The sequence below is a fragment of the Ideonella sp. sgz306126 genome (genome assembly GCF_056032705.1).
On the sequence record NZ_JBVYWP010000001.1, the window covers coordinates 820536 to 874133 of the forward strand.

Sequence of the window (53598 nt, forward strand, 5' to 3'; positions counted from 1 at the left end):
GCACCGGCGCGTGCCTGCCGAACCGGGCGCGCTCGGCGAGCCCGTGGGCACACCGCTGAAAGTACGCTGATGAACAACGTCGAACTGTTCCTGGCCCATGCGATCCAGCTGGAACGCGAGGCCGCCAGGCGCTACGAAGAGCTGTCGGCCGCCATGGGCACCGACGGCCATGCCGAGCTGAAGACCTTCTTCAACCGCATGGCGCATTTCTCGCGCCTGCATCTGGCCGACGCGATGAAGCGCGGCGGCTTTCGCGAGCTGCCGGTGCTGTCGCGCGAGGACTTCAGCTGGCCCGACGGCGTCGCGCCCGAGGTGGCCGATTGGGCTGGCGCCGACGCCTTCATGGATGCCCAGGGGGCCTTGCAGCTGGCCATGGCCAGCGAGCAGCGCGGCCACGCCTATTACGCCGCGGTGGCCGCCACCAGCACCGACGCTGAGCTGAAGGCCCTGGCCACCGAGTTCGCCAACGAGGAAGCCGGGCACCTGGCCGAGCTGCAAAAACTGCTGGTCGCCACGCGCGCCTGAGTTCTTCGCGCCCCCCGTTTTCTCAACCTTGCTGGAGTGCCGACATGCCCCACCCTGCCCGTCATGTGTTCGTGTGCAACCAGCAGCGGCCGCCGGGCCACCCGCGTGGCAGTTGCCAGGCCCTGGGCTCGGGCCCGGTTCTGCAGGCCTTGTGGGCCGAGCAGCAAAAGCGCAATGCCTACGACAGGGTGGCCATCACCTACTCGGGCTGCCTGGGCCCCTGCGCGGGTGGCGTGAACATGGTGGTGTACCCCGAGGCCGTGCTGTACCAGGGGGTGACCGCGGCCGACGTGCCCGAGATCTTCGACCAGCACCTGGACCAGGGCGTCGTGGTGGAGCGGCTGAAAGCGCCTGCGACGGTGTGGTGACGGCGAGGCGCACGCAGGCCAGCGCCGGGCTGCTCCCGAGCGGTCTGCGCCCTCGCGCCGACGGTGGCTGCGGTCCTCCGCAGCCGGGTGCCCCGGCACCGGCGCGTTTTTTGCTGATGGACTCGGGACAACCCTGCCCCAGCCCCGACACCACCCGGGTCGGTGCCGTCCATGCACCAGCTCAAGGCCCGACGCACCGGCCGCGCTCCCAACCCGCCCCAGGAGGTGCACCGTGATCAGCCGCATCGCACAGGAGCGCTCCAGCCTGGAGCTCAGTACCGTTTACGAGGTGTGTCGAATCCTGGGTGATTCACTCGACATCCACCGCACCTTCCGCGCCGCGCTGAACACCTTGTCGGCCCAGATCGGCCTGGCGCGCGCCATGATCGTGCTGCCCGACACCGAAGACAGCATGCTCAAGGTGCACTCGGCCGTGGGCCTGAGCCAGGCCGAGGTCGAACGTGGCCGCTGGCACGACGGCGAGGGCGTGATCGGGCATGTGTACGGCACCGGCCTGCCGGTGGTGCTGACCAACGTCGAGCAGAGCGACGAGTTCATCGACCGCACCGGCGCCTTCGGTCCGCAGAAGGGGCGACGGCTGGCCTTCATCGTGGTGCCGCTGCGCGCCGACCAGCACACCGTGGGCGTGCTGGCCGCCCAGCGCGAGGTGGAAGGCGTCGCGCGTTTGTCCGACGACCAGCGCGTGCTGACCATGATCGCCACGCTGCTGGCCCAGCAGGTCACCTTGCACCATGCGGTGAGCGAGGAGCACCAACGCCTGCAGCTCGAAGCCACGCGGCTGCGCAAGGCGTTGACGCGCGAGCCGGCCCGCCGCCGCTACGCCCTGGACAACGTGGTGGGCCAGTCGCGCCAGATGCAGCGCGTGTTCGCCGAGGTGCATCAGGCCGCGCCGTCGCGCTCGACCGTGCTGCTGCGCGGCGAGAGCGGCACCGGCAAGGAGGAGATCGCCCGGGCGGTGCACTACCTCTCGCCGCGCAAGGACGCGCCCTTCATCAAGGTGAACTGCGCGGCGCTCACGGAGTCGCTGCTCGAATCCGAGTTGTTCGGCCACGAGAAAGGCGCTTTCACCGGCGCGGTGGGCGACCGCAAGGGCCGCTTCGAGCTGGCCAGCGGCGGCACCCTGTTCCTCGACGAGGTGGGCGACATCTCGCCCGCCTTCCAGGCCAAGCTGCTGCGCGTGCTGCAGGAGCGCGAATTCGAACGCGTGGGCGGAAGCCGCCCGGTGAAGGTGGACGTGCGTCTGATCTGCGCCACCAACCGGGACCTGGAACGCATGGTGCAGCGCGGCGAGTACCGGGCCGACCTGTACTACCGCATCAACGTGGTCAGCATCTTCCTGCCGCCGCTGCGCGAGCGCCGCGACGACATACCGCCGCTGGTGGCCCACTTCCTCGACCGCTACAACAAGGAAAACCGCAAGGCCCTGAAGGTGACGCCCGAGGCCATGGCGGTGCTGAGCAACTGCTACTGGCCGGGCAATGTGCGCGAGCTGCAGAACTGCATCGAGCGCACCGCCACCATGGTGGCGGGCGATCAGATCGGCGACCTGGCTTTCCCATGCAAGAGCAACCGCTGCCTCACGCAGACGCTGCACCACATCGACAAGGAAGACGCGGTGGCCGCAGCCACCGGCAGCACCATCCACTTCGCGGGCCGCTCGCACCACGAGGCCCCGGCACCCGTGCCTTCGGGGCACGATCACGACGATGACAGCGATGGCGACGAGGTGCTGCGCATCGGCCCCACCGCGCGACTGAGCGACGCCTCGGCCGTGCCCCCGCGCCAGTTCGGCCCCGAGCCACCCGAGGGCGAGCGCGACCGCCTGGTGTGGGCCATGGAGCAATGCGGCTGGGTGCAGGCCAAGGCCGCGCGGCTGCTGCGGGTGACTCCGAGGCAGCTGGGCTATGCGCTGCAGAAGCACCATATCGAGGTGCGCAAGCTCTGACCGAGACAAGGCCGCGAACCCCACGCACCGACGCCCCCCGGCAAGACGGGCCGGGGCCTCGACGACAGCTCTGGAGGTACCGCATGGCATCGCACCCAGCTTTCTGGCCTTGGCGCGCTCGTGGACGACGTTGCCTGCGCCTGCGCAGGGCATTTTCAGATGTGCTGCTGCGCTTGCACGACGAGCAGCGGCGCTCGCCCGTCGCCGCGACGGCCCACCGCTGACGCGCCAGCCGCGGCGTCTGCGCCCGGGCTTGTCGCTTTTGTCGTGACCGGCACAGCGCGACTGCGCTGACCCTACACAGCAAGTTGTTGATTCACAAGGGAATTCACGCTGGCACGGGTCTCGCAATGGGGCTTGCATTCGTCACCATGCGAGGTGCTCCATGTCAGGCCAGGCCACATTCGTTTCCATCGCCGATCTGAAGAAGGGTCGACAGGCGGTCAGTGAAGTCGCCCCTTCCAGCGGGGGTTGCGGCACCACCGGAGGCGAGGGCAAGGCAAGTTGCGGCTCGTCCGACGGCCAGGGCGACATGCCCGCCGAGATCTGGGACAAGGTCAAGAACCACCCCTGCTATTCGGAAGAGGCCCACCACCACTTCGCCCGCATGCACGTGGCCGTGGCCCCGGCCTGCAACATCCAGTGCAACTACTGCAATCGCAAGTACGACTGCAGCAATGAATCGCGCCCCGGCGTCGTGAGCCAGAAGCTCACGCCCGACCAGGCGGTGAAGAAGGTGCTGGCCGTGGCGAGCGAGATCCCGCAGATGACCGTGCTGGGCATCGCCGGCCCGGGCGACGCGCTGGCCAACCCGAAGAAGACCTTCGACACCATGCGCGCGCTGAGCGAGAAGGCGCCGGACATCAAGCTGTGCCTGTCCACCAACGGCCTGGCCCTGCCCGACCTGGTGGACGAGATCTGCAAGCACAACATCGACCACGTCACGATCACCATCAACATGGTGGACCCGGAGATCGGCGCCAAGATCTACCCCTGGATCTACTGGGACCATCGCCGCATCACCGGCGTGGAAGCCGCCCGCATCCTGCACCAGCGCCAGATGCTGGGCCTGGAGATGCTGACCGCGCGCGGCGTGCTCACCAAGATCAACTCGGTGCTGATCCCCGGCGTCAACGACCAGCACCTGATCGAGGTGAACCGCGAGGTCAAGAAGCGCGGCGCCTTCCTGCACAACATCATGCCGCTGATCTCGGAAGCCGAGCACGGCACCGTCTTCGGCCTGACCGGCCAGCGCGGCCCCACGGCGCAGGAGCTCAAGGCCGTGCAGGACGCCTGCATGGGCGGCGCGAACCTGATGCGGCATTGCCGGCAATGCCGCGCCGACGCGGTGGGCCTGCTGGGCGAAGACCGCAGCGACGAATTCACCCTCGACAAGATCGACGCCATGGGCGAGGTGGTGTACGACCTGGGCAAGCGTCAGGCCTACCAGGCCGCCGTGGAGCTGGAGCGCCAGTCGCAGCACCAGGCCAAGGTGGATGCGCTGGCCGCCCAGCTCGACCTCGACCACATCGACCCCGACATGAGCGTGCTGCTGGCGGTGGCCACCGAGGGCCATGGCAAGGTCAACCAGCACTTCGGCCACGCCACCGAGTTCCAGATCTTCCAGGTCTCGAAGGACCAGGCCATGTTCGTGGGTCACCGCCGCGTGGACCTCTACTGCCAGGGCGGCTACGGCGAGGACGAGCAGTTGCCCTCCATCGTCAAGGCCATCAACGACTGTCACGCGGTGCTGGTGGCCAAGATCGGCGCCTGCCCGCGTGACGAGCTCAAGGCCGCCGGCATCGAACCGGTGGAAGAGTACGCCCACGAGTACATCGAGAAGGCCGCGCTGCGCTGGTTCGCCGACTACCGCCAGCGCATCGCCAACGGTGAGCTGCGCCACGTGCCGCGCGGCGACGCCGCGATCCGCCAGGGCGCGCTCATCGGCGCTGCCGAAGCCGCCTGAACGTCATCCCCACCCAGACCAGGAGAACACCATGGCCCTGAAGATCATCGCCTCCACCTGCACAGGCTGCTCCGCCTGCGAGCCTGAGTGCCCCAACGTGGCCATCCGCGAGAAGGGCGGCACTTACATCATCGACCCCAACAAGTGCACCGAGTGCGTGGGCCAGTTCGACTCGCCGCAGTGCGTGGCCGTGTGTCCGGTGGACGGCTGCATCAAGAAGGCCTGAGGACAGGGGCCCCCGGCGTCGGCCGCGCCCCGCGTTGATAACCGTCGAAGCGAGTATCCAATGATTCTTCCCAACGTCACCGTCACCCCGGCTGCGGCCAGGTTCATGCGCCGCATGGTGCGCTTCTCCGAGCACCCCGCCGGGGGTTTTCGCCTCAGCGTCACGCCCGGCGGCTGCTCGGGCTACAGCTCGGAGTTCACCGTGCAGGCGGCCCCGCTGGCCGGCGACGCCGAGCTCGCGGTGGGCGACGTGCGGGTGTTCCTGCCGGCAGAGAGCCGTCTGGTGCTCGACGGCGTCACGGTGGACTTCGCCGAAAGCCCGACGCAGTCGGGTCTGACCTTCTTCAACCCGTCGGCCGGGCCCTGCGCCTGCAGCAGCTCGGGCGACGTGGCCAGGCCCGCCGAAGCCATGGTGTCGCTGGCCTCGCTCAAGCGGCACTGAGAGCGGTGGGCATGGTCGAATTCGACGATGCGGTGCTGGGCCTGGGGCTGCCCGCCCTGGCCGAGGCCGCCCTGCGCGAGGCCGGTGAGCAGCGCGGCGACGAACCCCGAGCCATGGCCGCGCTGGTGCGGGCGCAGATGCTGGCCCCCGAACACCCGGCCGTGCTCATCGCCCTGTACCGCCACCACTTCTACGGCCACCGCATGGGGCCGGCGCGCGACGTGGCCCGGCGGGCCCTGCACATCGGCGCGCGCGCGCTGGGCCTGCCCGCCCTCTGGCGCGAGGTGCCGCGCCAGCCCCTGGCCGGCGCCAAGGAAGACGCGGCGGTGCGCTTCTACCTCTTCACGCTCAAGGGCTATGCCTACCTCAGCCTGCGGCTGGACGACGACACCGAGGCCCGCGATGCGCTGGCCTTGCTGCGCCACCTGGACCCGGACGACGCCGTGGGCGGTGCGCTGATCGAGGCGGTGCGCCAGCGTGCGCTGGTGGGCGAGCCCGACGACGACGCCAGCGCCTCGCCGGATGTGTTTGGCGCCGCGGCCTGGGCCCGATTGGCCCCGGCCTGAGAAGAGCCGACCCGCCATGCCCGCCGCCCCTCCCCAGGCCCCGGTGCAGGTGCGCGCGCCCAGCGGCGACATTCCCGTCGTCAACTGGCTGGGCCAGCCGGTGAGTTGCGCGGCTTGCCTGCACCAGCACGCGCGCGCCCAGCTCGGCTGCGAGCCCGGCCACAGCTGCATGCAGGACGCCTACGCGCGCCGCATCGATCGCTTCTTCCACCAGCACCCCGAGCTGGCGATGCAGCACCTGACACACCCGTACTTCGAGGTGCGCGCCATCGCCGCGCGCCATGCGGATCTGTTCCACCTGAACGGGATGCGCAACGACCCCGACGAAACCGTGCGCATGCAGGTGGCGCTGCGGCTGCCACCGCGCCTGCTGACCACGTTGTGCGACGACCCGCACCGCGAGGTGCGCATCCGCGTGGCCCAGCGCCTGGACGTCGATCAGCTCAGCCGCCTGCTGCACGACACCGACTACCAAGTGCGCGCCACCGTGGCCCAGCGCCTGCCGCTGGCCTTGCTGCCGCTGCTGGCCGCCGACCCCGACGAGCAGGTGCGCTGCGTGGTGGCCGAACGGCTGGACATGCCCGGCCTGTGGCGCCTGGCGCACGACGACTCGCCCAGGGTGCGACGCCTGGTGGCCGAGCGAGCCCCCGTGCCAATGCTTGGCCCGTTGGCCGCCGACACGGACTGGGGCGTGCGCTGGCAGGTGGCCGGCCGCGCCGACCCGGCCTCCCAGGCAGCCCTGCTGCGCACCCTCGCGCGCGACCCCGACCCCGAGGTGCGCGCCTTGGCCGATCAGCGGCTGGCGACCGCCCCGCCGCTCTTGCACGAGGTACTCCGCCATGGCTGACATCGCCCGCGACGACGACGCCATCGAGATCGCGCTGCCGCCCCGCTTCGAGATGGGCGAGCGCGTGGTCAGTCGCAGCGTGGTGCGCAACGACGGGACCTACAACGGCAAGGACATCGGCGACGTGCTGGTGAACCGCGGCGACATCGGCTACGTGCGCTCCATCGGCACCTTCCTGCAGCAGTTCTACATCTACGCGGTGGAATTCGTGGACAGCGGCCACCAGGTGGGCATGCGCGCCAAGGAGCTGTGCACGCTGGACAAGCTGCCCGACGAGGTGCTGGCCCGACTGGGCGAGCGCGCCCGCACCCTGCAGCTGATGCGCTGAAGCCCGGAGGAACACCCATGATGGAACCCCGCACCGCCCGCTACGAATGGGGCCAGCGCGTGCGCGCCGCGACCGACCTGCACAACGACGGCAGCTACCCCGATGCCGAGGAAGGCGCCCTGCTGGTGCCCGCCGGGGGCCTGGGCGAGATCGTGCAGATCGGCCACCACACCGAGGCCAACGTGCCCGTCTACCTGGTCGAGTTCGACGGTCGGGTGCTGGGCTGCCTGGAAGAAGAGATCGCGCTGGCCACGCCGGGTCTGCACACCGCCACCGGGGCCGCGGGTCGCCGATGAACACCACCCGGCGCCCCGATGCCGGCAGCCCGGGCAGCGGCCAATGGGTGGGCAGCCATGTGTACGTGCTGGACCGCGTGCGCATCGAAGTCGCCCTGGAGGCCCGCGGCCGCTACAAGTACGTGCACCCCCGCGTGCTGCGCGAAGGCCTGGGCTGGAAGGTGGTGAGCCCCAACTGCTCCCGCAACATCAGCCCCGAGGGCGGCGAGATCGACATCGCTTGGCTGGTGCCCACGCAGACCCCGGCCGCCGGCCTGCCCGGCGGCTGGCTGCTGCACGCGCGCGACCACGCCCGGGGCTGCTGGGTGCTCACGCTGCGCGCGCCCACGCTGGCCGCCGCGCTGGCGCGCCTAGTGGCCGACCCGCTGCGGGAGTACTGGCAATGAGCGTGGACGACATGATCTATCTGGATCACAACGCGACGACCCGGCCCGCGCCGCAGGTGGTGCAGGAAATGCTGGACGCGCTGACCCGCGTGTGGGCCAACCCTTCGTCGGTGCATGGCCCCGGTCAGACCGCGCGCCGGCTGCTGGCGGACGCGCGAGCGCGGGTCTCGGCTTTCATCGGTTGCCTGCCGGCCGAGCTGGTGTTCACCAGCGGCGCGACCGAGGCCAACCACATCGCCGTGCTGGGCGCACTGGCGCGCGGCCGGACGTTGGGTCGCACGCGACTGGTGCTGTCGGCCGTGGAACACCCGGGCCTGCTGGCGCTGGCCCGCCGGTTGCATGCCGAAGGCACGCCGGTGGACCTGATCCCGGTACGCGCCGACGGCCAGCTGGACCTGGCCGCAGCCCGCCGCCTGATCGGTTCGGACGTGGCCCTGCTCAGCGTGATGGGTGCCAACAACGAGACCGGCGTGCTGATGCCGCTGGCCGAGCTGGCCGCGCTGGCCCGCGGACACGGCGTGCCCTTCCATGTGGACGCCACGCAGCTGGCGGGCAAGCACGCGCTGCGCTTTGACGCCAGCGGCGCTGACCTGTGGTCGCTCTCGGCGCACAAGCTGCAGGGCCCCAAGGGGGTGGGTGCGCTGGCGCTGAGGAAGGGCCTGGCCTGGCCTGAGGCGCAAGCCGGCCGGCAAGAGCGCGGCCGCCGCGGCGGCACCGAGAACCTGCCCGGCATCGCGGGCTTTGCGGCGGCGGCCGACAGCACCGCCGCCACGCTGGGCGACGACCTCGTCCGCATGCGGGCCCTGCGCCAGCAGCTGGAAGACGGCTTGCGTGCCCTGCATCCGGCCGTGGTGCTGGTGGCCGCCGACGCCCCGCGCCTGCCCAACACCGTGTGCCTGCGCTTTGGCCTGCTGGACGCCGAGCAGGTGCTGGGCAGGCTGGAGCGCGCCGGCGTGGTCGCCAGCAGCGGCGCAGCCTGCAGTGCCGGCGGCACCCAGCCCTCGCACGTGTTGCTGGCCATGGGCGCCAGCGCCGAGCAGGCCAAGGCCGCCGTGCGCCTGTCGCTGGGCCGCGAGACCACGGCCGGCGACATCGCCCAGGCGCTGAATGCCGTTCGCCGCGCCGTGTTGCCCCTGCTGCAGGCCGAGCGCCACGCTGTCACCGCCTGAGTCCGCCAGTTTCACCCTTGGAGCCCCGATGAAAGTCATGATCCGCCGATCGCACGCCGGCATCCTCTCGCTGTACGTGCCGAAAAAGGACCTGGAAGAGCCCATCGTCGCGCAGGAGAGGCCGGGGTTGTGGGGTGGCAAGGTCACGCTGGGCAACGACTGGGTCATGGCCCTGCCCGAGATGCCCGAGGGCACCACGCTGCCGATCACGGTGGAAGCGCGCCGCATCTCGGGGGAGGTATGAGCAACACCGCCACCGCGCCGCTGGCGGCCTCGTTGGATGAAGCGATCGCGCTGGCCGACAGCGCCAGCAGCGTGCGCGAAGCCGCGCTGCTGCTGCGCAAACGCTACGCGCCGCTGAAGGTGGTGGTGGTGGATGCGTTCGACATGCGCGACGACGCACCGGCCGCCATGGGCGCCAGACGCATGGTTTGGGGGGCTGCCAGCGACGGGCACTGCTGGCGGGTGACGGCCGACCTGGGCACCGTGGCCGGCCTGTACCTGGCCGACAAGGAGTGATGCGATGAGCGCCGCAGATCCGGACTGGTCTGCCGCCTTGGCGGGAACGACGGAGGAGGCCGTCGCCCCCGTCTCGTCCGGCGCGGCCACGCAGGCGGGGAGCAAGCCCGTCCCCGGCGGCGCGGCCGAAGGCAGCCACGCCGATGATGCGATCGGCCCCGACGGCCTGGTGGCCGACGAGCGGCCCGAGCACGACGCGCTGCTGAGCGACGACTGGATCGCCCTCTCCGACCCCGACCTGTCGGGCCTGGAGCTGCAGCTGGTGCAAACGGCGATGAGCGGCTCGCGCCTCACCTACGGCCCCATGGTGGCGCGCTTCGAGGCTTCGTTCGCCCGCTACCTGGGCCGCGCGCACGCGGTCTCGGTGGCGAGCGGCACACTCGCCACCTGGTTGGCGCTGCGCGCACTGGGCATCCGCCCGGGCGACGAGGTGATCGCCTCGCCGCACGGCTGGCATCAGGTGGCCCAGGCGGTGACGCTGGCGGGTGCCACGCTGGTTTTCAGCGACATCAACTACTGGACGGGCTGCCTGGACCCGGTGCGCGCCGCAGCCAAGGTCACGCCCGCCACCAAGGCCATCCTGGCAGGCAACGTGAATGGCCACCCGGCAGCCTGGGCGCCGCTGCGCGCGCTGGCCGCCGCGCGCGGCATCGCGCTGATCGAAGATTCCACCGAGGCCATCGGCTCGCGCTACCAGGGCCGCCTGGTGGGAAGCTTCGGCGACCTGTCCATTTTCGATTTCTCGCAGCCCAGCGCCCTGGCCTGCGGCGATGGCGCCATGGTGGTGACCGACGACGATCGCCTGGCGATCGAGCTGCGCTACCTGCGCCAACGTTCGGTGAAGGACCGCAACGCCATCTCGGTGGGTGCGCGCGTGCCGTTGCAGGCCGGTATCAGCGAGCTCAGCGCGGCCATGGGTGTGGGCCAGCTCGCCCGGGTCGACGAGCTGCTGGCCCGGCGCAAGGAGATCGAGGCGATCTACCTGGCCGAGATGAGCAGCTTCGAAGGCATCAAGCCGCCCTACATCGGGCAGGACGTGGACGAGGTGCACTTCATGGTCTGGCTGGTGCACCTGGGCACACGCTTCACCGCCAGCGCGCGCAAGCAGATCGTCGAGGACATGGCGGCGAACTTCATCGAGACGGCACCCTACTGCAAGCCGCTTCACCAGCAGTTCCACTACCAGCAGCGGGGTTGGCGACGCGGTCAGCTGCCACTGGCCGAGCGCATCGGCGACCGCGCTCTGGCCCTGCCCTTCCACGCCGGCCTGCGTGAGGACGAGATCCGCTTCCTGGTGGGCACGCTCAAGGACGCCGCCACCAACGTCGGCGCCGGCGCCGCCATCTACTGAGACAGGCAAGGAAGACCATGAGTCACACCACGCTCGACCACCTGCCAGACGCCCTGACCGAGGGCCTGCTGGCCGGCACGCTGGCGCCCTACCTGGGCCCCGAACTGCTGGCGCTGTGCCCGCCGCACGCCGTACCCGCCGACCCGCAGGCCCTGGCCGGCCTGCTCACCGCCAAGAACAGCGTGCCGGGCAAGATCAAGCACCGGCTCACGCAAGCGGCGCAGTTCATCGAGAACTTCAAGCACCGCAAGACGCTCGTGGCGGGCATGAACGCGGCCTTCATCGCGCAGGCCGAGCCCTCGGCCTTGCACCGCTGGATTGCCACGCTGCCCGCGCCGCTCATCGTCGCCAGCTGGTACGACGACACGATGCGCACCGCGCTGCTGGATGCACGCGGCGCAGGGCGAGAAGCGACAGGGAGCGCCATGTCATGGGCCGAAGTGCAGGGCCTGTCGCAAAGCGAACACTTCGGCAGCTGGACGGGCTGGTACGCACCCGACGGCGCGCCGCTGGCCGACACGCCTGCGCCCGCCACCGTGCTCTACAAGCCTTGGGGTGGCCACGCGCCGGCCGGCAACTACCTGGTGTCGGACTCCGACTACGTGGAAGTGCTGACCGAGATCGACATCCAGACACCCATCCCCGCCATCGTGCAGGAGCGCCGCACGTCGCTGGGCTTCGTGTTCCTGGGCTGCCGCTTCAACGACCAGCTGCCGCGCAGCTTTGCGCGCCAGATCATGAAGCGATCGAGCGGCCCGCACTACGCCGTGATGAGCGAAGCCCCCACCCGCATGGAAGCCCGCTTCTTCGAAGAGCAGGGCATCACCCAGATCCAGCTGCCGCTGGCCGACGTGGCCGCCCGGCTCACGGTCGGCCAGCCCGCGGTCGCCTGAAGCCCTTCCCCTTCCCTCACCGAGAGCCTCACCATGACCATGCTCACCATCCTGCCCGCCAACGTCACCGTGGAGGTGGCCGCCGGCACCAACCTGCTGCGCGCCGTCCTCGACGCCGGCCAGGCCCTTGTCACCAAGTGTGGCGGCAAGGCCAGCTGTGGCGGCTGCCACATTTTCCTCACCGGTGGCCGCAAGGGCATCTCGAAGATGACGCCCGAAGAAAACGCCAAGCTCGACACCATCGTCGGCGTGGGCAGCAAGTCGCGCCTGGCTTGCCAGATGACCATCCTGGGTACCGAGCCGGTGACCGTGGAACTGCTGGGCGCGCTGAGCGGCTGAGCCCAGGCACGGCATGTACGCCCGCGCCCTGTTCGACATCGTCCACACCCATGGCGACAGCGCCTTGCGACTGATCGCCGAGCTGCAAGGCGGCGCCGACGAATTCTTCGCCAGCGCCAACTCCCAAGCCGCCGTGGAGGACCACCTGCTGCACGTGGCCCGCACGCTGGAGCACATGCCGCCGGTGGTGATGCTGCGCCTGGTTCAGGTGGACTGGGTGGGCTGGGCCGCCCTGCACAGCGCCCTGCGGCAGCGGATCGAGCCGCGTCGCGACATCGTCTGGTACGGCCTGACCGGGCTGCTGCCCGCCACGCTCGTTCTGCTGGATGGCCTGCGGGCGCGCGAGCCCGAGTGGTTCGACATCGCCTACTGAGTATGCCGGCTTCGATGCCCCCCGACCCGTGCCCATGATCGAAGCCGCCATGCTGGACCTCGTGCGCCACTGCGGTGAGGGCGTGCTCGTCCTCACCGAGGGACTGGACGAGCCCGAACTGCTGCGTTCGCGCCTGACGCGCGGAGAAGCGCAGCGCCAGCTGGCCCTGATGGCCGGCACGCTGGGCGCACTGTCGGACGAGGTGCGCGCAGCGCTGCCCGAGATCGACTGGACCGGGTGGACGGCCACGGGCACGGCACTGGGCCGGGCCGGTGCCGACTGCGATGACGCCCTTTGGTTCGCCGTGGAGTCGTTGGTGCCAGCCACGCTGCTGTGGCTGCGGGTCTACCGCCAGGCCCGGCCCGAGCTGTTTGCCTTCAAGCCCTGAGCCCATGGACACCCGTGCCCCTGCCTGGCGCGGCGCAGCCGCTTTCTTCGGCCACCTGCACCAGGCCGACACCGCCACGCCCGCCCTGGTGCCGGCGCTGACTCGCCAGGCCTTCGACACCTTTGCGGACAACGTGGTCCCGCAGTGCGAGGGCGAACCGCCTCTGGCTGGCCTGCCGGGGCCATGCCTCGCACGACGTGAAGGCCTGCGTGGCGGCAGCCGGGGGGCGCCAGCCCTCAGACCCGCTTGCCCTTGAGCAGCCGCGCCCGTTCGCCGGGCGTGTAGTGGTTGAAATGGCCTTGCGCGTCGGCCGCCCGGCGGTTGGAGAGGCGAATGGATTCGATCTTGCCGGCCGGGGCGATGCGGGAGACGGTCTTTTCCACCGTGGTGCTGCCGCATCGCGGGCAGGTAGCCGGGTTGCTGGCCCGCACGAGTTGCTCGAAGTCGAGCTGGCATTGGGGACAGTGGAAGTCAAACAGCGGCATGAAGGTCTCCCGGTGTGGGGCAGTGTTCGGTGGACGAGGCGCAGCCTTCCAGGCTGGTGCGGGCGGTGGCGGCCAGAGCCAGGCCGACCCAGGCGGCCACCGCTGCGGTGTCAAAGCCCACGTGTCGGCTGCCGTCTTCGGTGCGATGCATCAACGGGCGACGGATCAGCAGCGGATCGCCGAGCAGCAACATCAGCGCATGGTCGGGGCCCAGGTGCTCAGGCTGCACCTCGCCGCCCTTCACGCGCGGTGCGGCGCGGTTGAACCACTGGTCCACCGGCAGGGGCGCCAGGTAGGCGAGCAGGCCCTCGGCCGTCCAGGGTTCGGCCAGCAAGCTGCGTACCTCCAGCCTGTGTCCGGCAGCCAGCAAAGCAGCGCGCTGGCGGGCGTTGCCTGCGCAGCCCGGCTTCTCGTAGAAGACGATGTGGCTCATGGTTCGGGCAGCCGGGATGCGGCCGGGTTGACGCTGGCCGAAAGGGTCAGCAAGGCAGCGGTCTGTTCGGTGATCGCGCGCACCGTGGCCGGCTGCAGGCGACTCAGCCAGCGCAGGGGCAATGAGTGCGCACCGCAGCGCGCGCCGGCCAACATGCCCACCAGCGCGCCGGTGGTGTCGGCGTCGTCGCCTTGGTTCACGGTGGCCACCAGCACCGCCTCGAAGTCGTCGTACCGGGTGTAGTGGTGCAACACGGTCTGCACCGTGTCCACCACGTAGGCGGTGGCCCGGCCACGGTACGGCGTGTAGACAAAGGCCCGGTGCTGCTGCACCCAGCCCAACACCCAGTGCAGGCTTTGGCCGTAGCTAGCCCCGCGCAGCAGCAGCCGCGTGAGCTGGCCCAGGCCCAGCGTGGCCGCGTCCGAGAGCGGGTGATGGTGCGTCAGCCGGGCCTGGGCGATGGCGAGGCGCTCGAAGGCGGCCTCGTCGTTCAGCGTGGCCAGCACCACGGGAAGGTTTCGCATGGCGGCGCCGTTGCCGGCGTCGCCTTCGTTCGGCGGCGCAGCCAGCGTGCCTTCGGTCATGTAGCGCAGGATGCCGCGGCGGCAGGTGTTGCCGCAGTCCACCGGCTTGCCACGCCACCAGCGCACCAGGGCGTCGCCCATGGTGCGCACCAGACCGTCCTCACCTTCGGCATGACGGCGCAGTGCGGCCTGCCCGCCTTGCAGCAGGGCTTCGCCCAGGGCCAGGCTCATGGTGGTGTCGTCGGTGACCTGGCCGCGCGCCAGCTTGAGCCAGCCGCCGCCCTGCATCTCGCGGTGCACGCCGTACTGGGCCTGGATCTCGCGCGGGCGCATGAACTCCACCGTGGCGCCCAGCGCGTCGCCGATGGCCAGACCCAGGTAGGCGCCCAGCGCGCGGTCGAAGAGCGCGCACATGTCCGCCTCGGTGCGGTCAGAGAGCACCCCTATGTCCGCCGCTGCGCGGTCGAACCGGCGGCTCTGCTCAGACATAGGCAGCCTCCACCTCGTACTCACCACCCAGGGCCAGCACCTCCTGCTCTCCCTGCAACACCTGGCCGGGCAGCAGACCGGGCAGCAGCAGCAACTTGCTGCGCGGAACCTGCACGGCAAAGATCCAATCGCCGAAGCAGCCGGCCTCGGCGCGCGAGAGGCTGAACGACGCGATGCTGTTGAAGCGCATGCGGCAGCGGCGCTCGCGCAGCTGGCCGCCAGTCAGCTGCTCTTCGCAGCGCGTGCTGCCGCGCCAGAGCTGCACGTGGGTGGCGCTGTGCTCGCCCACGGTGGGCAGCGTGTGGCGCTGCTGTGCCCATTGGCAGAACTCGTACACCAGGTCGAGTTGCTGGTGGATGCAGTTGTTGTGGAAGCGACTGGCGGTCTTTTCTCCGAGGTAACCGACCCAGGCTGGCGAGGGAAAGCGCCCCAGCGGCGCCTTGTGGAACAGCGGCACCATGCCGAAGCGGCTTTCCACCCAGCCCTTCAGCACTGCGCCCGCCGCGCCGTTGGCGTCCATGCCCCAGCCCTGCAGCAGCTTGCGCCAGCTGCTGCGCCAGCGCCGCTGTTCGGCCTGGCCCAGTGTGGCCAATTCGTCGGCGCCTGGCGGGCGCAGCCCGAAGGCGATGGACAGGTAGTGCACGAACATCTCGCGCGCCTCGTTCAGGTCAGCGCTGCGCTCCAGCAGTGCGAACAGGCCCGGCTGGGCCTCTCGCGTGCCAGCGATGTGCAGCGCCACCGGGTGGGCATTGAACTCGGCGCTGGCCAGCACCGGAGCGGGCACACCCACCAGGTTGGTGCTGTACCAGTGCGGGGGCTGGTCGGGCGCATCGCTCATCGATGCCGATCAGACGGGGCGGTTCTCGTAAGGGTTGCGCACCGGGCCCATCAGCTTCAGGCCCTCCTCGAAGCTGATCTTGGGGTAGCTGGCGCTGAAGCCGGCCGCCTTGTCGGCGATGGCGTCGGTCTTGCCGGCGGTGTCGAGCTTCTTCAGCTCGGTCTTTTCCAGGTACAGCAGCTCCAGCACCTCGTTGTAGACCGTGGCCTCGTCGATCGGCAGGATGGTGAAGGTGGCGCCACCGTACTCGCAGATGTATTTCTTGGAGATGTCGATGTTGTCGACATAGAAGATGTACTTGCCGGTCGGAGAGAGCAGGTCGCCCAGCGCTTCGGCCACCAGGTGCAGGTACTCGAAGCTCAGCAGGAAGCCGGCCATGAAGGCGATGTGCGCCTCGCCCGCGTTGGCCGCGGCAATGATCTGCTCGGCGGCGATCTCGGGCGGGCGGGCCTCATCGGCCATCTTGGCCTGGAACTTCAGGGCCAGGTCACCCCGAAAGCCGAAGCGACCGAGCTTCCTGGTCGGGCCCTTGAGCACGCTGTTGAAGAGCCGTCCCTCGGCGTCCAAGCGGGCGAAGGCGCTGTCGGCAAAGGTGGGAGAGGTGGCGGTCATGGAGTGCTCCGGTTGGGTGAGGTGAGAGGGTCAGGGCTTGGCGCATGCAGGCCGTTCACTCGCAGGGGTCGCGCGTCAGCACGACACGGGTCGTGAGCGAGGTCGGGCTCGTGCATCGCGCGCATGGGCGCCGCGTCGGACCGCGTGTCCATCGCGCAGCAGAAGGCATCCACCAGGGCGCCACCGCTTCGCGCCCGCCGTGCCGGTCGGCAACGACGGCGGGGAAGACAGGCAGCGCGGTGTTCATGAGTGCGCTTGACAGCAAACCCCGTACCACCCCGCCGCGGGCGGCGTGGCGAGCCCGCATGGCGCACCGCGCCCGCGCAGGCGACGCCCGGCGAACCGCCATGGCAGGGGGCGCGTAGACAACGCACGCCGCAGCGCGATGCGCGCGCGTGCGAGGGCCATCGCAGGCTGCGTCGCTTGGCGGGCTTTGTCGGGTTTCACACATTCTCCTAGGCCCGCCGACGAACCCGGTGAACTTGCGTTTTACCCAGGAAAAACAAGCACTTGAGTGCCCTCAAGCGCCATGGCACGGCCGTTGCAATGAGGAAGCTGCGCGGCAACCGTGTATGGCCCCCAAGTGGCTTCCCTAGAAGACCCATAGAGGCACCCAAGGCTGCACCCCGATCGCGACGAGTCCTCTCAACTTCGGTTTCCTGGTTCACTTAATTTCGATTGGAGAACTGCAATGGCTGCACTTCGGCAAATCGCCTTCTATGGCAAGGGTGGGATCGGCAAGTCCACCACCTCGCAAAACACCCTGGCCGCCCTGGCCCAGATGGGTCAGAAGATCCTCATCGTCGGCTGTGACCCCAAGGCCGACTCGACCCGACTGATCCTGCACGCCAAGGCCCAGGACACCATCCTCTCGCTGGCCGCGGAAGCGGGTTCGGTGGAGGATCTGGAGCTCGAAGACGTGATGAAGGTCGGGTACCGCGACATCCGCTGCGTGGAATCCGGCGGCCCGGAGCCCGGCGTGGGCTGCGCCGGCCGCGGCGTGATCACCTCGATCAACTTCCTGGAAGAGAACGGTGCCTATGACGGCGTGGACTATGTGTCCTACGACGTGCTGGGCGACGTGGTCTGCGGCGGCTTCGCCATGCCCATCCGCGAGAACAAGGCGCAGGAGATCTACATCGTGATGTCGGGCGAGATGATGGCCATGTACGCGGCCAACAACATCTCCAAGGGCATCCTGAAGTACGCCAACTCGGGTGGCGTGCGCCTGGGCGGCCTGGTGTGCAACGAGCGCCAGACCGACAAGGAGCTGGAGCTGGCCGATTCGCTGGCGAAGATGCTGGGCTCGCGCCTGATCCACTTCGTGCCGCGCGACAACATCGTGCAGCACGCCGAGCTTCGCCGCATGACGGTGCTGGAGTACGCGCCCGAGTCCAAGCAGGCGCAGGAGTACCGCACGCTGGCCGAGAAGATCCACGCCAACGCCGGCAACGGCACCATCCCCACCCCCATCACGATGGACCAGCTGGAAGATCTGCTGATGGAGCACGGGATCATGAAGCAGATCGACGAGAGCCAGGTCGGCAAGACCGCCGCAGAAGCCGCGGCCTGATTGCCCGCCCCCCGGGGGCGCCATGGGCGTTCCCCTCTCAAGGGGGCGCCCAAGCCGATTCCGCGGCGGTCGCCCGACAGCCTCGGCCGAACCCCTCGCACGAACGACCGATACCTGGAGCCACACCATGAGCATCACCATTGACGAGCGCAAGGCCGAGAACAAGGCCTTGATCGACGAAGTCCTGAAGGCCTATCCCGAAAAGATGGCCAAGCGCCGCGCCAAGCACCTGGGCACCTTCGAGGAAGGCAAGCCCGACTGCGGCGTCAAGTCCAACATCAAGTCGCTGCCGGGTGTGATGACCATCCGCGGCTGCGCCTACGCCGGCTCCAAGGGCGTGGTGTGGGGTCCGATCAAGGACATGGTCCACATCTCCCACGGTCCGGTGGGCTGCGGCCAGTACAGCTGGGCTGCGCGCCGCAACTACTACATCGGCACCACCGGCGTGGACACCTTCGTGACCATGCAGTTCACCAGCGATTTCCAGGAGAAGGATATCGTCTTCGGCGGCGACAAGAAGCTCGACAAGATCATCGACGAGATCCAGGAGCTGTTTCCACTGAACAAGGGCATCTCGGTGCAGAGCGAGTGCCCGATCGGCCTGATCGGCGACGACATCGAGGCCGTCTCGAAGAAGAAGAGCAAGGAATACGCGGGCCACACCATCGTGCCGGTGCGCTGTGAGGGTTTCCGCGGCGTCAGCCAGTCGCTGGGCCACCACATCGCCAACGACGCGATCCGTGATTTCGTGTTCGACAAGGTCGATCCGAACAAGCGCCCCGATTTCGTCTCGACCCCCTACGACGTGGCCATCATCGGCGACTACAACATCGGTGGCGACGCCTGGAGCAGCCGCATCCTGCTGGAGGAAATGGGCCTGCGCGTGATCGCCCAGTGGTCGGGCGACGGCACCATCGCCGAACTGGAAAACACCCCCAAGGCCAAGCTCAACGTGCTGCACTGCTACCGCTCGATGAACTACATCAGCCGGCACATGGAAGAGAAATACGGCATTCCCTGGGTCGAATACAACTTCTTCGGCCCCACCCAGATCGAGAAGAGTCTGCGCGAGATCGCTGCCCATTTCGACGACACCATCAAGGCCAAGGCCGAATCGGTGATCGACAAGTACAAGCCGCTGATGCAGGCGGTGATCGACAAGTACAAGCCGCGCCTGGAAGGCAAGACCGTGATGCTGTTCGTTGGCGGCCTGCGGCCGCGCCACGTCATCGGCGCTTACGAGGATCTGGGCATGAAGGTGGTCGGCACCGGCTACGAGTTCGGCCACAACGACGACTACCAGCGCACCACGCACTACATCAAGGACGGCACGCTGATCTACGACGACGTGACCGGCTACGAGTTCGAGAAGTTCGTCGAGAAGGTGCAGCCGGACCTGGTCGGCTCGGGCATCAAGGAGAAGTACGTGTTCCAGAAGATGGGCGTGCCCTTCCGCCAGATGCACAGCTGGGACTACTCGGGCCCGTACCACGGCTACGACGGTTTCGCGATCTTCGCCCGCGACATGGACATGGCCATCTCCAGCCCGATCTGGGGCCTGGCGAAAAGCCCGTTCAAGAACGCCGCCTAAGCGGCTGCACCGCAACCTGCCACGCCTGGAGAACCACCATGCCCCAAAACGCAGACAAGGTCATCGACCACGAGATGCTGTTCCGCGAGCCGGAATACCAGAAGCTGTTCGCCGACAAGAAGGAACAGTTCGAATACAACCACGCCGACACCAAGGTGCAGGAGATCCGCGACTGGACCAAGAGCCGCGAGTACCTCGACAAGAACTTTGCCCGGGACTCGCTGGTGGTGAACCCGGCCAAGGCCTGCCAGCCGCTGGGCGCCGTCTTCGTGGCCAACGGCTTCGCCAAGACGCTGTCGTTCGTGCATGGCAGCCAGGGCTGTGTGGCCTACTACCGCTCGCACTTCAGCCGCCATTTCAAGGAGCCGACCAGCTGCGTCAGCTCGTCGATGACGGAAGACGCGGCCGTGTTCGGCGGCTTGAACAACATGGTGGACGGCCTGGCCAACACCTACAACCTGTACAAGCCCGAGATGATCGCGGTCAGCACCACCTGCATGGCCGAGGTGATCGGCGATGACCTGAACGCCTTCATCAAGACCAGCAAGGAGAAGGGCAGCATTCCGGCCGAGTTCGACGTGCCGTTCGCCCATACCCCGGCGTTCGTGGGCAGCCACATCACCGGCTACGACAACGCGCTGCTGGGCGTGCTGCAGCACTTCTGGGACGGCAAGGCCGGCACGGTGGCCAAGCTGGAACGCGTGCCCGATGAGAGCATCAACTTCATCGGCGGCTTCGACGGCTTCGTGGTCGGAAACATGCGCGAGGTCAAGCGCATCTTCGGCCTGTTCGGCGCCGACGTGAACGTGCTGTGCGACCCCTCCGAAGTGTGGGACACCCCCACCGACGGCGAGTTCCGCATGTACGAAGGGGGCACCACCAAGGCCATCGTGGAGCGCGCGCTCAATGCCAAGGCCACCATCGTGTTCCAGGAATACTGCGCCGAGAAGACCGTCAAGTACCTGAAGGAAAAGGGCCAGCAGGTGGTGGTGCTGAACTGCCCCACCGGCGTGGCCGGCACCGACCGCTTCATCCAGGCCTTGGCCGACCTGACAGGCAAGCCGGTGCCCGCCCAACTGATCAAGGAACGCGGCCGCCTGGTGGACGCCATGGCCGACAGCCAGGCCCACCTGCACGGCAAGCGCTACGCGCTGTACGGCGACCCCGACCAACTGCTGGGCCTGACCGAGTTCCTGCTCGAACTGGGCGCCGAGCCGGCCCACGTGCTGAGCACCAACGGCACCGAATCCTGGGCCGAGAAGGTGCAGAAGCTGCTGGACGCCTCGCCCTTCGGCAAGGGCTGCAAGGCCTACGCCAAGCGCGACCTGTGGCACATGCGCAGCCTGCTGAACGTGGAGCCGGTGGACTTCCTGATCGGCAACACCTACGGCAAGTACCTGGAGCGCGACACCGGAACACCGCTGGTGCGCCTGGTGTTCCCGATCTTCGACCGCCACCACTACCACCGCTTCCCCACCTGGGGCTACGAAGGCGCGCTGCGCCAGCTGGTGATGTTCCTGGACGAGTTCTTCGAGACCCTGGACGCCAACACCATCGTCCCGGGGAAAACGGACTACTCCTACGACATCATTCGTTGACTTTCACACCCCCCGGAGCGCCTCGCGGCGCTCCCCCTCAAAGGGGGGGTGCCACCAGCGGCCCGGCAAAGCCGGTTCCGCGGTGGCCGCAGGGTTTGTTCCGTACCCCTAAAGAAAGAATCATCATGGCCAACGTGACCTTCAGTTCACCGCGCATGAAGAAGGACCTGACGGTGTACGCCGTCGCAGGTGACACCAAGACCTTGTTGTCGGTGGCCAAAGCCCACAACATCCCGCTCGACTTCGAGTGCGAGAACGGCGAGTGCGGTTCCTGCCAGTTGCAGGTGAGCGTGCTGTCGGCCAAGACACCCTATGGCGTGGCCTTGACCGAGAAGGAGAAGACCGTGCTGCGCTTCGCCGGCAAGATCACGCAGCAGCAGATCGACGACGCCGAGACCAAGGACATGCCGCCACCGTGGCGCCTGGCCTGCCAGTTCATCGTGCGCAACGAAGACATTCTGGTGAGCTTCTGATGGACGCCGTCTACGTCAAGACCACGCAGGACGGCCGCCTGGTCGAGGTGATCGACGGCTGGGTCTGCCTGGCCGGCCAACCCGAGACCGACGCGCTGGTGGTGCTGGACGAACATCCCAATCGCCAGGCCATCTTGAACGCGGTGCCCAAAGCCACCCACATGGCCGGACGCCTGCCCATGACCATGCACGAGGCCTCGGTGGCGCAGGCGGCGCTGCGTCGCTACCACGACCGTTTCGACGGATCGGCCGCGGCCGTGGCCGATCGCCTGCGCAAGGCCATGTGGCAAAAGGCCTGCGCCGAAGGCGTGGAGTGAGGCCGGCATGATCTTCGTCGTCGAGCAACCCGACCAAGGTCCCGCGCGCGCCTGGTTCGCCTACGACGACGACGATTTCCTGCGCAAGGTCTGCGCGCAAGACCCGCTGCCCGAGTGGCAGGTGTTCGATGTGGCCACGCCGCGCGAGCTGCTGGAGATGACCGGGCGCACGCCCGCCAGCGCCGACGCCCGCAGCGCCTGCCCGGCGATCTGCGCACTGGCCGAAGCCCACGGCTGGGACACGCCGCTCTACCGTGCCGACCACCTGCTGGGGGGCGGCCAGTTCCGGCCCGAGCCCGTGCGCGCGCTCGACGCGGGTCTGGCAGCGCTCACCCGGCGTGGCGGCCAGTGGCGCGTGTATGGCAGCGAGGCCGTGGCCATGGCCGCCGTGGACCAGCCCGACGCACTCTACGACGCGCCCACCGGCTGGCGCGCCCGCTGGGCCCTGCGCGAGCAGCTCATCGCCGTCGAGGCCCTGGCCGACGACCTCTGAGCCGGCCCGCCGGGCCACCGCAGCGGCCACCCGGCCGCACGGGGCGGCCGGGCCAGGGCCTGCCGGGCAAAGTCCCGAGCCAGCTCGGCGCGCTCTTCGGCGCTGCGGATCAGGCGGCCCCGCATCCACTGGCCTGCGCAGCTCTGCTGCTGGGCGGCGTCGATGCCGGGCAGCGACAGCAGCTGGAACGGCGAAACGGCCGGCCCGTCGGGGTCGCCCACGGCTTTCAGCACGCGACCGCGCCAGCCGTCGAACCCCTCCCAGTCGCACCAGGCGCGACTGCGGGCGTAATGCCGCATCAGCGGATCGGGCGCAGGCGCGCCGGCAGGGTCGGTCATGAACCCACGCCGCAAGTTCTGCGCCGGGGACCGCGGTGCAGCAAATGTCGCAAACCCGCCAATCGACGGCGCCGCCGCCGCAAGCGCAAGTGCTTGATTTGCAAGGGCTGCGGCGTCCCGCAGCGGCTGGCACCGAATGTGCAAAGCAGGCTGCACACACCCGCCGGGAGTCTGTTCATGTCTGCATCGCTCAATGCCAAGATCGCCGAAGTCTTCGACGAGCCGGGGTGCGACAAGAACCAGGCCAAGAGCGAGAAGGAACGCAAGAAGGGCTGCACCAAGCAGCTCACCCCCGGCGCTGCCGCCGGGGGCTGCGCCTTCGACGGCGCCAAGATCGCGCTGCAGCCCATCGTCGACGTGGCCCACCTGGTGCACGGCCCCATCGCCTGCGAGGGCAATGGCTGGGACAACCGCCACAGCGCCTCCAGCGGCCCGCAGCTCTACCGCAGCGGCTTCACCACCGACATCAACGAGCTGGACGTGATCTACGGCGGCGAGAAGCGCTTGTTCAAGAGCGTGCGCGAGATCATCGAGAAATACGACCCGCCCGCGGTGTTCGTCTACCAGACCTGCGTCACCGCGCTGATCGGCGACGACATCGAGGCGGTGTGCAAGCGGGCGGCCGAGAAGTTCGGCAAGCCCGTCATTCCCGTGAACGCACCGGGCTTCGCCGGGCCCAAGAACCTGGGCAACAAGCTGGGTGCCGAGGCGCTGCTGGACCACGTGATCGGCACGGTCGAGCCCGAGCACACCACGCCCTACGACATCAACATCATCGGCGAGTACAACCTCAGCGGCGAGCTCTGGCAGATCAAGCCGCTGCTCGACGCGCTGGGCGTGCGCATCCTCAGCTGCATCTCGGGCGACGGCCGCTACCACGAGGTGGCGCAAAGCCACCGCGCCAAGGCCAACATGATGGTCTGCTCCAAGTCGATGATCAACATCGCCACCAAGATGCAGCAGCGCTGGGGCATCCCGTACTTCGAAGGCTCCTTCTACGGCATCGCCGACATGAGCACCACGCTGCGCGAGATCGCGCGGCTGCTGGTGGAGCGCGGCGCGGATGCCGAGTTGAAGGACCGCACCGAGGCGCTGATCGCGGTGGAAGAAGCCCGCGCCTGGGAACGCATCCGCGCCTACAAGCCGCGTCTGGCCGGCAAGAAGGTGCTGCTGATCACCGGGGGCGTCAAGAGCTGGAGCGTGGTGGCGGCATTGCAGGAGGCCGGCCTGGAAGTGGTGGGCACTTCGGTAAAGAAGAGCACCCCGGAAGACAAGGACAAGATCAAGGAAATCATGGGCGAGGACGCCGACGCGCACATGATCGACGACATGACCCCGCGCCAGATGTACGCGATGCTGCGCGGGGCCAAGGCCGACATCATGCTCAGCGGCGGACGCAGCCAGTTCGTGGCGCTCAAGGCCCGCATGCCCTGGATGGACATCAACCAGGAACGCCACCACGCCTTCGCCGGCTATGAGGGCATGCTCACCCTGGTGGCCGAGATCGACAAGGCGCTGTTCAACCCGATGTGGGCCGAGGTGCGCACGCCGGCGCCCTGGGAAGCCGGCGACTCGCTGCTGCGCGAGCAGAGCTCCGAGCAGTTGGCGGCCGAGACCGCCGCCTGAGCACGCTGACCAGCAAGGAACCCACCATGGCCCACGTCAGCGAAAGCAAGAAAGCCTGCGCGGTGAACCCGCTGAAGATGAGCTCACCGCTGGGTGCGGCCTATGCCTTCATGGGCCTGCAAAGCTGCATGCCGGTGATGCATGGTTCTCAGGGCTGCACCTCTTTTGGTCTGGTGCTGCTGGTGCGGCACTTCAAGGAAGCGATCCCGCTGCAGACCACGGCGATGAACGAGGTGACCACCATCCTCGGCGGCTACGACAACCTTGAGAAGGCCATCCTCAACATCCGACAGCGCGCCAAGCCCGCGCTCATCGCCATCTGCTCCACCGGCCTCACCGAGACCAAGGGCGACGACGTCGAGGGCTACCTGGCACTGATCCGCAAGAAGCACCCCGAGCTGGACGACACGGCGCTGGTCTACGTCTCCACCCCCGATTACGTGGGCGCCTTCCAGGACGGCTGGGCGGCGGCGGTGAACGCGCTGATGACGGCCTTGCCCGAGCCGGGTCAAGGCAAGGTGCCCGGACGCGTGGCCGTGCTGCCGGGGGCACACCTCACGCCGGGTGACCTGGAAGAGCTACGCGAGATCATCGAATCCTTCGGCCTCGTGCCCCTCATCGCGCCCGATGTCTCGGGCTCGCTCGACGGCCACATCCCCGACGACTGGCTGGGAACCACGCTGGGCGGCACGCCGCTGGCCGACCTGAAGGCGCTGGGCGGCGCCCAGCACTGCCTGGCCATCGGCGAGCAGATGCGCGCGGCCGCCGCCACCCTGCAAGAGCGCTGCGGTGTGCCTTACACGCTGTTCGACCGGTTGACCGGGTTGACGGCTACCGACGCATTTGTCCAGAAGCTGGCCGAATTTTCGGGCCGGCCGGTGCCGGCCCGATGGCGCCGCCAGCGCAGCCAACTGGTGGATGCGATGCTGGACGGGCACTTCCACTTCGGCAATCAGCGCGTGGCGCTTGCTGCAGAACCGGACCTGCTGTTTGCCGCGGGCAGCTTCCTGGCCGAGATGGGGTCCGAGCTGGCTGTGTGCATCACCACCACGCCCAGCCCGCTGCTGGCACGCATGCCCAGCAACGAGGTGGTGATCGGCGATCTGGAAGATTTCGAGATGGCGGCCAAGGCGGCCGACTGTGACCTGCTGATGACCCACTCGCATGGCCGCATGGCGGCCGAGCGCCTGGGCACGCCGCTGTTCCGCCTGGGAATCCCCACCTTCGACCGCATCGGCAACGCGCATCGCTGCATGGTGGGCTACCGCGGCACCCGCAATTTCGTCTACGAGGTGGGCAACGTGTTCATGGATCGAATCCAGCACCACCACCCCGGCGACTGGCCGCTGCCGGCGCTGTCGCTGGCGGCCGCGCAAGGCCGCGCCGCCGACGCGCTGCCCGGCGTGGCGCATGTCGGCACCGACATCCGGCGGACACGGCCCCGGGAAACATCATTGCAAGGAGCTTCCTCATGAAGATCGCATTCGCCACCCAGGACAGGCAGCGCGTGGACGCGCACTTCGGCTGGGCCAAGCACCTGGCCATCTACGACGTGACGCCCACCGGCAGCAGCTACGTCGAGACCTTCCAGTTCGGTGAAGACCTGGCCGAGGACGGCAACGAAGACAAGCTCGCACCCAAGCTCGACGCCATCAAGGACTGCGCCATCCTCTACGTGGCGGCCATCGGGGGCAGCGGCGCGGCGCGCGTGGTGGCCCAGAAGATCCACCCGATCAAGGTGCCGCAACCCGAGGCCATCCTCGACATCCTCGACAAGCTGCAGGACGTGCTCAAGGGCACGCCCCCACCCTGGCTGCGCAAGGCGCTGGAGAAAGACTTGGGGACCACCCACAACTTTGAAGACGAGGTGAAACCATGAGCGACGCGGCCACGCTGGACGCCGGCACCGACCCCAACGACGAGGCCCTGCTGAAGGACCCGTTCATCGTCGAGCTGATCAAGCAATTGCGCGCCCAGGACACCCACGGCACCTGGGAAGGCAAGAGCGACGCCACGCTGCTGGCGCCCTACATCATCACCGCCGAGCAGCGCCGCGAGCTGCCGATGATGGGCGACCCCGACCCCGAAACGCTGTGGCGACTGGACCTGTTCCACAACGCCATCGGCCTGGCGATCGAGCGCGCCACCGGCTGCATGGTGAGTCCCATGATGAAGATGAGCCACGAGGGCTTCGGCCGCGCCGTGCTCACCACCGGCCGCCTCATCGTGGTGAACCGGTACCTGCGCGACGTGCACCGCTTCGGCTACGCCAGCCTCGGGAAGCTGGCCAAGGCCGGCAACAAGCTGGTGGCCGAGGGCGTGGGCATGGTGCAGGCCTACCCCGACGTGGCCAAGTACGGATCCTGAAGCGAGCCCTCAAACGGAGCCCCCATGAGCATCGACATCGAAACCCTGAAAGCCGACGCCAAGAAGGCCAACGCCAAGGCCACGCAGGCCAAGATGGATCTTCACGACCTCTCCGAGGAGCTGCCCACCCACTGGGAAAGGATCCTCGAAGTGGCGCAGGTGGCCCACGACGCCCACCTGAAGCTGATGGCCGCACGAAAAGCGCTGGCGGTCGCCCAACTCACCTGAAGCAAGCGCCATGTCGACTTTCTCTGTGACCCTGCCCAGCGGCGCCGCCTGGACCCCTACCTTCGTGCGGGAACTGAATGAAGAGAAGTGCATCGGCTGCGGCCGCTGCTTCAAGGTGTGCCCACGCGGCGTGCTGGAGCTGGTGGGCCTGAACGACGAGGGCGAGCGCATCCATGTGGACATGGACGACGACGACGCCGACGAGGAGTACGAGAAGAAGGTGATGACCATCGCTCGCCAGGAGCTGTGCATAGGCTGCACCGCCTGCGCCAAGATCTGTCCCAAGAAGTGCTACACGCACGCGGCCGCCGAGGTCTGACGTGAGCGCCCCGGCGCCCCCCCGGCCATGGCCCGTGCTGCGCGAGGATTTCGCGGCACGCAGGGCCGCCCGGGAAGACGAGGTGACCGACGTCGCGGCCCTGCTGCTGGAGCACGCGGACCTCCAAGCCGGCCCGCCCGAGTGGATCGAAGCCGCCGCGACGGCGGTGGCCGTGGCGTGCCTGGGTGACAACCACCTCTGGCAGGATTTGCTGCTGGCCGACCGTGGCGAGCTCAACGCCCTCATGCGCTGCTGGTTTCCGGCCATCGTGGCCAGGAACAGTGCCGACATGAAGTGGAAGAAGTTCTTCTACCGCCTGCTGTGCGAGCGCGCCGAAATCCCGATCTGCAAATCGCCCAGTTGCGGCGTATGCAGCGATCAGCCACAGTGCTTCGAGGTGCCGCTGACCTTGAACGCTTGAACGACAGCTCAAGCTTGGATCAGCGCCGACATAGCTAGACTCGTCCACGGGCCGTCTACCTGCACGGTCGCTGGCGCTGCGCATCGGCCTGCGACCCGGTACACTTCGGGGTGCCACCGGCGATGGCGATGTGGCACCCTGGCACATCGCCGTAAGCCATTGATTTATAAGTCTCTTCCACCAAGGAACAGGGTTCTGGTGGCGCTTCCCTGAAGCGCCACCAGAACACCCGGCCCGAGTCGACCCCGACTTGGGCCGCTTTGTTTCACAGCCCCTGGATGAACACCATGAACTGCTGTGCCCCGCGTCGCCGCGTTGCGGCCCTGCTGGCCCTGGCCGGCGCGCTGCTGGTCGCCCTGCCCTCCTCCGCCCAAGTGGCCCGGCGCTTTCCGCAAGGGGCCTTGCGTGGCGAGTTGAGCTTCACCCAGCCTCCCGTCGTGCTGCTGAACGGCCAGACGGCGCACCTGGCGCCGGGTGCGCGCATCCGTGGCCAGAACAACATGACGCTCGTCAGCGGTGCGGCGATCGGCCAGACTGTGATCGTCAACTACACGCTGGACCAGGTCGGGCAACCGCTGGAGATCTGGATTCTTCGTCCGGAAGAGATCGCGATGAAGCCCTGGCCGCGCACCGTCGCCGAGGCCCGCGCCTGGCGCTTCGATGCTGCCGCCCAGACCTGGACCCGGCCCTGAGGTCGACGAGGACAGCGCCATGAGCAAGAAAGTCTTCATCCGCACCTTCGGCTGCCAGATGAACGAGTACGACTCGGACAAGATGGCCGACGTGCTGCGCGCAGCCGAGGGTTACGAGCCGACCGACGACGTCGAGCAGGCCGACCTGGTGCTGTTCAACACCTGTTCGATCCGCGAGAAGGCGGCCGAGAAGGTGTTCTCGGACCTGGGCCGGGTCAAGCACCTGAAGGCCCGGGGTGTGCTGATCGGCGTGGGTGGCTGCGTCGCCAGCCAGGAAGGGGCGGCGCTGATCGAGCGCGCGCCGTACGTCGACCTGGTCTTCGGCCCGCAGACGCTGCACCGCTTGCCGCAGATGATCGCCCAGCGACAGGCGCAACGCCGCGCGCAGGTCGACATCAGCTTCCCCGAGATCGAGAAATTCGACCACCTGCCGCCGGCCCGGGTCGACGGCGCGTCGGCCTTCGTGTCGATCATGGAAGGCTGCTCGAAGTACTGCACCTATTGCGTCGTGCCCTACACGCGCGGCGAGGAAGTCTCCCGCCCTTTCGAGGACGTGCTGACCGAGATCGCCGGCTTGGCCGAGCAGGGTGTCAGGGAAGTGACCTTGCTGGGCCAGAACGTCAACGCCTACCGCGGCACCATGGGCGGCACGGCCGAGATCGCCGATTTCGCACTGTTGATCGAGTACGTGGCGGAGATTCCCGGCATCCAGCGCATCCGCTACACCACCAGCCACCCGAACGAATTCAGCCAGCGGCTGGTCGACGCCTATGCCAAGGTGCCGCAACTGGTGAACCACCTGCATTTGCCGGTGCAGCATGGCAGCGACCGGATCCTGTCGGCGATGAAGCGCGGCTACACCGCACTGGAGTACAAGAGCACGATCCGCAAGGTCCGGGCGATCCGCCCCGACATCAGCCTGTCGACCGATTTCATCGTCGGCTTCCCCGGCGAGACGGACGATGACTTTGCCAAGAGCCTGAAGCTGATCGACGACATCGGCTTCGATGCCTCGTTCAGCTTCATCTTCAGCGCCCGCCCGGGCACGCCGGCGGCGTCGCTGGCCGACGACACGCCGGCGGAGGTCAAGTTGAAGCGGCTGCAAGTGCTGCAGGCCCGGCTGGAAGACAAGGTCCAGGCGATCAGCGCGTCGCGCGTCGGCACGCTTCAGCGCGTGCTGGTGGAAGGTCCGTCGCGCAAGAGTGCCGACGAGATGATGGGCCGCACCGAGTGCAACCGCATCGTCAACTTCGCGGGGTCGCGGCGGCTGGTGGGTCAGATGGTCGACGTGATGATCACCGACGCCATGCCGCATTCGCTGCGCGGGCGCCTGGCGTTGAACGAATCGGTCAGCGAAGGCGCTTGAAACCGTGCCACCACAGCACGACGGCCGTGACCAGGACCAGCGCGGCGTAGGTCAGCATGCGGCCATCGCGGCCGGACAGCGCCAGCCCGGCCACCAGGACCGCCACGCCCGCCATCACCGCGCGCGCGGCCAAGGTCGGCCAGGCGACATTGCGCAACTCGCGGCGCCAGATCAGCTTGCTCAGACCGGCGGCGATCAGCCCGACGCCGAAGGCCGGCGCGAGAAAGTTCAGCAGATGCCAGATGACGTCCAGCGGCCCCATGGCTTGCCCTCGATCCGAAGTCCGATGCCTGAACGACCTGGCACCAGCTTGATGTCTATCAATTCCCAGACACGTTCCGGAACGCATTCCCGGACCGCGGCGCGACGCCGAATTTTATAATCAGCGCCCATGAGTGTCTTTGCGCTCGGCTTGAACCACACCACGGCACCGCTGGATCTGCGCGGGCGGTTCGCGTTCGCGCCTGAACAGTTGACGCCGGCATTGCGGGCCCTGCGCGAGCAGCTGATGCGCGCCGTGCCGGAAGCCGCGATCCTGTCCACCTGCAACCGCACCGAGTTGTACGTGGCCACCGGGCCGGTGCGCGCCCGCGAGGCGGTGCGCCCGGCGATCGACTGGCTCGCCGCGCAAGGAGGCGTCAGCAGCGACAAGCTGCTCGACCACACCTATGTGCTCGAAAACCGCGATGCGGCCCGCCATGCGTTCCGGGTCGCGTCCGGGCTTGACTCCATGGTGCTGGGCGAACCGCAGATCCTCGGCCAGATGAAGCAGGCGGTGCGGGGCGCCGATGAAGCCGGCACGCTGGGCACCACCTTGCACCAGTTGTTCCAGCGCTCGTTCTCGGTCGCCAAGGAAGTGCGCACCTCGACCGAGATCGGTACCCATTCGATCAGCATGGCGGCTGCCACCGTGCGGCTGGCGTCGCAGTTGTTCGAGGATCTGCGCCAGACCCAGGTGCTGTTCGTCGGCGCCGGCGAGATGATCGAGCTGGTCGCCACCCACTTTGCGGCCAAGGAGCCCAAGCTGATGGCGGTGGCCAATCGCACGCTGGAGCGCGGCGAGAAGCTGGCCGGCCGCTTCGGCGCGCAGGCCCTGCGCCTGGCCGACCTGCCCACCCGGCTGCACGAGTTCGACGTGGTGATTTCCTGCACCGCCAGCACCTTGCCCATCATCGGGCTGGGCGCGGCCGAGCGGGCGCTGAAGGCGCGGCGGCGCCGGCCGATGTTCATGGTGGATCTGGCGGTGCCGCGCGACATCGAACCCGAGGTCTCGCGCCTGTCCGACGTCTACCTCTACACCGTCGACGATCTGACCGAAGTCACCCGCACCGCCGGCGAGAAGCGGCTGGCGGCGGTCGAGCAGGCCGAGGTCATCATCGACGCCGGCGTGCAGAGCTTCGCGCACTGGCTGGACCAGCGGGCCAGCGTGCCGCTCATTCAGGCCCTGAACCGCCAGGCGGACGACTGGCGTGCCGCCGAGATCGCCCGTGCCCGCAAGCTGCTGGCCCGCGGCAGCGACCTCGACACCGTGCTGGAAGCACTGAGCCGCGGCCTGACCCAGAAGATGCTGCATGGCGCGCTGGCGGAGTTGCATGCCAGCGAAGGCGAGCAACGCCACCAGACCGCCGAGATGGTCTCGCGCCTGTTCCTGCGCCAGAACTCGCGCAGTCCGGCCACCGACGACCCGGACAGCCACTAGCGACGCGGACCTGGCAGCGCTCGCGCCCGCGCGCTGCAAGACCCCCTCGTGGCCCGGCCCGGTCGGGCAGTCCGCTCCGTTCCGCTTTCGCCCCCGCTCCATGAAAGATTCGCTTCGCCAGCAATTGCAGCGCCTGGCCCTGCGCCTGGCCGAACTCGACGCCAACCTGGCCGACCCGCAGGTGACCGCAGACATCGGGCGCTATCGCCAACTCGCCCGAGAGCAGGCCGAAGTCGCCGAGGTGGTGGGGCTGTTTCGGCAGTTCGAGCGCTGGGAGAGCAACCTGGACGCCGCGCAAGACTTGCTCGGCGATCCCGACATGACCGAGATGGCGCGCGACGAGATCGTCAGCGCCGAGGCGGCGATGACGCAGCTGCAGGCTCAACTGCAGACCGCCCTGCTGCCGCGCGACCCCGACGACGGGCGCAACGCGTTCATCGAAATCCGGGCCGGCACCGGCGGCGAAGAATCGGCCCTTTTTGCGGCCGATCTGGCCCGCATGTACCTGCGCTACGCAGAACGCATGGGCTGGCGCACCGAGGTGATGAGCGAGAACGCGTCGGACCTGGGCGGCTACAAGGAGCTGGTGATCCGCATCGAGGGCGAACGGGTCTACGAACGCATGAAGTTCGAGTCCGGAGGCCACCGGGTGCAGCGCGTGCCCGCCACCGAAACCCAGGGGCGCATCCACACCAGCGCCTGCACCGTGGCCGTGATGCCGGAACCGGACGAGGCGGCCGAGGTCACGCTGAACCCGGCCGAATTGCGCATCGACACCTTCCGCGCCAGCGGCGCAGGCGGCCAGCATATCAACAAGACCGACAGCGCGGTGCGCGTCACCCACCTGCCGACCGGCCTGGTCGCCGAATGCCAGGACGACCGCTCGCAGCACCGCAACAAGGCCAAGGCGCTGGCCGTGCTGCAGGCCCGCCTGCAGGACCGCGAACGCAGCGAGCGGCAAGCCAAGGAGGCAGCCACGCGCAAGGCGCTGGTCGGCTCGGGCGATCGCTCCGACCGCATCCGGACCTACAACTTTCCGCAGGGCCGGCTGACCGACCATCGCATCAATCTGACGCTGTACAAACTCGCGGCCATCCTCGAGGGTGACCTGAGCGAGGTGGTCACAGCGCTGCAGGCCGCCCGCGCCCAGCAGCAGCTGGCGGCGCTGGAAACCGGCCAATGAGCACCCCGCGCACGATCGCCCAGGCCTTGTCCGAAGCCCAGCGGGTCGGCCTTGCGCGGCTGGATGCGCAGTGGCTGCTGGGGCATGTGCTGGGGCAAGGCCGCAGTTGGCTGCTGGCCCATGACGAGCAAGGCTTGAGCGCGGCGCAGGACCAGGCGTTTCAGGCGCTGTGCGACCGTCGCCTGTCCGGCGAGCCGTTTGCCTACCTGGTCGGCGAATGCGAATTTCATGGCCTGCGCCTGGCGGTGACGCCCGCCGTGCTGATCCCGCGCCCCGACACCGAGATCCTGGTCGACTGGGCGCTGGCCCTGCTGCAAGGGGATCTGGCCGACCGCGCGGCCCCGACCGTGGCCGACCTGGGCACCGGCAGCGGTGCGGTGGCGTTGGCCATCGCCGATGCCTGGCCGGCCGCGCAAGTCACGGCGGTCGACCTGAGCACGGACGCGTTGACCGTGGCACGTGCCAATGGACACCGGCTGGGCCTCGCGCCTCGCTGGCGGCTCGGCGACTGGTGGCAGGCGGTCGGTGCCGAGCGCTTCGATCTGGTGGTGAGCAACCCGCCCTACATCGACGCCGCAGATCCACATCTGGCGGACCTGCGCTGCGAGCCCGTCCTGGCCCTGAGTCCCGGCCCCGATGGCCTGGCCGCGATTCGCCGCATCCTGGCCGGCGCCCCCAATCATCTGACGGACGGTGGCTGGCTGTTGTTCGAACACGGTTGGGATCAGTCGCCTTCAGTCCAGGACTTGATGCGCCAGGCAGGCTTCACCGACGTCCAGTCCCGCCTCGACCTGGGCGGACAAGTGCGCTGCACCGGTGGGCGGTGGCGGGAACGCAACAGCCCCTGATGGCAGACGTCGGGGCGCCCGCCCCACCGTGGCAATCAGCACGGTGAAGCCGCGTATTTCTGGGCCCCAACCGGGCGGGTTGGGGGTAGCATGAAATTCAGACGGGCCGCCACGTCGCGTGGTGGGCGATGTCGAAGGGCTTGAGGAGATTTCCCATGCGCCATGTTTCATCCTTGCCGAGATCCTTTGCTGTGGCCCTGCTCGCGACCCTGCCAATGCTGGCCTGGGCCGGTGGCGATGGTTTGAAGCTGGGCGCGGACAACGATGTCTGGCCGCGCTGGCAGGCCAGCCTGTCGGTCGTCAACGTGCCCCTGGGGGCCGCCGTGCTGGATGGAAATCAGTTGCAGCTGGGGGCTGCACGCCTCGCCGGCGATCGCTATTTCGACATCGGCCGCATCGGCGATGGCGGCGGACTGCGCGCCACGTCGGCGCTGCTGCTGGGGTCGCGCTCGCTGGCGCTGGGGGCGCCGGCAGCCTACGGCAACTCGGCCCTGCTGCTGCGCCCGAGTTCGTCCATCGCCGCCGTGGACTCCGGCGCCGACGGCTTGGCCGCCACCCCCTACGTCGGCCTGGGCTACAGCGCGTGGTGGCACCGCACCGGGCTGGGCGTGAGCGCCGACCTGGGCCTGATTGCACGTCATCCGGGCCAATTGCTGGGCCTGATCAACGACGGCAACAGCCTGGACAACACGGTGCGCGCGATGCAGCTGTCGCCGGTGTTCCAGATCAACCTGTCGTATTCGTTCTAGCCTCGTGGCGAATCGATGGCCGGAGTGCCGGCCGGGGCTTGGCTGCGGTAGCCGGCAGCCAGACTTCGCCTGACGTATAAAGCCAGCTTCGTCGACAATCCGCAGTCGACCCACTCTTCGCGAAAGTTTCCTGCCATGAGCGACGTGCAGCAACGCATCGACCAGATCGTCAAAGGCCACAAAGTGGTCCTGTTCATGAAGGGTACGGCCCAGTTTCCGCAATGCGGCTTTTCGGGCCGCGCCATCCAAGTGCTCAAGGCCTGCGGCGTCAACGACGTGACGACGGTGAACGTGCTCGAAGACGAAGGCATCCGCCAGGGCATCAAGGACTACGCCAACTGGCCGACGATTCCGCAGCTCTACGTCAACGGCGAATTCGTCGGCGGCTCGGACATCATGATGGAGATGTACCAGGCCGGCGAGTTGCAGCAGATGCTGGCCGCCTGATCCCGCTCGCCATGGCGCAGGCCACGCCGCCCCGCGTCGTCGTCGGCATCAGCGGTGCCTCGGGCGCGATCTATGGCGTGACGCTGCTGCAGCGTCTGCGCGCGCTGGAGGTGCGCACCCATCTGGTGGTCACGGCCGCCGGGGTTCTCAACGCGCACCACGAACTGGGGCTGGATCGCTCGGCCCTGGCCGAGCTGGCCGATGAACACCATGCCATTGGCGACATCGGCGCCTGCATCGCCAGCGGCAGCCACCGGCATGATGCGATGGTGGTGGCGCCGTGCTCGATGAAGAGCCTGGCCGCAATCGCCCACGGCTTTGGCGACAACCTGCTGACCCGGGCCGCCGATGTCACGCTGAAAGAGCGCCGGCGTCTGGTGTTGATGGTGCGCGAAACACCGTTCAACCTGGCCCACCTGCGCAACATGACCGCGGTGACCGAAATGGGCGGCATCATCTTCCCGCCGCTGCCGGCCTTCTACCACCAGCCGCCATCGATTGCCGACATGGTGGCTGACACCGTCGAACGCGTCATCGACCTGTTGGGCGTCTCGGCGGGCGCCGAGCCGCGGCGCTGGCAAGGCCTGTAGCGCCGGCCAGGCTCAGCCCAGCCATTGCTGGCGGGCCCCCAGGACCGCGTTGGGGTACTCGAGCCGGCCGCGGCTGCCGTTGTAGCGGCCCAGCGCCAGGACGAGATCGCCTTGTTCGAGGTCGAGGTAGTGGCGCAGGATCACGCAGCCGAAGCGCAGGTTGGTCTGCATCTGGAACAGCACCGCGGCGTCGCCCTGGCCGATCTGCCGGACCCAGAACGGCATCACCTGCATGTAGCCGCGCGCACCGACCGGGCTGATCGCATATTTGCGAAACCCGCTTTCAACCTGGATCAGGCCCAGCACCAAGGCCGGCTCCAGGCCGGCGCGCTTGCTCTCGTACCAGAGCGTGTCGAGAAATTCGAGCCGGGTCTGCAATTCCGATTTGCGCCGCTTCAAGCGATCGCTCATCGCCGCTTGCCAGCGCAGATAGGCCAACCGGTCTTCGATCCTGTCGAAGCTGGGCCTGGGCGGAGCCGGATCGGCGATGGCGGCCGCCATCAGGCTGCGTACGGCATCGGCCAACTGCTCTTCGGCCTGCTGCCCAGCCCAGCCCGCGACGGGCCAGGGAACAAGCGCCGCCACCGCCGCGCGCAGCAGCACGCGACGGCCACCGCACGCCAAGCAGGCCTTCATGCGGCCAGGCGGGCCTTGACCTGAGCCAGCACTTCGCCGCGGGCGACCTTGCCGGCCTCCACGTCACGTCGTCCCTGGATTTCCAGCAGGCCCTCCTTCAGGCCGCGGTCGGACAGCACGACGCGCAAGGGCACGCCGATCAACTCCCAGTCTGCGAACATCGCGCCGGGCCGCTCGCCACGATCGTCCAGCAGCACGTCGATGCCTGCGGCCGCCAGATCGTCGTGCAGCGCATCGGCGGCCGCCCTCACGTCGGCGGAACGGTCGTAGCCGATCGGGCACAGCACCACCTGGAAGGGCGCGATCGAGGCGGGCCAGATGATGCCGCGCTCGTCGTGGCTCTGCTCGATGGCGGCGCCGAGGATGCGCGTGACGCCGATGCCGTAGCAGCCCATCTCCATCAGCGCCGGTTTGCCGGTCTCGTCGAGGAAGGTGGCGTTCATCGCCTTCGAATACTTGGTTCCGAGATAGAACACATGCCCGATCTCGATCCCGCGTTCGATCGCGAGCACGCCCTGGCCATCGGGCGAGGGATCGCCTGCCACGACGTTGCGGATGTCGGCCACCACATCGGGTTCGGGCAGGTCGCGGCCCCAGTTGACGCCGGTGATATGAAAGTCCACCTCGTTGGCGCCGCAGACGAAATCGGCCATGTGGGCCACGGTGCGGTCGGCCACGATCTGGACCGGCTTCTTCAAGCCGATGGGTCCCAGGTAGCCGGGCTTGCAGCCGAAGTGGTCTTCGATCTCGGCCATGGTCGCGAAGCGGAAACCCTTCTTCAGGCCCTCGACCTTGCCAGCCTTGACTTCGTTCAGTTCATGGTCGCCGCGCACCAGCAACAGCCAGACGGTGCTCTTGACCAGGTCGCCTTGTTCGTCGAATTCGTCGGTGGCCAGCACCAGCGACTTCACGGTCTGCGCCAGCGGAAGGCCCAGCAGTTGAGCGACATCGACGCAGGTGCTCTTGCCCGGCGTGGGTGTCTTCTGCAGCACCTGCGTTGCGGCACCGCGCGCGGGCGTGAGCGCGACGGCCTCGGCCAGTTCGATGTTGGCCGCGTAGTCGCTGGTGGGGCAGTAGATGATCGCGTCCTCGCCGGTGTCGGCAATCACCTGGAACTCGTGCGACGCATCCCCCCCGATGGCGCCGGTGTCGGCTGCCACTGCGCGGTATTTCAACCCGAAGCGGTCGAAGATGCGTTTGTAGGCCGCGAACATGATCTCGTAGCTCTTGAGCGCTGCCGATTTGTCGCGATCGAACGAGTACGCGTCCTTCATCGTGAACTCGCGTCCGCGCATGATGCCGAAGCGCGGCCGGCGCTCGTCGCGGAACTTGGTCTGGATGTGATAGAAATTCTTCGGCAACTGCTTGTAGCTGCGCAGTTCCTGGCGGGCGATGTCGGTCACCACCTCTTCGCTGGTGGGCTGGATGACGAAGTCGCGCTCATGCCGGTCCTTGACCCGCATCAGCTCGGGCCCATAGGCCTGGAAACGCCCTGACTCCTGCCACAGTTCCGCCGGCTGCACCACCGGCATCAGCAATTCGACCGCGCCGGCGCGGTTCATCTCCTCGCGGATGATCGCCTCGACCTTGCGGATCACGCGCAGCCCCATCGGCATGTAGTTGTAGATGCCGGCCCCCAGGCGCTTGATCATGCCGGCGCGCATCATCAACCGGTGGCTGATCACCTCGGCATCGGCGGGCGCTTCCTTGAGCGTTGAAATGAAGAAGGAACTGGCTTTCATGGGCGGCTTTGATGCCTCGGCGGCGGGTTCGGGTAAGCGAGAGCCTGTGCCCGGAAGGCCGCCGGTGCTATATTGATTTCAATTCAAAATTTGGGGTTCGATTATGCTCGACCGGGAAGGCTACAGGCCCAACGTCGGCATCATCCTGCTCAACGCCCGCAACCAGGTTTTTTGGGGCAAGCGGCTGCGCACCCACTCCTGGCAGTTCCCGCAAGGGGGCATCAAGTATGGCGAGTCGCCCGAGCAGGCGATGTTCCGCGAGTTGCACGAAGAGGTGGGACTCCACCCCGAGCATGTGCAGATTCTGGCGCGCACCCGCGACTGGCTGCGCTACAACGTGCCCGACCATTTCATTCGGCGTGACGCGCGCGGTCACTACAAGGGCCAGAAGCAGATCTGGTTCCTGTTGCGACTGATGGGCCGCGACAGCGACATGAATCTACGCGCCACCGATCATCCGGAATTCGATGCCTGGCGCTGGAACGAATACTGGGTGCCGTTGGACGTGGTGATCGAGTTCAAGCGCGACGTCTACCAAATGGCCTTGTCCGAGCTGGCGCGTTTTCTGCCGCGGGTGAATCACCACAATCGCTATCTTCGTGGAGGCATGCGCCCGCACGGGCGTGATGATCGTCGCCCAGACGAGCCCGAGGCCGCCTTGTCGGCGCACCCGGAAGGCCATCCCCTGGAATCCGACGGCCAAGCTTGAGCGCCTGCCGCTCGCTGGGGCGACGCAGCGCCTCTGCCGCAATCTCGTGCTTGCTTACGCCAGCACGAGATTGTCACGGTGGATGAGTTCGGGTTCGTTGGCGTAACCGAGCAGGTGGCCGATCTGGGACGACGGCTTGCGAGCGATCAAACGGGCTTCGGTGCTGGAATAGTTGGCCAGTCCGCGCGCGATCTCCTGGCCGCTGGCGGTCTGCACCGCGATCACGTCGCCACGGTGGAAATCGCCATCCACCTCCACGACGCCGATCGGCAGCAGGCTCTTGCCTTCGTCGCGCAGCTTGCCGACCGCACCCTCGTCCACCCGCACCGCACCGCGCATTTGCAGGTGATCGACCATCCATTGCTTGCGGGCGGCCAGCTTGGCCGTGCCTGCCAGCAACGCGGTGCCGATGGCCTCGCCCGCCACCAAGCGCAGCAACACGTCGGGCTCGCGTCCCCACGCGATGACGGTGCTGGCGCCGCTGCCGGCTGCGCGCTTGGCAGCCAGCACCTTGGTGATCATGCCGCCGCGGCCGATGCTGGAGCCGGCCCCCCCGGCCATGCGCTCCAGCGCTGGATCACGAGCCTCGGCGACGTCGATGAATCGCGCCAGCGCGTCCTTGCGGGGGTCTGCCGAATACAGGCCCTTCTGATCGGTCAGGATCACCAGCGCGTCCGCTTCCACCAGATTGGCGACCAGAGCGCCGAGCGTGTCGTTGTCGCCGAACTTGATTTCGTCGTTGACGACGGTGTCGTTCTCGTTGATGACCGGAATCACCTTCAAGCCCAGCAAGGTCAGCAGGGTCGAGCGTGCATTCAGGTAGCGCTCACGGTCGGCCAAGTCGGCGTGCGTCAACAGCACCTGGGCGCTGCCGATCGCATGCTCGGACAACTTGGTCTCGTACATCTGCGCCAAGCCCATCTGGCCGACCGCCGCCGCGGCCTGCAACTCGTGCAATTCCTTGGGTCGACTCGTCCAACCCAGGCGCTTCATGCCCTCGGCAATCGCCCCGCTGGACACCATCACCACTTCGCGGCCGTCCCGGGCCAGGGCAGCAAGCTGCCTGCACCAGGTTCCGATCGCCTCGGCATCGACGCCGCGGCCTTCGTTGGTGACCAGGCTGGAGCCGACCTTGACGACGATTCGGCGCGCGTTTTTCAGAGCATCGGTCATGGCCGGCTCACTCGGACGGTGCAGCGTCAGGCGCCCGGTCGAAACGAGGATCGGGCTCCGGCGGCGGCGCGGTCTGTTCTGCGGCGACATGCGCCCAGATGGCGTGAATCAGCGGCTGCAGACCTTCCCGGGCCAACGCCGAGATTTCGAACACCGGGCCCTTCCACTTGTAGCGCTTGACGAAATCCTTGATGCGCTTGGCCCGTTCGTCGGCCGGCACCATGTCCAACTTGTTCAACACCAGCCAGCGTGGTTTGTCGTACAGCGCTTCGTCGTACTTCTTCAGTTCCTGCACGATCGCCTTGGCCTGTTGCACCGGATCGACCGATTCGTCGAAGGGTGCCAGATCGACGATATGCAACAGCAATCGGGTGCGCTGCAGGTGCCTCAGAAACAGGTGCCCCAGGCCGGCCCCCTCGGAGGCGCCTTCGATCAGGCCCGGAATATCGGCCACGACGAAGCTCTTCTCCGGCCCGACGCGCACCACCCCGAGGTTGGGGTGCAGCGTGGTGAACGGGTAGTCGGCAATCTTGGGCCGGGCGTTAGAGATCGCCGCGATCAGCGTCGACTTGCCCGCATTGGGCATGCCCAGCAGGCCCACGTCGGCCAAGACCCGCAGTTCCATCTTGACCTTGAAGGCTTCACCGGGCCAGCCCGGCGTGTGCTGTCGGGGTGCCCGGTTGGTCGCCGTCTTGTAGTGCAGGTTGCCGAACCCCCCGTCGCCGCCCTTGGCCAGCAGCACCGGGACTTCAGGATCGATCAGTTCCGCCATGACCCGGCCGGTTTCCACATCGGTGATGATCGTGCCGACCGGCACACGCAGCACGATGTCGTCGGCCGCCGCGCCGAAGCAGTCGGACCCGCGGCCCGCCTCGCCGTTGCGCGCCTCATGCCGGCGCGCATAGCGGTAATCGATCAAGGTATTCAGATTGCGGTCGGCCACTGCATACACGCTGCCCCCCTTGCCGCCATTACCGCCGTCGGGGCCACCGAACGGAATGAACTTCTCGCGGCGAAAGCTGGCACAGCCGGCGCCGCCGTTGCCGGCCGCAATGTCGATGGTCGCTTCGTCAACGAATTTCATGGTGTTCGGATGGTATCGGAGCCGTCGCGCGATCCGCTCGGGCTCCAGAAGGCAAAAAAGCCCCGGCGAACCGGGGCTTTACGCAGGCCGGGAACGGGCGCCGCTTTACAGCGGCGTGACGTTGACCGTGTGCCGGCTCAATTCGCCTTGGATCTTGAAGGACACCGTGCCGTCGACCAGCGCGAACAGCGTGTGGTCACGGCCGATGCCGACGTTGTTGCCCGGATGGAACTTCGTGCCGCGCTGACGCACGATGATCGAGCCCGCCGGGATCACCTGACCGCCGAACGCCTTGACGCCCAGCATCTTCGGTTGAGAGTCGCGGCCGTTCCGGGTGGAACCGCCGCCTTTTTTCTGTGCCATGGTTCAGAACTCCTTGGAATTTCTGTGGCTTCAGCCGTTGACCGCGCTGATCTGCAGCTCGGTGTAATGCTGGCGGTGGCCGCCATGCTTCTGATAGTGCTTGCGACGGCGCATCTTGAAGATGCGCACTTTGTCGTGGCGACCTTGCGCGACCACAACCGCCGTGACGGTTGCACCGCTCACCAGGGGAGTCCCGACCTTCAGGTCAGCGCCGTTGCCGACTGCCAAAACCTGATCGATCACGATTTCCTGGCCCACGTCCGCAGCAATCTGTTCTACCTTGATCTTTTCGCCGGCTGCAACCTTGTATTGCTTGCCACCGGTTTTTACGACCGCGTACATATAAGCCCTTTGCAAGAATGCCCTCCCGAACGCCCACCGCTCGCTAGAAGCTCCGGGCGCTCAGAGCGTGTCGACGAAGCCGCAAAAACGACCTCAGGCCAGACGCCCACGAGAAGGCTCGCCCGGACCATTCCGGGACGAAGCCGAACATTCTAGCACAAGCCGCACCAGATTCGCTGCCTGCAACCGTGTCGCCTTGCCGAGGGTCAGCGGGCGGCCACGAGCCGATTCGGCGGCGCACCGTCGACATCGCGTCGATTCCTATAATCGCCAGCTTTGCCGCCCCATCAACCCGCTGTGCCCACGCCTACGCCATCGCAGATTGCCGCGCCCGTGACGGAACCCGATCCCATGGCCGCAGAGATGCTTCAGGTTGACGCCGTCATCCGCGCGCGGTTGTCGTCGGACGTCGCGCTGATCGAGCAGATCTCGCACTACATCATCGGCGCTGGCGGCAAGCGCATCCGACCCCGACTGGTGTTGCTGTTTGCTTCGGCGCTGGGCTTCGATGGCCCGCAAAAGCATGAGCTGGCCGCCATCGTCGAGTTCATCCATACCGCAACGCTGCTGCACGACGACGTGGTCGATGAATCCTCGCTGCGCCGCGGACGCAAGACGGCCAACGCGATGTTCGGCAATGCCGCCAGCGTGCTGGTGGGCGATTTCCTGTACTCGCGCGCCTTCCAAATGATGGTCTCGGTCGACCGCATGCGAGTGCTCGACGTGCTCGCCGATGCCACCAATGTGATCGCCGAGGGCGAGGTGCTTCAACTGCTGAACATGCACGACCCGGACATCGCCGCCGACGACTACCTGCGCGTGATCCGCTACAAGACAGCCAAGCTGTTCGAGGCCAGTGCCAGGCTTGGTGCGGTGGTCGCGAACGCCTCGCCCGACGTTGAAAACGCCTGCGCCGATTACGGCAGGGCGCTGGGCACCGCCTTCCAGCTGATCGATGACCTGCTGGACTACGAAGGCAGCACGACGGCGCTGGGCAAGAATGTGGGCGACGACCTGCGCGAGGGCAAACCCACGCTGCCTCTTCTCTTTGCGATGGACCATTGCACAGGCGAAGAACGACAGCTGATCCGCCATGCGATCGAGCACGGCGAAGTGGACCGGCTGCCCGAGATCATCGACATCGTGCGTCGAACCGGGGCCATCGAGGTGACCCGCGACGCCGCCCGCGGCGAAGCCGACGCCGCCCGGCGCAGTCTTTCGCTGCTGCCCGATTCCGAGGCCAAAAGTTTCCTGCTAGAATTAGCGGCTCGATCGGTTGAGCGCTCTGCTTGAGATGCGCAACTTGCAACTGACTCGAATCGGGGTGTAGCTTAGCCTGGTAGAGCGCTACGTTCGGGACGTAGAGGCCGGAGGTTCGAATCCTCTCACCCCGACCAATTCAGGTCGCCCGCCATTGACTGCTTGCCGAGCGCCTGTGCGCTGACATCGGCAGTCCGACGCCTTGAAGGCAGCATGGGATCGGCGATAGAACGCGCCCGCCCACCTCGGCCGCGGCGAAGTACTCATCGTGACAACCTGATCGTTCCCGTTGCAAGGATGCGAAGGTCACCGTTTACAGCCCTTCGGGGTTCAGCGATGATCGGCCCACGTTGCCTTTCCGCTACGCGGCTGTGATGCCGCGGGACCCTGCCTGCGCAGGAACCGCGGCATGAGTCTCGTGGCACACGTACGATCGCATCCCTGACCCGCTTCCGACACCCCGACGTGGACACCATTACCGAAGCTCCTTCGCCCGCACTTTCAGGGGTGGCCCGCGTGCTGGTTCACGGCGGCCGTCTGCCCACCAAGACGGCCGAGGAACTGGTCCGCGGCGCGCGCGAGAAGCGCATCAGCTTTGTCGACGCATTGATGGCCTCGGGCGTGATGACGGCCTCGGCGCTGTCGCACGCGCTGTCGACCGCGCTGTCGGTGCCGCTGCTGGATCTGGATGCCGTCGACTTGCAGCGTCTGCCGCAGAACCTGATCGACGCCAAGTTGGTCAGCCAGTACAAGATCCTGCCGCTGGGCCGGCGCGGCAGCCGCCTGTTCCTGGCCTGCGCCGACCCGACCGACCAGGAAGCCGGCGAACGCATCAAGTTCGCGACCCAGTTGGCGCCCGAGTGGGTGCTGGTCGAGCACGACAAACTCAGCAAGGTCATCGAGGTCCAGACCACCAGTGCGGCCCAGGCGCTGGACACCCTGACCGCAAGCGACTTCGAGTTCGATGTCACGGATGAAGAGGCGCCTGCGCAGGGAACCACGGAAGTCGCCAACGACGTGGAAGACGCGCCGGTGGTGCGCTTCCTGCAGAAGATGCTGATCGACGCGATCAATTTGCGCGCCTCCGACCTGCATTTCGAACCCTACGAGTTCCACTACCGGGTCCGGTTCCGCATCGACGGCGAGTTGCGCGAAATCACCCAGCCGCCGATCGCCATCAAGGAAAAGCTGGCTTCGCGGATCAAGGTCATTTCGCGACTGGACATCGCCGAGAAGCGCGTGCCCCAGGATGGCCGGATGAAGCTGCGATTCGGCAACAAGTCGATCGACTTCCGGGTCAGCACCCTGCCCACCCTGTTCGGCGAGAAGATCGTGATCCGTATCCTCGATTCCTCCAGTGCCAAGCTGGGCATCGAGGCGCTGGGCTACGAACTGGAAGAAAAGCAGCGCCTGCTCGACGCCGTCCGCCGCCCGTACGGCATGGTGCTGGTCACCGGCCCCACCGGCAGCGGCAAGACGGTCTCGCTCTACACCTGCCTGAACCTGCTGAACCAGCCCGGCGTCAACATCGCCACCGTCGAGGACCCGGCCGAAATCAACCTGCCCGGCATCAACCAGGTCAACGTCAACGACAAGGCCGGACTGAATTTCGCGACCGCACTGAAGTCCTTTCTCCGGCAGGATCCGGACATCATCATGGTGGGCGAAATCCGCGATCTGGAAACCGCCGACATCGCGATCAAGGCGGCCCAGACCGGGCACTTGGTGCTGTCCACGTTGCACACCAATGACGCCCCGTCGACGCTGACCCGCCTGCTGAACATGGGCGTCGCACCCTTCAACATCGCCGCCAGCGTGCTGTTGATCACGGCTCAGCGCCTGGTGCGCCGGCTGTGCGAAAACTGCAAGACCACTGCCGATTACCCTCGCGAGGCCATGATCAAGGCCGGTTTCACGGCAGAACAGATGGACGGCACCTGGCGGCCGTACAAGGCGGTGGGATGCTCGGCCTGCAACAATGGTTACCGCGGTCGGTTGGGGATCTACCAGGCGATGCCGATCAGCGAGGAGATCCAGCGGCTGATCCTGAACCAAGGTTCGTCCACCGATCTGGCCAACCAGGCGCGGCGCGAAGGCGTGCGGGACTTGCGGGAATCCGGGCTGGTCAAAGTCAGGCTGGGAGTGACTTCCCTCGAAGAGGTCCTGGCGTCGACCAACCAGTAGCGGCGCGCTTTCCCCGAAACGCCCCACCGATCGAACCCACAACACGCGAGCAGCCGGAGGCTCAATGGCAACTGCAGCGGCAGCAGGCAAAGTCCAGGAATTCATCTTCGAATGGGAAGGCAAGGATCGCACCGGCAAGGCGGTGCGAGGCGAGGTGCGCTCGGCGGGCGAAGCCGCCGTCAGCGCCAGCCTGCGCCGCCAGGGCGTTCTGGTCACTCGGATCAAGAAGCGGCGAACCACCGGTGGAAAGTCGATCTCCACCCGGGACGTGGCGACGTTCACCCGGCAGCTCGCGACGATGATGAAGGCCGGCGTGCCCTTGCTGCAGGCCTTCGACATCGTCGGTCGTGGCAGCCCGAACCCGCGGCTGACCCGGCTGCTGCTGGACATCCGCTCCGATGTCGAGACCGGCACCAGCCTGTCGTCGGCCTTTCGCCGCCACCCGCAGTACTTCGACGCGCTGTATTGCAACCTGGTCGAGGCCGGTGAAGCGGGCGGCATCCTGGAAGAATTGTTGACCCGCCTGGCGCTCTATCAGGAAAAGACACAAGCCCTCAAACAGAAGATCAAATCCGCGCTGATGTATCCCGTGGCGGTGCTGGTGGTCGCCTTCGTCGTCGTGACCATCATCATGATCTTCGTGATCCCGTCGTTCAAGCAGGTCTTCAGCTCCTTCGGCGCGCAACTGCCCGCGCCGACGCTGGCCGTGATCTGGATGAGCGAGTTCTTCGTCAAGTATTGGTGGCTGATCTTCGGCGTCATCTTCGGCGGCGGCTACATGTTCTTTCGCACCTGGAAACGTTCCGAGAAGCTGCAGTTCGTCATGGACCGCCTGCTGCTGCGTATGCCGATCTTCGGCGAGCTGATGCGCAAGGCGGTGATCGCACGCTGGACGCGCACCCTCTCGACCATGTTCTCCGCGGGCGTGCCGCTGGTCGAGGCGTTGGATTCTGTCGGCGGCACCTCCGGCAACGTGATCTACGCCAAGGCCACCGAGCAGATCCAGCGCGACGTGGCGGCCGGCTCGGCACTCACTTCATCGATGACCGCCACCGGCGTGTTTCCCAACATGGTGCTGCAAATGGCCGCCATCGGCGAAGAGTCGGGCGCGCTGGACGACATGCTGGCCAAGGCGGCCGAGTTCTATGAGGATGAAGTCGACGAAATGGTCAAGGGGCTGTCGAGCCTGCTGGAGCCCATCATCATCGTGATTCTGGGCACCCTGATCGGCGGTATCGTGGTCGCGATGTACCTGCCCATCTTCAAGCTCGGCCAGGTGGTCTGATTCGCGATGGGGTCGTCCGATTCCTTGGCGGCGTGGCTCTCGCCCGCCGTGCTCGCCCTGCTCGGCCTGTGCGTCGGCAGCTTCCTCAACGTCGTGATTCACCGCCTGCCGCGCATGATGGAGCGCCAGTGGTGGCGCGACGTCTCGCAGCAATTGGGCGACGCCGACTCGTGGCGGCGCTGCTTCGAGCAAGACGCCCCGAAGGCGCTCGCCGCGACCGCGGTCGACCTGGGACGTCAACTTGATGCCCTGCCCGCGCTGAGCCTGTCGCGTCCCGCCTCGACCTGCCCGTCCTGCGGCCATCGCATCCGCTGGTACGAGAACGTCCCGCTCGTCAGTTGGCTGTGGCTGCGCGGCCGCTGCTCGTCCTGCAAGACCCGTATCTCGGCCCGCTATCCTGTCGTCGAGGTGCTGACGGCGCTGCTGTTTGCCGCAGCGTCGTGGCATGTCGGTCCGCAGCCCGAAGTGCTGCTGTGGTGCGGTGTGCTGGCAGTGCTGGTGGCCTCGGCCGCCATCGATTGGGACACCACCTTGCTGCCTGATTCGCTGACCCAGCCGCTGCTGTGGTCCGGCCTGCTGGCCGCCGCGCTGGGTTGGACGCTGCCCTTGGCGACGGCCGTGTTCGGAGCCTGCGTGGGCTACTTGTCCTTGTGGTCGGTGTACTGGCTGTTCAAGCTGGCCACCGGCAAGGAAGGCATGGGTTTTGGCGACTTCAAGTTGCTCGCCGCACTGGGTGCCTGGCTGGGCTGGCAGGCGGTGTTGCCCATCATCCTGATGGCCTCGGTGATCGGCGCCACCGTGGGCATCGCAATGAAGTTCAGTGGCGCCCTGCGCGAAGGCCGCTACGTGCCTTTCGGCCCGTTCCTGGCGGGCGGCGGCGCGGTGGTGATGCTGGCCGGCACGCAGCGGGTGCTGGGCTGGATCGGCCAGTGACGCTGCGCATCGGCCTGACCGGCGGCATCGGCAGCGGGAAAAGCACGCTGGCCGGCCTGCTGGCGACGCTGGGTGCGCACGTGGTCGACACCGACGCCATCTCGCGCCGATTGACGGCACCCGGTGGAGCCGCGCTGGCTGCCATTGCCGCTGAATTCGGCTCGGACATGTTGAGCCCAGACGGCGCCCTGGACCGCGCCCGGATGCGCTCGCTGGTGTTCGACGACCCCTCGCAGCGGCGACGGCTCGAAGCCATCCTGCACCCGATGATCGCCCGACAGACCCAGCAGGAGGCCGCCGCAGCCGCGCCGGGGCAATGCCTGGTCTTCGACGTTCCGCTGCTGACCGAATCGGGCCTTTGGCGTCAGCGGGTCGACCGGGTGCTGGTGGTGGACTGCGACGAAACCACCCAGGTCGAACGCGTGGTGGCCCGCAACCACTGGGCCGAGGCCCAGGTTCGGCAGGTGATTTCGCAGCAGGCCAGCCGCCGCGAACGGCGCGCCATTGCCGACGCCGTGATCGTCAACGACCGGTCGAGCCTGGCAGCACTGGCACGCGCCGCGTCGGTGCTGTGGCACGACTGGGTTGCCGCATGAGGCGATCCGACGTGGCAGTGTGGAACAATCGGCGCACGCGCTGAGCAATCGCCTGGAACCCACCTTGGTCCTCTACGAATACCCGTTCAACGAAGGCATCCGCACCATGCTGCGCCTCGAGCACCTGTTCGGGCGACTCGATACGCTTTCGCAGCGGGACGAGGCGGTGGATCATCACTTCGCGCTGGCCACGATCTTCGAGATCATGGACGTCGGCGCCCGCGCCGATCTCAAGTCCGATCTGCTCAAGGAACTGGAGCGCCACAAGAACCAGTTGCTCGGCTACCGGGGCAATCCGAACATCTCCGAAGTGGCCTTGGACGAAGTCATCGGACGCATCGACCATGCCTTCACCGGCCTGAACCAGCTCAACGGCAAGGCTGGCCATTCGCTCAACAGCAACGAATGGCTGACCAGCATCCGCAGCCGCATCAACATCCCGGGCGGCACCTGCGAATTCGACCTGCCGGCCTATTACGCCTGGCAGCAACTGCCTTCGCAGCGCCGCCGAGCCGACCTGGCGCGCTGGATCGACACTCTGGTGCCGTTGGCCGAAGCGCTGCAAGTGCTGCTGCGGCTGCTGCGCGATGCCGGCGCGCCCCACAAGGTGGTCGCCCACGGCGGCCAGTACCAGCAAAGCCTGCCTCAGGGCCGCAGCTACCAATTGCTGCGCCTGCGCATCGACGAAGGCCTGGAACTGGTCCCCGAGATCACCGGGCATCGACTGATGGTGTCCGTGCGCCTGATGAAGGCCGATGGCGAAGGCCGTCTGCGCCCCCACGCTGCGGACGTGGACTTCGACCTGGCGCTGTGCGCCTGACCCCATGACCACGCGCGACCCTCTGCCTGACGGTGCCCCGCGCCGTCCGATCGCCGTGAAATGCCCTGCCTGCGGCGGGCCCAGCGTGTACGCGGCCAGCAACCCCTACCGCCCGTTCTGCAGCGCCCGCTGCCAGGGTCAAGATCTCGGTGCCTGGGCCAGCGAAGGCTACCGGGTTCCGGCAAGGCCCGATCCGGAACCGGACGACGCCACTTTGTAGTTGCCTGGCCTGCGCAGGCCAGGCCTTGAAACCGGGCGGACCCACCCTATAATGCTGTTAGCACTCGACGCAATCGAGTGCTAACACACTCGGTGTCATGGCTCATGCACGGCCGCACCACCAATTGATGTGAATGAGTGCCAACTTCGTTGACACCCAAGATTCAGTCATCCTGTTACAGCTCCAAGGAGATGCAATGAAACTTCGTCCGTTGCACGATCGCGTGATCGTCAAGCGTCTGGAAAATGAAACCAAGACCGCTTCTGGCATCGTGATTCCCGACAATGCCGCCGAAAAGCCCGACCAGGGTGAAGTGCTGTCGGTCGGCCCCGGCAAGCGCAACGACAAGGGCGAACTCGTGGCCCTGAACGTCAAGGTCGGTGACCGCGTGCTGTTCGGCAAGTACTCGGGCCAGACCGTCAAGGTCGATGGCGACGAGTTGCTGGTGATGCGCGAAGAAGACCTGTTTGCCGTGGTCGAAAAGTAAATCGCACAGGCGATTTACTTTCGTCGCAGGCTAACTTGGCAAGGCCAGGTTAAGGGCCAAAGGCCCGGCCGAAGACAGAAGCAGCAAACCTCACATTGAACAACTGAATCCGGAGAATCCAACATGGCAGCAAAAGACGTCATCTTTGGCGCAGACGCCCGTCACCGCATGGTCGAAGGCGTGAACATCCTGGCCAACGCGGTCAAGGTCACGCTGGGCCCCAAGGGCCGCAACGTCGTGCTCGAGCGCTCGTTCGGCGCCCCCACCGTCACCAAGGACGGTGTCTCGGTGGCCAAGGAAATCGAGCTCAAGGACAAGCTCCAGAACATGGGCGCCCAGATGGTCAAGGAAGTCGCTTCCAAGACCTCGGACAACGCGGGCGACGGCACCACCACCGCCACCGTGCTGGCCCAGGCCATCGTGCGCGAAGGCATGAAGTACGTGGCCGCCGGCATGAACCCGATGGATCTGAAGCGCGGCATCGACAAGGCGGTCACCGCCCTGGTCGCCCAGCTGAAGGCCGCCTCCAAGGCCACCACCACGTCCAAGGAAATCGCCCAGGTCGGCACCATCTCGGCGAACAGCGATGCTGACGTCGGCGAGATCATCGCCAAGGCGATGGACAAGGTCGGCAAGGAAGGCGTGATCACCGTCGAAGACGGCAAGTCGCTGGACAACGAGCTCGACATCGTCGAAGGCATGCAGTTCGACCGCGGCTACCTGTCGCCCTACTTCATCAACAACCCGGAAAAGCAGTCGGCGATCCTGGAAAACCCGTTCGTGCTGCTGTACGACAAGAAGGTGTCCAACATCCGCGACCTGCTGCCGACGCTGGAAGCCGTCGCCAAGGCCGGCCGTCCGCTGCTGATCATCGCCGAGGAAGTCGAAGGCGAGGCGCTGGCCACCCTGGTGGTCAACACCATCCGCGGCATCCTGAAGGTTGTGGCCGTCAAGGCCCCGGGCTTCGGCGACCGTCGCAAGGCCATGCTGGAAGACATCGCCATCCTGACCGGCGGCAAGGTCATCGCCGAAGAAGTCGGCCTGACGCTGGAGAAGGTCACGCTGGCTGATCTGGGCCAGGCCAAGCGCGTCGAGGTGGGCAAGGAAAACACCACCATCATCGACGGCGCCGGCGCTGCGGGCGACATCGAAGCCCGCGTCAAGCAGATCCGCGTGCAGATCGAGGAAGCCACCTCCGACTATGACCGCGAGAAGCTGCAAGAGCGCGTGGCCAAGCTGGCCGGCGGCGTGGCCGTCATCAAGGTCGGTGCCGCCACCGAGGTCGAGATGAAGGAAAAGAAGGCCCGCGTCGAAGACGCCTTGCACGCCACCCGCGCTGCGGTGGAAGAAGGCATCGTGGCCGGTGGTGGCGTGGCGCTGCTGCGCGCCCGTCAGGCGGCTGGCACCATCCAGGGCGACAACGCCGACCAGGATGCCGGCATCAAACTGGTGCTGAAGGCCATCGAGGCCCCGCTGCGCGAAATCGTCTACAACGCCGGTGGCGAACCGAGCGTGGTGGTCAACGCGGTGCTGGCCGGCAAGGGCAACTACGGCTTCAATGCGGCCAACGACACCTATGGCGACATGATCGAAATGGGCATCCTGGACCCGACCAAGGTGACGCGCACGGCACTGCAGAACGCCGCTTCGGTGTCGTCGCTGATGTTGACGACCGAGTGCATGGTCGCCGAAGCCCCCAAGGAGGACGCACCGGCGATGCCGGGCGGCGGCATGGGTGGCATGGGCGGCATGGGCGACATGGGCATGTAAGCCCTGCCCGAGCGCTTGCGCTCAGCTCGAAAGGCCACCTCCGGGTGGCCTTTTTCGTGCGCTTGAGCCGCGCATGGACAATCCGGGCATGCGCCGTGCCCTGTCCTGCCTGCTCCTGTGTGCCGCCGCCGCACAAGCCCAGCCCACGCCGGCCCCGCCGCGTCCGCGCATCGGCCTGGTGTTGTCGGGCGGCGGCGCGCGCGGTCTGGCTCATGTCGGCGTGCTGAAGGTGCTGGAGCAGCAGCACGTGCCGATCGACGTGATCGCCGGCACCTCGATGGGTGCGATCGTCGGCGGGCTGTACGCCAGCGGCATGGGCGCCGACCAGATCGAGAAGACCGTGCTGCAGATCGATTGGGATCGCCTGTTCGCGTCCCGCGTCGCACGCCAGCAATTGCCGCAGCGGCGCAAGGAAGAGGACTTCCAGATCCCCACCGGGATCGAGATCGGCTACCGCGACGGCCAGTTCCGCGCACCGCAGGCGGCCGTCTCCAGCCGCGGGCTGGAGACCCTGCTGCGCCGCTACACCCTGCCGGTGCGGCAGATCCACCAGTTCGATCACCTGCCGATCCCGTTTCGCGCCGTGGCCACCGACATGGAGAACGGCCAGCGCGTGATCCTGGACCATGGCGATCTGGCGATCGCCCTGCGCTCCAGCATGAGCGTGCCCGGCGTGTTCCCGTCGACCGAGGTCGATGGCCGGGTGCTGGGTGACGGCGGTCTGGTCGACAACCTGCCGGTCGACGTGGCGCGCGCGATGGGCGCGGACATCGTCATCGTCGTCGACATCGGCACGCCGCTGGCCGCCCGGGACACGCTGAACTCCGCGCTGGGGCTGACGACCCAGATGCTCAACATCCTGATCGGGCAGAACGTCCGCCGCAGCCTGGACTCGCTGACGCCGTCCGACGTGCTGATCGCCCCCGACCTGGGCCGGCTGACCTCGGCCGACTTCGCCCAAACCCCGGCGCTGATCCGTGCCGGCCAGGCCGGCGCCGAGGCGCTGGCCGCGCGCTTGCACGCGCTGGCGCTGCCGGCGGCGGACTATGCCGCGTGGCGCAAGGCGCGCCACAGCGAGATGCCGGCCGCACCGGTGCTCGATTCGGTGGCCTTCGAGGGCAGCAGCGTCACCAACCCGGCCCGGCTGGCGCCGCAGCTGAGCTCGCAGCCGGGCCGCAGCTTCGATCCGACCGCCGCGGCCCGGGACGCCACCACGCTGGCGGCCACCGGCGATTACCTGCGCACCGACTACCACCTGGTGGACGAAGATGGCAACGCCCAGCTGGTGTTCGACCTCGAGGACAAACCCTGGGGGCCGAACTACCTGCGCCTGGGGCTGGACCTGTCGACCGATTTCAGCGGCCGCAGCGCCTTCAACGTCAAGATCAGCCACACCCGGCACTGGCTCACCCCCGCCGGCACCGAGTGGCGCAACCTCCTGCAGATCGGCGAGCAGCCGTCGATCTCCACCGAGCTCTATCACCCGCTGTCCTGGACACCGAGCCTGGCGAGCGACTGGTTCGTCTCGGTCCACGCCGCGGCATCGCGCCGGCAGCAGATGCTGTTCCAGGGCGACGGCGGCAGCGAGGTCGGCCAGTTGCAGCGAACCGACGGCAGTGTCGGCATCGATCTCGGCCGGCCCTGGAGCGATCTGGGTGAGTTGCGCGTAGGCATCGTCGAAGACGCGGGGCAAATGACGCCGGTGGTGCTGGGCGCCAACTACGTCGGGCCGACCGGCACCGACAGCTGGCACGAGACCGCTGCCCGCATCCACCTGGCGATCGACCAGCTCGACTACGCCAATTTCCCCCAGCACGGCTGGCGCCTCGACACCGAACTGCAATACGGCCAGCGCAGCCAGGGCACGACGCAAAACCTGGCGCGGATCGAATCGGAAGCGACCGCCGTGGCCACCCTGGGCGCCCAGACCTTCAGCGTCTACGGCCTGATCAAGGCCACCGACGCGCGCAACGACAACCTGGCCGGTCAGTACACGCTCGGCGGGTTTCAGCAGCTCTCGGGCTACCAGCCTGGTCAGATCGCGGGCAACGCGGTGATGCTAGGGCGGCTGGGCTGGTACATGCGCCTGCCGCAAGCGCCGGTCTTTGCCCGCGGCCTGTTTCTCGGCGCCACCCTCGAAGCCGGCAATGGCTGGCCGGATCGCCGCCAGCTCAGCCTGTCGGGGCTGCGGACCGGCGGCAGCCTCTACCTCGGCGCCGACACCGGCATCGGCCCGATGTACCTGGGCATGACCTGGGCCCCACAGGGTCAGGCCGGCCTGGCCTTGTTCATCGGCCGGCCCTGACGCCCGGCGATCACGGCGCGGCTGCTGCCGCGTCGTCCGCCATGTCGGCCTCGGCCTGCGGGTGCATCCAGCCGTAGAGCGTCTCGGCAAGATCGTCCAGGCCGATGTGCTTGGGGCCCGAGAACAGCAGCACGCCGACGTCGGCCGCCTCGGTGGCGACCTCCCCGAGCACCGCCTGCGCGCCGGCCAGGGCGGCCTGCTGCTCGCGGCGGTTGAGCTTGTCCGCCTTGGTCAGCAACACCAGCAGGCGGACCTCGCCATTGGCCACCCGCGGCGCGATGAAGCTCAGCAAGCGGGTGTCGAGCGGCGTGAAGCCCAGCCGGCTGTCGATCATCAGCACCACACCGTGCAGGTTGCGCCGCACCTCCAGGTAATCGGCCATCACCTTCTGCCAACGCAGCTTCGCGCCACGCTCGACACTGGCGTAGCCGTAGCCGGGCAGG

65 protein-coding genes and 1 tRNA gene (1 of these 66 cut by a window edge) are annotated in these 53598 nt (G+C 67.5%); 52 read left to right on the forward strand and 14 right to left on the reverse strand.

The window, feature by feature from the left end:
- Positions 1–69 precede the first annotated feature (69 nt).
- The 19 genes from AC0N04_RS03790 to AC0N04_RS03880 all read left to right on the forward strand — a co-directional run bounded on the left by AC0N04_RS03790 (position 70) and on the right by AC0N04_RS03880 (position 12947).
- Positions 70–525 carry a ferritin-like domain-containing protein gene (locus AC0N04_RS03790; RefSeq protein ID WP_474278768.1) on the forward strand — a complete coding sequence of 152 codons (456 nt, stop codon included), beginning with the start codon at positions 70–72 and terminating at the stop codon, positions 523–525.
- A gap of 44 nt (positions 526–569) precedes the next feature.
- Positions 570–893: a (2Fe-2S) ferredoxin domain-containing protein gene (locus tag AC0N04_RS03795; RefSeq protein ID WP_474278770.1), complete on the forward strand. Its 324-nt coding sequence runs from the start codon at positions 570–572 to the stop codon at positions 891–893.
- Between the two features lie 232 nt (positions 894–1125).
- Positions 1126–2859 (forward strand): nif-specific transcriptional activator NifA, encoded by a 1734-nt coding sequence (gene nifA, locus AC0N04_RS03800; protein ID WP_474278772.1) that lies wholly within the window; start codon positions 1126–1128, stop codon positions 2857–2859.
- A 385-nt stretch (positions 2860–3244) separates the two neighbouring features.
- On the forward strand, positions 3245–4825 hold the full coding sequence (gene nifB, locus AC0N04_RS03805) for a nitrogenase cofactor biosynthesis protein NifB (RefSeq protein WP_474278774.1): 1581 nt from the start codon (positions 3245–3247) through the stop codon (positions 4823–4825).
- Positions 4826–4856: 31 nt separating this feature from the next.
- Positions 4857–5051, forward strand: coding sequence for a 4Fe-4S binding protein (locus AC0N04_RS03810; protein ID WP_474278776.1), 195 nt, complete (start codon positions 4857–4859; stop codon positions 5049–5051).
- Positions 5052–5111: 60 nt separating this feature from the next.
- The gene (locus AC0N04_RS03815; RefSeq protein ID WP_474278778.1) at positions 5112–5492 is read left to right on the forward strand and encodes a HesB/IscA family protein; all 381 of its coding nucleotides are present in this window, start codon (positions 5112–5114) and stop codon (positions 5490–5492) included.
- An 11-nt stretch (positions 5493–5503) separates the two neighbouring features.
- Positions 5504–6058 (forward strand): hypothetical protein, encoded by a 555-nt coding sequence (locus AC0N04_RS03820; RefSeq protein WP_474278780.1) that lies wholly within the window; start codon positions 5504–5506, stop codon positions 6056–6058.
- A gap of 16 nt (positions 6059–6074) precedes the next feature.
- Positions 6075–6905: a 4Fe4S-binding leucine-rich repeat protein gene (locus tag AC0N04_RS03825; protein WP_474278782.1), complete on the forward strand. Its 831-nt coding sequence runs from the start codon at positions 6075–6077 to the stop codon at positions 6903–6905.
- Positions 6898–7233, forward strand: coding sequence for a nitrogen fixation protein NifZ (locus AC0N04_RS03830; RefSeq protein ID WP_474278784.1), 336 nt, complete (start codon positions 6898–6900; stop codon positions 7231–7233). Before AC0N04_RS03825 ends, AC0N04_RS03830 begins: the two co-directional genes overlap by 8 nt.
- Before the next feature lie 17 nt (positions 7234–7250).
- On the forward strand, positions 7251–7529 hold the full coding sequence (locus AC0N04_RS03835; RefSeq protein WP_474278786.1) for a nitrogen fixation protein NifZ: 279 nt from the start codon (positions 7251–7253) through the stop codon (positions 7527–7529).
- Positions 7526–7915 carry a DUF3024 domain-containing protein gene (locus AC0N04_RS03840; RefSeq protein ID WP_474278788.1) on the forward strand — a complete coding sequence of 130 codons (390 nt, stop codon included), beginning with the start codon at positions 7526–7528 and terminating at the stop codon, positions 7913–7915. The genes AC0N04_RS03835 and AC0N04_RS03840 overlap by 4 nt, the downstream gene beginning before the upstream one ends.
- 11 nt (positions 7916–7926) lie before the next feature.
- On the forward strand, positions 7927–9084 hold the full coding sequence (locus AC0N04_RS03845; protein WP_474279062.1) for a cysteine desulfurase family protein: 1158 nt from the start codon (positions 7927–7929) through the stop codon (positions 9082–9084).
- A 28-nt stretch (positions 9085–9112) separates the two neighbouring features.
- Complete coding sequence (gene nifT / locus AC0N04_RS03850; RefSeq protein WP_474278790.1) at positions 9113–9328, forward strand: putative nitrogen fixation protein NifT; 216 nt, start codon at positions 9113–9115, stop codon at positions 9326–9328.
- Entirely contained in the window at positions 9325–9603 is a 279-nt protein-coding gene (locus AC0N04_RS03855) for a hypothetical protein (RefSeq protein ID WP_474278792.1), read from the forward strand. The genes nifT and AC0N04_RS03855 overlap by 4 nt, the downstream gene beginning before the upstream one ends.
- 202 nt (positions 9604–9805) lie before the next feature.
- Positions 9806–10954, forward strand: a complete 1149-nt coding sequence (locus AC0N04_RS03860; protein WP_474279064.1) for a DegT/DnrJ/EryC1/StrS family aminotransferase — start codon at positions 9806–9808, stop codon at positions 10952–10954.
- 17 nt (positions 10955–10971) lie between these two features.
- Positions 10972–11847, forward strand: coding sequence for an SIR2 family NAD-dependent protein deacylase (locus tag AC0N04_RS03865; protein WP_474278794.1), 876 nt, complete (start codon positions 10972–10974; stop codon positions 11845–11847).
- Between the two features lie 33 nt (positions 11848–11880).
- On the forward strand, positions 11881–12186 hold the full coding sequence (locus AC0N04_RS03870) for a 2Fe-2S iron-sulfur cluster-binding protein (protein ID WP_474278796.1): 306 nt from the start codon (positions 11881–11883) through the stop codon (positions 12184–12186).
- Positions 12187–12199: 13 nt separating this feature from the next.
- On the forward strand, positions 12200–12559 hold the full coding sequence (locus AC0N04_RS03875) for a hypothetical protein (RefSeq protein ID WP_474278798.1): 360 nt from the start codon (positions 12200–12202) through the stop codon (positions 12557–12559).
- A 34-nt stretch (positions 12560–12593) separates the two neighbouring features.
- Complete coding sequence (locus AC0N04_RS03880; RefSeq protein WP_474278800.1) at positions 12594–12947, forward strand: hypothetical protein; 354 nt, start codon at positions 12594–12596, stop codon at positions 12945–12947.
- A 236-nt stretch (positions 12948–13183) separates the two neighbouring features.
- Here the strand turns inward: AC0N04_RS03880 and AC0N04_RS03885 are convergent, their stop codons facing one another.
- From AC0N04_RS03885 to AC0N04_RS03905, 5 genes are read right to left on the reverse strand one after another with little or no spacing between them, the layout of a single operon-like run.
- Positions 13184–13432: an FmdB family zinc ribbon protein gene (locus AC0N04_RS03885; RefSeq protein ID WP_474278803.1), complete on the reverse strand. Its 249-nt coding sequence runs from the start codon at positions 13430–13432 to the stop codon at positions 13184–13186.
- Positions 13419–13865 carry a thioredoxin domain-containing protein gene (locus tag AC0N04_RS03890; RefSeq protein ID WP_474278805.1) on the reverse strand — a complete coding sequence of 149 codons (447 nt, stop codon included), beginning with the start codon at positions 13863–13865 and terminating at the stop codon, positions 13419–13421. The genes AC0N04_RS03885 and AC0N04_RS03890 overlap by 14 nt, the downstream gene beginning before the upstream one ends.
- Positions 13862–14830 carry an ADP-ribosyl-[dinitrogen reductase] hydrolase gene (gene draG / locus AC0N04_RS03895; protein WP_474278807.1) on the reverse strand — a complete coding sequence of 323 codons (969 nt, stop codon included), beginning with the start codon at positions 14828–14830 and terminating at the stop codon, positions 13862–13864. Before draG ends, AC0N04_RS03890 begins: the two co-directional genes overlap by 4 nt.
- A 40-nt stretch (positions 14831–14870) precedes the next feature.
- Complete coding sequence (locus AC0N04_RS03900) at positions 14871–15716, reverse strand: NAD(+)--dinitrogen-reductase ADP-D-ribosyltransferase (RefSeq protein WP_474278809.1); 846 nt, start codon at positions 15714–15716, stop codon at positions 14871–14873.
- Between the two features lie 9 nt (positions 15717–15725).
- A complete protein-coding gene (locus AC0N04_RS03905) occupies positions 15726–16328 on the reverse strand; it encodes a hypothetical protein (RefSeq protein WP_474278811.1) in 603 nt (200 codons plus the stop codon).
- Positions 16329–17019: 691 nt separating this feature from the next.
- On the opposite strand from AC0N04_RS03905, the gene nifH reads away from it, so the two are divergent.
- The 6 genes from nifH (at position 17020) to AC0N04_RS03935 (ending at position 22373) form a co-directional block, all read left to right on the forward strand.
- Entirely contained in the window at positions 17020–17901 is an 882-nt protein-coding gene (gene nifH, locus AC0N04_RS03910; RefSeq protein WP_474278813.1) for a nitrogenase iron protein, read from the forward strand.
- A gap of 127 nt (positions 17902–18028) precedes the next feature.
- Positions 18029–19492 carry a nitrogenase molybdenum-iron protein alpha chain gene (gene nifD, locus AC0N04_RS03915; protein ID WP_474278816.1) on the forward strand — a complete coding sequence of 488 codons (1464 nt, stop codon included), beginning with the start codon at positions 18029–18031 and terminating at the stop codon, positions 19490–19492.
- A 38-nt stretch (positions 19493–19530) separates the two neighbouring features.
- Positions 19531–21090, forward strand: coding sequence for a nitrogenase molybdenum-iron protein subunit beta (gene nifK / locus AC0N04_RS03920; RefSeq protein WP_474278818.1), 1560 nt, complete (start codon positions 19531–19533; stop codon positions 21088–21090).
- Between the two features lie 125 nt (positions 21091–21215).
- Positions 21216–21563 carry a 2Fe-2S iron-sulfur cluster-binding protein gene (locus AC0N04_RS03925; protein ID WP_474278820.1) on the forward strand — a complete coding sequence of 116 codons (348 nt, stop codon included), beginning with the start codon at positions 21216–21218 and terminating at the stop codon, positions 21561–21563.
- A complete protein-coding gene (locus tag AC0N04_RS03930) occupies positions 21563–21880 on the forward strand; it encodes a hypothetical protein (RefSeq protein WP_474278822.1) in 318 nt (105 codons plus the stop codon). The genes AC0N04_RS03925 and AC0N04_RS03930 overlap by 1 nt, the downstream gene beginning before the upstream one ends.
- Positions 21881–21887: 7 nt before the next feature.
- Positions 21888–22373 (forward strand): hypothetical protein, encoded by a 486-nt coding sequence (locus tag AC0N04_RS03935; RefSeq protein WP_474278824.1) that lies wholly within the window; start codon positions 21888–21890, stop codon positions 22371–22373.
- Here the strand turns inward: AC0N04_RS03935 and AC0N04_RS03940 are convergent.
- On the reverse strand, positions 22289–22711 hold the full coding sequence (locus tag AC0N04_RS03940; protein WP_474278826.1) for a hypothetical protein: 423 nt from the start codon (positions 22709–22711) through the stop codon (positions 22289–22291). The two genes, AC0N04_RS03935 and AC0N04_RS03940, sit on opposite strands and share 85 nt — an antisense overlap.
- Before the next feature lie 177 nt (positions 22712–22888).
- Between AC0N04_RS03940 and nifE the strand changes: the two genes are divergently transcribed.
- From nifE to miaB, 9 genes are all read left to right on the forward strand, one after another.
- Positions 22889–24337, forward strand: coding sequence for a nitrogenase iron-molybdenum cofactor biosynthesis protein NifE (nifE, locus tag AC0N04_RS03945; protein WP_474278828.1), 1449 nt, complete (start codon positions 22889–22891; stop codon positions 24335–24337).
- 26 nt (positions 24338–24363) lie between these two features.
- On the forward strand, positions 24364–25812 hold the full coding sequence (gene nifN / locus AC0N04_RS03950) for a nitrogenase iron-molybdenum cofactor biosynthesis protein NifN (protein ID WP_474278830.1): 1449 nt from the start codon (positions 24364–24366) through the stop codon (positions 25810–25812).
- Complete coding sequence (gene nifX / locus AC0N04_RS03955; RefSeq protein WP_474278832.1) at positions 25809–26216, forward strand: nitrogen fixation protein NifX; 408 nt, start codon at positions 25809–25811, stop codon at positions 26214–26216. The genes nifN and nifX overlap by 4 nt, the downstream gene beginning before the upstream one ends.
- Positions 26213–26704, forward strand: coding sequence for a NifX-associated nitrogen fixation protein (locus tag AC0N04_RS03960; RefSeq protein ID WP_474278834.1), 492 nt, complete (start codon positions 26213–26215; stop codon positions 26702–26704). Before nifX ends, AC0N04_RS03960 begins: the two co-directional genes overlap by 4 nt.
- Positions 26705–26728: 24 nt before the next feature.
- Entirely contained in the window at positions 26729–26932 is a 204-nt protein-coding gene (locus AC0N04_RS03965) for a CCE_0567 family metalloprotein (RefSeq protein WP_474278836.1), read from the forward strand.
- A 10-nt stretch (positions 26933–26942) separates the two neighbouring features.
- The gene (gene fdxB, locus AC0N04_RS03970) at positions 26943–27251 is read left to right on the forward strand and encodes a ferredoxin III, nif-specific (protein ID WP_474278838.1); all 309 of its coding nucleotides are present in this window, start codon (positions 26943–26945) and stop codon (positions 27249–27251) included.
- Positions 27252–27285: 34 nt separating this feature from the next.
- The gene (locus AC0N04_RS03975; protein ID WP_474278840.1) at positions 27286–27672 is read left to right on the forward strand and encodes a nitrogen fixation protein NifQ; all 387 of its coding nucleotides are present in this window, start codon (positions 27286–27288) and stop codon (positions 27670–27672) included.
- A 287-nt stretch (positions 27673–27959) separates the two neighbouring features.
- Entirely contained in the window at positions 27960–28364 is a 405-nt protein-coding gene (locus AC0N04_RS03980) for a hypothetical protein (protein ID WP_474278842.1), read from the forward strand.
- Positions 28365–28383: 19 nt separating this feature from the next.
- The gene (miaB, locus tag AC0N04_RS03985; RefSeq protein ID WP_474278844.1) at positions 28384–29730 is read left to right on the forward strand and encodes a tRNA (N6-isopentenyl adenosine(37)-C2)-methylthiotransferase MiaB; all 1347 of its coding nucleotides are present in this window, start codon (positions 28384–28386) and stop codon (positions 29728–29730) included.
- Here miaB and AC0N04_RS03990 read toward each other — a convergent pair.
- The gene (locus AC0N04_RS03990) at positions 29714–29992 is read right to left on the reverse strand and encodes a hypothetical protein (protein WP_474278846.1); all 279 of its coding nucleotides are present in this window, start codon (positions 29990–29992) and stop codon (positions 29714–29716) included. The genes miaB and AC0N04_RS03990 overlap by 17 nt on opposite strands.
- 129 nt (positions 29993–30121) lie before the next feature.
- On the opposite strand from AC0N04_RS03990, the gene hemA reads away from it, so the two are divergent.
- The 6 genes from hemA to AC0N04_RS04020 all read left to right on the forward strand — a co-directional run bounded on the left by hemA (position 30122) and on the right by AC0N04_RS04020 (position 35246).
- Complete coding sequence (gene hemA, locus AC0N04_RS03995) at positions 30122–31429, forward strand: glutamyl-tRNA reductase (RefSeq protein WP_474278848.1); 1308 nt, start codon at positions 30122–30124, stop codon at positions 31427–31429.
- Between the two features lie 100 nt (positions 31430–31529).
- The gene (gene prfA, locus AC0N04_RS04000) at positions 31530–32612 is read left to right on the forward strand and encodes a peptide chain release factor 1 (RefSeq protein ID WP_474278850.1); all 1083 of its coding nucleotides are present in this window, start codon (positions 31530–31532) and stop codon (positions 32610–32612) included.
- Positions 32609–33460 carry a peptide chain release factor N(5)-glutamine methyltransferase gene (prmC, locus tag AC0N04_RS04005; RefSeq protein ID WP_474278852.1) on the forward strand — a complete coding sequence of 284 codons (852 nt, stop codon included), beginning with the start codon at positions 32609–32611 and terminating at the stop codon, positions 33458–33460. Before prfA ends, prmC begins: the two co-directional genes overlap by 4 nt.
- Before the next feature lie 215 nt (positions 33461–33675).
- A complete protein-coding gene (locus AC0N04_RS04010; RefSeq protein WP_474278854.1) occupies positions 33676–34209 on the forward strand; it encodes a hypothetical protein in 534 nt (177 codons plus the stop codon).
- 135 nt (positions 34210–34344) lie between these two features.
- Positions 34345–34656: a Grx4 family monothiol glutaredoxin gene (gene grxD / locus AC0N04_RS04015; RefSeq protein WP_474278856.1), complete on the forward strand. Its 312-nt coding sequence runs from the start codon at positions 34345–34347 to the stop codon at positions 34654–34656.
- An 11-nt stretch (positions 34657–34667) separates the two neighbouring features.
- Positions 34668–35246, forward strand: a complete 579-nt coding sequence (locus AC0N04_RS04020) for a UbiX family flavin prenyltransferase (protein ID WP_474278858.1) — start codon at positions 34668–34670, stop codon at positions 35244–35246.
- 12 nt (positions 35247–35258) lie between these two features.
- Here the strand turns inward: AC0N04_RS04020 and AC0N04_RS04025 are convergent, their stop codons facing one another.
- Positions 35259–35882 carry a transglycosylase SLT domain-containing protein gene (locus tag AC0N04_RS04025; RefSeq protein ID WP_474278860.1) on the reverse strand — a complete coding sequence of 208 codons (624 nt, stop codon included), beginning with the start codon at positions 35880–35882 and terminating at the stop codon, positions 35259–35261.
- Positions 35879–37624 carry a proline--tRNA ligase gene (locus tag AC0N04_RS04030; RefSeq protein ID WP_474278862.1) on the reverse strand — a complete coding sequence of 582 codons (1746 nt, stop codon included), beginning with the start codon at positions 37622–37624 and terminating at the stop codon, positions 35879–35881. The genes AC0N04_RS04025 and AC0N04_RS04030 overlap by 4 nt, the downstream gene beginning before the upstream one ends.
- A 103-nt stretch (positions 37625–37727) precedes the next feature.
- On the opposite strand from AC0N04_RS04030, the gene AC0N04_RS04035 reads away from it, so the two are divergent.
- Entirely contained in the window at positions 37728–38333 is a 606-nt protein-coding gene (locus AC0N04_RS04035; RefSeq protein ID WP_474278864.1) for an RNA pyrophosphohydrolase, read from the forward strand.
- A 54-nt stretch (positions 38334–38387) separates the two neighbouring features.
- Here AC0N04_RS04035 and proB read toward each other — a convergent pair whose 3' ends face one another.
- The 4 genes from proB to rplU all read right to left on the reverse strand — a co-directional run bounded on the left by proB (position 38388) and on the right by rplU (position 41295).
- The gene (gene proB, locus AC0N04_RS04040; protein WP_474278866.1) at positions 38388–39506 is read right to left on the reverse strand and encodes a glutamate 5-kinase; all 1119 of its coding nucleotides are present in this window, start codon (positions 39504–39506) and stop codon (positions 38388–38390) included.
- Between the two features lie 7 nt (positions 39507–39513).
- The gene (cgtA, locus tag AC0N04_RS04045) at positions 39514–40590 is read right to left on the reverse strand and encodes an Obg family GTPase CgtA (RefSeq protein WP_474278868.1); all 1077 of its coding nucleotides are present in this window, start codon (positions 40588–40590) and stop codon (positions 39514–39516) included.
- 105 nt (positions 40591–40695) lie between these two features.
- Positions 40696–40953 carry a 50S ribosomal protein L27 gene (rpmA, locus tag AC0N04_RS04050; RefSeq protein ID WP_474278870.1) on the reverse strand — a complete coding sequence of 86 codons (258 nt, stop codon included), beginning with the start codon at positions 40951–40953 and terminating at the stop codon, positions 40696–40698.
- Between the two features lie 30 nt (positions 40954–40983).
- Entirely contained in the window at positions 40984–41295 is a 312-nt protein-coding gene (gene rplU / locus AC0N04_RS04055) for a 50S ribosomal protein L21 (protein ID WP_474278872.1), read from the reverse strand.
- A gap of 351 nt (positions 41296–41646) precedes the next feature.
- Here rplU and AC0N04_RS04060 point away from each other — a divergent pair, with 351 nt between their 5' ends.
- The 11 genes from AC0N04_RS04060 (at position 41647) to AC0N04_RS04110 (ending at position 53155) form a co-directional block, all read left to right on the forward strand.
- Positions 41647–42588, forward strand: coding sequence for a polyprenyl synthetase family protein (locus tag AC0N04_RS04060; RefSeq protein ID WP_474278874.1), 942 nt, complete (start codon positions 41647–41649; stop codon positions 42586–42588).
- Between the two features lie 27 nt (positions 42589–42615).
- Positions 42616–42692: transfer RNA gene (locus tag AC0N04_RS04065), tRNA-Pro, on the forward strand.
- Between the two features lie 328 nt (positions 42693–43020).
- On the forward strand, positions 43021–44739 hold the full coding sequence (gene pilB, locus AC0N04_RS04070) for a type IV-A pilus assembly ATPase PilB (protein WP_474278876.1): 1719 nt from the start codon (positions 43021–43023) through the stop codon (positions 44737–44739).
- A 64-nt stretch (positions 44740–44803) separates the two neighbouring features.
- Positions 44804–46024, forward strand: a complete 1221-nt coding sequence (locus AC0N04_RS04075; protein ID WP_474278878.1) for a type II secretion system F family protein — start codon at positions 44804–44806, stop codon at positions 46022–46024.
- Positions 46025–46030: 6 nt separating this feature from the next.
- Positions 46031–46957: a prepilin peptidase gene (locus AC0N04_RS04080; protein WP_474278880.1), complete on the forward strand. Its 927-nt coding sequence runs from the start codon at positions 46031–46033 to the stop codon at positions 46955–46957.
- Entirely contained in the window at positions 46954–47553 is a 600-nt protein-coding gene (gene coaE, locus AC0N04_RS04085; protein ID WP_474278882.1) for a dephospho-CoA kinase, read from the forward strand. Before AC0N04_RS04080 ends, coaE begins: the two co-directional genes overlap by 4 nt.
- A gap of 64 nt (positions 47554–47617) precedes the next feature.
- Complete coding sequence (zapD, locus tag AC0N04_RS04090; protein ID WP_474278884.1) at positions 47618–48373, forward strand: cell division protein ZapD; 756 nt, start codon at positions 47618–47620, stop codon at positions 48371–48373.
- Positions 48374–48377: 4 nt separating this feature from the next.
- Entirely contained in the window at positions 48378–48593 is a 216-nt protein-coding gene (locus AC0N04_RS04095) for a DNA gyrase inhibitor YacG (RefSeq protein WP_474278886.1), read from the forward strand.
- A 196-nt stretch (positions 48594–48789) separates the two neighbouring features.
- Positions 48790–49080, forward strand: a complete 291-nt coding sequence (groES, locus tag AC0N04_RS04100; RefSeq protein ID WP_474278888.1) for a co-chaperone GroES — start codon at positions 48790–48792, stop codon at positions 49078–49080.
- Between the two features lie 123 nt (positions 49081–49203).
- Entirely contained in the window at positions 49204–50850 is a 1647-nt protein-coding gene (groL, locus tag AC0N04_RS04105) for a chaperonin GroEL (protein ID WP_474278890.1), read from the forward strand.
- Between the two features lie 88 nt (positions 50851–50938).
- Entirely contained in the window at positions 50939–53155 is a 2217-nt protein-coding gene (locus AC0N04_RS04110) for a patatin-like phospholipase family protein (protein WP_474278892.1), read from the forward strand.
- Positions 53156–53165: 10 nt separating this feature from the next.
- Here the strand turns inward: AC0N04_RS04110 and yihA are convergent, their stop codons facing one another.
- Positions 53166–53598 carry the 3' portion of a ribosome biogenesis GTP-binding protein YihA/YsxC gene (gene yihA / locus AC0N04_RS04115; RefSeq protein ID WP_474278894.1) on the reverse strand. 296 nt of this gene lie beyond the right edge of the window, so the window shows 433 of its 729 coding nt (coding positions 297–729); its start codon lies beyond the right edge, outside the window; the stop codon is at positions 53166–53168.

Coding starts and splice junctions, on each gene's coding strand:
- AC0N04_RS03845 (WP_474279062.1), top strand. CDS start 7,927: ATGATCTATCTGGATCACAACGCGACGACCCGGCCCGCGCCGCAGGTG.
- groES (WP_474278888.1), top strand. CDS start 48,790: ATGAAACTTCGTCCGTTGCACGATCGCGTGATCGTCAAGCGTCTGGAA.
- AC0N04_RS03790 (WP_474278768.1), top strand. CDS start 70: ATGAACAACGTCGAACTGTTCCTGGCCCATGCGATCCAGCTGGAACGC.
- AC0N04_RS04035 (WP_474278864.1), top strand. CDS start 37,728: ATGCTCGACCGGGAAGGCTACAGGCCCAACGTCGGCATCATCCTGCTC.
- AC0N04_RS03880 (WP_474278800.1), top strand. CDS start 12,594: ATGATCGAAGCCGCCATGCTGGACCTCGTGCGCCACTGCGGTGAGGGC.
- nifX (WP_474278832.1), top strand. CDS start 25,809: ATGAAGATCGCATTCGCCACCCAGGACAGGCAGCGCGTGGACGCGCAC.
- nifE (WP_474278828.1), top strand. CDS start 22,889: ATGTCTGCATCGCTCAATGCCAAGATCGCCGAAGTCTTCGACGAGCCG.
- AC0N04_RS03820 (WP_474278780.1), top strand. CDS start 5,504: ATGGTCGAATTCGACGATGCGGTGCTGGGCCTGGGGCTGCCCGCCCTG.
- AC0N04_RS03870 (WP_474278796.1), top strand. CDS start 11,881: ATGACCATGCTCACCATCCTGCCCGCCAACGTCACCGTGGAGGTGGCC.
- AC0N04_RS03925 (WP_474278820.1), top strand. CDS start 21,216: ATGGCCAACGTGACCTTCAGTTCACCGCGCATGAAGAAGGACCTGACG.
- hemA (WP_474278848.1), top strand. CDS start 30,122: ATGAGTGTCTTTGCGCTCGGCTTGAACCACACCACGGCACCGCTGGAT.
- prmC (WP_474278852.1), top strand. CDS start 32,609: ATGAGCACCCCGCGCACGATCGCCCAGGCCTTGTCCGAAGCCCAGCGG.
- AC0N04_RS04010 (WP_474278854.1), top strand. CDS start 33,676: ATGCTGGCCTGGGCCGGTGGCGATGGTTTGAAGCTGGGCGCGGACAAC.
- nifT (WP_474278790.1), top strand. CDS start 9,113: ATGAAAGTCATGATCCGCCGATCGCACGCCGGCATCCTCTCGCTGTAC.
- nifB (WP_474278774.1), top strand. CDS start 3,245: ATGTCAGGCCAGGCCACATTCGTTTCCATCGCCGATCTGAAGAAGGGT.
- nifH (WP_474278813.1), top strand. CDS start 17,020: ATGGCTGCACTTCGGCAAATCGCCTTCTATGGCAAGGGTGGGATCGGC.
- AC0N04_RS04095 (WP_474278886.1), top strand. CDS start 48,378: ATGACCACGCGCGACCCTCTGCCTGACGGTGCCCCGCGCCGTCCGATC.
- grxD (WP_474278856.1), top strand. CDS start 34,345: ATGAGCGACGTGCAGCAACGCATCGACCAGATCGTCAAAGGCCACAAA.
- AC0N04_RS03885 (WP_474278803.1), bottom strand. CDS start 13,432: ATGCCGCTGTTTGACTTCCACTGTCCCCAATGCCAGCTCGACTTCGAG.
- AC0N04_RS03960 (WP_474278834.1), top strand. CDS start 26,213: ATGAGCGACGCGGCCACGCTGGACGCCGGCACCGACCCCAACGACGAG.
- AC0N04_RS03825 (WP_474278782.1), top strand. CDS start 6,075: ATGCCCGCCGCCCCTCCCCAGGCCCCGGTGCAGGTGCGCGCGCCCAGC.
- AC0N04_RS03935 (WP_474278824.1), top strand. CDS start 21,888: ATGATCTTCGTCGTCGAGCAACCCGACCAAGGTCCCGCGCGCGCCTGG.
- AC0N04_RS03940 (WP_474278826.1), bottom strand. CDS start 22,711: ATGACCGACCCTGCCGGCGCGCCTGCGCCCGATCCGCTGATGCGGCAT.
- AC0N04_RS04030 (WP_474278862.1), bottom strand. CDS start 37,624: ATGAAAGCCAGTTCCTTCTTCATTTCAACGCTCAAGGAAGCGCCCGCC.
- AC0N04_RS03930 (WP_474278822.1), top strand. CDS start 21,563: ATGGACGCCGTCTACGTCAAGACCACGCAGGACGGCCGCCTGGTCGAG.
- AC0N04_RS04080 (WP_474278880.1), top strand. CDS start 46,031: ATGGGGTCGTCCGATTCCTTGGCGGCGTGGCTCTCGCCCGCCGTGCTC.
- nifD (WP_474278816.1), top strand. CDS start 18,029: ATGAGCATCACCATTGACGAGCGCAAGGCCGAGAACAAGGCCTTGATC.
- AC0N04_RS03830 (WP_474278784.1), top strand. CDS start 6,898: ATGGCTGACATCGCCCGCGACGACGACGCCATCGAGATCGCGCTGCCG.
- fdxB (WP_474278838.1), top strand. CDS start 26,943: ATGTCGACTTTCTCTGTGACCCTGCCCAGCGGCGCCGCCTGGACCCCT.
- AC0N04_RS03875 (WP_474278798.1), top strand. CDS start 12,200: ATGTACGCCCGCGCCCTGTTCGACATCGTCCACACCCATGGCGACAGC.
- AC0N04_RS03965 (WP_474278836.1), top strand. CDS start 26,729: ATGAGCATCGACATCGAAACCCTGAAAGCCGACGCCAAGAAGGCCAAC.
- AC0N04_RS03855 (WP_474278792.1), top strand. CDS start 9,325: ATGAGCAACACCGCCACCGCGCCGCTGGCGGCCTCGTTGGATGAAGCG.
- AC0N04_RS03840 (WP_474278788.1), top strand. CDS start 7,526: ATGAACACCACCCGGCGCCCCGATGCCGGCAGCCCGGGCAGCGGCCAA.
- AC0N04_RS03890 (WP_474278805.1), bottom strand. CDS start 13,865: ATGAGCCACATCGTCTTCTACGAGAAGCCGGGCTGCGCAGGCAACGCC.
- rpmA (WP_474278870.1), bottom strand. CDS start 40,953: ATGGCACAGAAAAAAGGCGGCGGTTCCACCCGGAACGGCCGCGACTCT.
- nifK (WP_474278818.1), top strand. CDS start 19,531: ATGCCCCAAAACGCAGACAAGGTCATCGACCACGAGATGCTGTTCCGC.
- AC0N04_RS03980 (WP_474278842.1), top strand. CDS start 27,960: ATGAACTGCTGTGCCCCGCGTCGCCGCGTTGCGGCCCTGCTGGCCCTG.
- AC0N04_RS03815 (WP_474278778.1), top strand. CDS start 5,112: ATGATTCTTCCCAACGTCACCGTCACCCCGGCTGCGGCCAGGTTCATG.
- AC0N04_RS04060 (WP_474278874.1), top strand. CDS start 41,647: ATGGCCGCAGAGATGCTTCAGGTTGACGCCGTCATCCGCGCGCGGTTG.
- AC0N04_RS03900 (WP_474278809.1), bottom strand. CDS start 15,716: ATGAGCGATGCGCCCGACCAGCCCCCGCACTGGTACAGCACCAACCTG.
- AC0N04_RS04075 (WP_474278878.1), top strand. CDS start 44,804: ATGGCAACTGCAGCGGCAGCAGGCAAAGTCCAGGAATTCATCTTCGAA.
- AC0N04_RS04025 (WP_474278860.1), bottom strand. CDS start 35,882: ATGAAGGCCTGCTTGGCGTGCGGTGGCCGTCGCGTGCTGCTGCGCGCG.
- cgtA (WP_474278868.1), bottom strand. CDS start 40,590: ATGAAATTCGTTGACGAAGCGACCATCGACATTGCGGCCGGCAACGGC.
- proB (WP_474278866.1), bottom strand. CDS start 39,506: ATGACCGATGCTCTGAAAAACGCGCGCCGAATCGTCGTCAAGGTCGGC.
- nifN (WP_474278830.1), top strand. CDS start 24,364: ATGGCCCACGTCAGCGAAAGCAAGAAAGCCTGCGCGGTGAACCCGCTG.
- miaB (WP_474278844.1), top strand. CDS start 28,384: ATGAGCAAGAAAGTCTTCATCCGCACCTTCGGCTGCCAGATGAACGAG.
- AC0N04_RS04110 (WP_474278892.1), top strand. CDS start 50,939: ATGCGCCGTGCCCTGTCCTGCCTGCTCCTGTGTGCCGCCGCCGCACAA.
- prfA (WP_474278850.1), top strand. CDS start 31,530: ATGAAAGATTCGCTTCGCCAGCAATTGCAGCGCCTGGCCCTGCGCCTG.
- AC0N04_RS03865 (WP_474278794.1), top strand. CDS start 10,972: ATGAGTCACACCACGCTCGACCACCTGCCAGACGCCCTGACCGAGGGC.
- AC0N04_RS03835 (WP_474278786.1), top strand. CDS start 7,251: ATGATGGAACCCCGCACCGCCCGCTACGAATGGGGCCAGCGCGTGCGC.
- AC0N04_RS03795 (WP_474278770.1), top strand. CDS start 570: ATGCCCCACCCTGCCCGTCATGTGTTCGTGTGCAACCAGCAGCGGCCG.
- rplU (WP_474278872.1), bottom strand. CDS start 41,295: ATGTACGCGGTCGTAAAAACCGGTGGCAAGCAATACAAGGTTGCAGCC.
- AC0N04_RS04020 (WP_474278858.1), top strand. CDS start 34,668: ATGGCGCAGGCCACGCCGCCCCGCGTCGTCGTCGGCATCAGCGGTGCC.
- groL (WP_474278890.1), top strand. CDS start 49,204: ATGGCAGCAAAAGACGTCATCTTTGGCGCAGACGCCCGTCACCGCATG.
- AC0N04_RS03905 (WP_474278811.1), bottom strand. CDS start 16,328: ATGACCGCCACCTCTCCCACCTTTGCCGACAGCGCCTTCGCCCGCTTG.
- AC0N04_RS03990 (WP_474278846.1), bottom strand. CDS start 29,992: ATGGGGCCGCTGGACGTCATCTGGCATCTGCTGAACTTTCTCGCGCCG.
- AC0N04_RS03810 (WP_474278776.1), top strand. CDS start 4,857: ATGGCCCTGAAGATCATCGCCTCCACCTGCACAGGCTGCTCCGCCTGC.